The organism is Peribacillus sp. SRI_006, from assembly GCF_057586375.1.
This window is the reverse complement of the sequence record NZ_JBYCZT010000004.1, coordinates 1-57,671: the sequence shown is the minus strand read 5'-3', so window position 1 is coordinate 57,671 and position 57,671 is coordinate 1. Positions and strand designations below refer to the sequence as shown.

54 protein-coding genes, 1 riboswitch and 1 other annotated feature (1 of these 56 running past the window's edge) are annotated in these 57,671 nt (G+C 42.9%); of the genes, 39 read left to right on the top strand and 15 right to left on the bottom strand.

The annotated features are described in order from the left end of the window. Positions 1–604, top strand: partial view of a UDP-N-acetylmuramate--L-alanine ligase gene (gene murC, locus AC2YHV_RS06295; protein WP_034309255.1) — the end only. The gene continues 701 nt to the left of window position 1, outside the view; the window shows 604 of its 1,305 coding nt (coding positions 702–1,305); its start codon lies beyond the left edge, outside the window; it ends in the stop codon at positions 602–604. A gap of 47 nt (positions 605–651) precedes the next feature. Here the strand turns inward: murC and AC2YHV_RS06290 are convergent, their stop codons facing one another. Then, on the bottom strand, positions 652–1,764 hold the full coding sequence (locus AC2YHV_RS06290; RefSeq protein ID WP_057276734.1) for an aminopeptidase: 1,113 nt from the start codon (positions 1,762–1,764) through the stop codon (positions 652–654). Positions 1,765–1,993: 229 nt separating this feature from the next. On the opposite strand from AC2YHV_RS06290, the gene AC2YHV_RS06285 reads away from it, so the two are divergent. From AC2YHV_RS06285 to ccpA, 5 genes are all read left to right on the top strand, one after another. After that, a complete protein-coding gene (locus AC2YHV_RS06285; protein WP_034309251.1) occupies positions 1,994–2,503 on the top strand; it encodes a DUF948 domain-containing protein in 510 nt (169 codons plus the stop codon). A gap of 47 nt (positions 2,504–2,550) precedes the next feature. Beyond that, positions 2,551–3,123: a YtxH domain-containing protein gene (locus AC2YHV_RS06280; RefSeq protein WP_034309249.1), complete on the top strand. Its 573-nt coding sequence runs from the start codon at positions 2,551–2,553 to the stop codon at positions 3,121–3,123. A 128-nt stretch (positions 3,124–3,251) separates the two neighbouring features. Further along, entirely contained in the window at positions 3,252–3,578 is a 327-nt protein-coding gene (ytxJ, locus tag AC2YHV_RS06275; protein WP_057276733.1) for a bacillithiol system redox-active protein YtxJ, read from the top strand. 518 nt (positions 3,579–4,096) lie between these two features. After that, the gene (locus AC2YHV_RS06270) at positions 4,097–5,173 is read left to right on the top strand and encodes a bifunctional 3-deoxy-7-phosphoheptulonate synthase/chorismate mutase (protein ID WP_034309244.1); all 1,077 of its coding nucleotides are present in this window, start codon (positions 4,097–4,099) and stop codon (positions 5,171–5,173) included. 379 nt (positions 5,174–5,552) lie between these two features. Then, the gene (gene ccpA / locus AC2YHV_RS06265) at positions 5,553–6,557 is read left to right on the top strand and encodes a catabolite control protein A (protein WP_053535943.1); all 1,005 of its coding nucleotides are present in this window, start codon (positions 5,553–5,555) and stop codon (positions 6,555–6,557) included. A 73-nt stretch (positions 6,558–6,630) separates the two neighbouring features. On the opposite strand, the gene AC2YHV_RS06260 is transcribed toward ccpA, so the two are convergent. The 3 genes from AC2YHV_RS06260 to AC2YHV_RS06250 are packed head-to-tail and all read right to left on the bottom strand — an operon-like array spanning position 6,631 to position 9,129. Continuing rightward, positions 6,631–7,827 carry an acetoin utilization protein AcuC gene (locus AC2YHV_RS06260; protein ID WP_487372820.1) on the bottom strand — a complete coding sequence of 399 codons (1,197 nt, stop codon included), beginning with the start codon at positions 7,825–7,827 and terminating at the stop codon, positions 6,631–6,633. After that, positions 7,820–8,470: an acetoin utilization AcuB family protein gene (locus tag AC2YHV_RS06255; RefSeq protein WP_063575475.1), complete on the bottom strand. Its 651-nt coding sequence runs from the start codon at positions 8,468–8,470 to the stop codon at positions 7,820–7,822. The genes AC2YHV_RS06260 and AC2YHV_RS06255 overlap by 8 nt, the downstream gene beginning before the upstream one ends. A gap of 26 nt (positions 8,471–8,496) precedes the next feature. Then, on the bottom strand, positions 8,497–9,129 hold the full coding sequence (locus AC2YHV_RS06250) for a GNAT family N-acetyltransferase (protein ID WP_034309235.1): 633 nt from the start codon (positions 9,127–9,129) through the stop codon (positions 8,497–8,499). A 323-nt stretch (positions 9,130–9,452) separates the two neighbouring features. On the opposite strand from AC2YHV_RS06250, the gene acsA reads away from it, so the two are divergent. Next, positions 9,453–11,171 (top strand): acetate--CoA ligase, encoded by a 1,719-nt coding sequence (acsA, locus tag AC2YHV_RS06245; RefSeq protein WP_487372819.1) that lies wholly within the window; start codon positions 9,453–9,455, stop codon positions 11,169–11,171. Positions 11,172–11,300: 129 nt separating this feature from the next. Here acsA and AC2YHV_RS06240 read toward each other — a convergent pair whose 3' ends face one another. Further along, a complete protein-coding gene (locus AC2YHV_RS06240) occupies positions 11,301–14,321 on the bottom strand; it encodes a transglycosylase domain-containing protein (RefSeq protein WP_487372818.1) in 3,021 nt (1,006 codons plus the stop codon). 148 nt (positions 14,322–14,469) lie between these two features. Next, positions 14,470–14,686, top strand: a binding site (T-box leader). Positions 14,687–14,752: 66 nt separating this feature from the next. On the opposite strand from AC2YHV_RS06240, the gene tyrS reads away from it, so the two are divergent. Together tyrS and AC2YHV_RS06230 are read left to right on the top strand one after the other, a co-directional pair. Continuing rightward, positions 14,753–16,009, top strand: a complete 1,257-nt coding sequence (tyrS, locus tag AC2YHV_RS06235) for a tyrosine--tRNA ligase (RefSeq protein ID WP_034309231.1) — start codon at positions 14,753–14,755, stop codon at positions 16,007–16,009. 728 nt (positions 16,010–16,737) lie between these two features. Further along, positions 16,738–17,382, top strand: a complete 645-nt coding sequence (locus AC2YHV_RS06230; RefSeq protein ID WP_487372817.1) for a hypothetical protein — start codon at positions 16,738–16,740, stop codon at positions 17,380–17,382. A gap of 329 nt (positions 17,383–17,711) precedes the next feature. Here the strand turns inward: AC2YHV_RS06230 and rpsD are convergent, their stop codons facing one another. Then, complete coding sequence (gene rpsD / locus AC2YHV_RS06225) at positions 17,712–18,314, bottom strand: 30S ribosomal protein S4 (protein ID WP_057276730.1); 603 nt, start codon at positions 18,312–18,314, stop codon at positions 17,712–17,714. Positions 18,315–18,947: 633 nt separating this feature from the next. Next, positions 18,948–19,427, bottom strand: a complete 480-nt coding sequence (locus AC2YHV_RS06220; RefSeq protein ID WP_034309218.1) for a GAF domain-containing protein — start codon at positions 19,425–19,427, stop codon at positions 18,948–18,950. 154 nt (positions 19,428–19,581) lie between these two features. Here AC2YHV_RS06220 and refZ point away from each other — a divergent pair, with 154 nt between their 5' ends. Further along, positions 19,582–20,226 carry a forespore capture DNA-binding protein RefZ gene (refZ, locus tag AC2YHV_RS06215; protein WP_034309217.1) on the top strand — a complete coding sequence of 215 codons (645 nt, stop codon included), beginning with the start codon at positions 19,582–19,584 and terminating at the stop codon, positions 20,224–20,226. A 14-nt stretch (positions 20,227–20,240) separates the two neighbouring features. Here the strand turns inward: refZ and hisJ are convergent, their stop codons facing one another. Further along, the gene (gene hisJ, locus AC2YHV_RS06210; protein ID WP_487372816.1) at positions 20,241–21,044 is read right to left on the bottom strand and encodes a histidinol-phosphatase HisJ; all 804 of its coding nucleotides are present in this window, start codon (positions 21,042–21,044) and stop codon (positions 20,241–20,243) included. 167 nt (positions 21,045–21,211) lie between these two features. On the opposite strand from hisJ, the gene ezrA reads away from it, so the two are divergent. The 8 genes from ezrA (at position 21,212) to rarD (ending at position 31,098) form a co-directional block, all read left to right on the top strand. Beyond that, positions 21,212–22,906 carry a septation ring formation regulator EzrA gene (ezrA, locus tag AC2YHV_RS06205; protein ID WP_057276728.1) on the top strand — a complete coding sequence of 565 codons (1,695 nt, stop codon included), beginning with the start codon at positions 21,212–21,214 and terminating at the stop codon, positions 22,904–22,906. A gap of 218 nt (positions 22,907–23,124) precedes the next feature. Then, the gene (locus AC2YHV_RS06200; protein WP_487372815.1) at positions 23,125–24,273 is read left to right on the top strand and encodes a cysteine desulfurase family protein; all 1,149 of its coding nucleotides are present in this window, start codon (positions 23,125–23,127) and stop codon (positions 24,271–24,273) included. Beyond that, positions 24,270–25,481: a tRNA uracil 4-sulfurtransferase ThiI gene (gene thiI / locus AC2YHV_RS06195; RefSeq protein ID WP_034309205.1), complete on the top strand. Its 1,212-nt coding sequence runs from the start codon at positions 24,270–24,272 to the stop codon at positions 25,479–25,481. The genes AC2YHV_RS06200 and thiI overlap by 4 nt, the downstream gene beginning before the upstream one ends. Before the next feature lie 82 nt (positions 25,482–25,563). Then, the gene (locus AC2YHV_RS06190) at positions 25,564–25,770 is read left to right on the top strand and encodes an alpha/beta-type small acid-soluble spore protein (RefSeq protein WP_034309203.1); all 207 of its coding nucleotides are present in this window, start codon (positions 25,564–25,566) and stop codon (positions 25,768–25,770) included. Positions 25,771–26,312: 542 nt separating this feature from the next. Continuing rightward, positions 26,313–26,597, top strand: coding sequence for a hypothetical protein (locus AC2YHV_RS06185; RefSeq protein ID WP_487372814.1), 285 nt, complete (start codon positions 26,313–26,315; stop codon positions 26,595–26,597). Between the two features lie 152 nt (positions 26,598–26,749). Beyond that, positions 26,750–28,333 carry an acyl-CoA synthetase MbcS gene (mbcS, locus tag AC2YHV_RS06180; RefSeq protein WP_048677943.1) on the top strand — a complete coding sequence of 528 codons (1,584 nt, stop codon included), beginning with the start codon at positions 26,750–26,752 and terminating at the stop codon, positions 28,331–28,333. Positions 28,334–28,486: 153 nt separating this feature from the next. After that, a complete protein-coding gene (locus tag AC2YHV_RS06175; RefSeq protein ID WP_487372813.1) occupies positions 28,487–30,088 on the top strand; it encodes an amidohydrolase in 1,602 nt (533 codons plus the stop codon). Positions 30,089–30,168: 80 nt separating this feature from the next. Continuing rightward, the gene (gene rarD, locus AC2YHV_RS06170) at positions 30,169–31,098 is read left to right on the top strand and encodes an EamA family transporter RarD (protein WP_057276724.1); all 930 of its coding nucleotides are present in this window, start codon (positions 30,169–30,171) and stop codon (positions 31,096–31,098) included. Positions 31,099–31,191: 93 nt separating this feature from the next. Here rarD and AC2YHV_RS06165 read toward each other — a convergent pair whose 3' ends face one another. After that, on the bottom strand, positions 31,192–32,019 hold the full coding sequence (locus AC2YHV_RS06165) for a protein-glutamine gamma-glutamyltransferase (protein ID WP_221408427.1): 828 nt from the start codon (positions 32,017–32,019) through the stop codon (positions 31,192–31,194). Positions 32,020–32,330: 311 nt separating this feature from the next. Continuing rightward, a riboswitch (TPP riboswitch) is annotated at positions 32,331–32,440 on the top strand. A gap of 133 nt (positions 32,441–32,573) precedes the next feature. On the opposite strand from AC2YHV_RS06165, the gene AC2YHV_RS06160 reads away from it, so the two are divergent. The 5 genes from AC2YHV_RS06160 to AC2YHV_RS06140 are packed head-to-tail and all read left to right on the top strand — an operon-like array spanning position 32,574 to position 36,160. Continuing rightward, positions 32,574–33,569: an ABC transporter substrate-binding protein gene (locus tag AC2YHV_RS06160; RefSeq protein ID WP_098937368.1), complete on the top strand. Its 996-nt coding sequence runs from the start codon at positions 32,574–32,576 to the stop codon at positions 33,567–33,569. A gap of 11 nt (positions 33,570–33,580) precedes the next feature. Continuing rightward, on the top strand, positions 33,581–33,865 hold the full coding sequence (locus AC2YHV_RS06155; RefSeq protein ID WP_034309193.1) for a thiamine-binding protein: 285 nt from the start codon (positions 33,581–33,583) through the stop codon (positions 33,863–33,865). Beyond that, positions 33,862–34,644, top strand: a complete 783-nt coding sequence (locus tag AC2YHV_RS06150; RefSeq protein WP_053535931.1) for an ABC transporter permease — start codon at positions 33,862–33,864, stop codon at positions 34,642–34,644. Before AC2YHV_RS06155 ends, AC2YHV_RS06150 begins: the two co-directional genes overlap by 4 nt. Then, positions 34,634–35,371, top strand: coding sequence for an ABC transporter ATP-binding protein (locus AC2YHV_RS06145; RefSeq protein ID WP_054400648.1), 738 nt, complete (start codon positions 34,634–34,636; stop codon positions 35,369–35,371). The genes AC2YHV_RS06150 and AC2YHV_RS06145 overlap by 11 nt, the downstream gene beginning before the upstream one ends. Positions 35,372–35,389: 18 nt before the next feature. Next, positions 35,390–36,160 (top strand): TatD family hydrolase, encoded by a 771-nt coding sequence (locus AC2YHV_RS06140; protein WP_487372812.1) that lies wholly within the window; start codon positions 35,390–35,392, stop codon positions 36,158–36,160. A gap of 262 nt (positions 36,161–36,422) precedes the next feature. On the opposite strand, the gene AC2YHV_RS06135 is transcribed toward AC2YHV_RS06140, so the two are convergent. Beyond that, complete coding sequence (locus tag AC2YHV_RS06135; RefSeq protein WP_487372811.1) at positions 36,423–37,223, bottom strand: NAD kinase; 801 nt, start codon at positions 37,221–37,223, stop codon at positions 36,423–36,425. A 205-nt stretch (positions 37,224–37,428) separates the two neighbouring features. On the opposite strand from AC2YHV_RS06135, the gene sppA reads away from it, so the two are divergent. From sppA to tpx, 5 genes are all read left to right on the top strand, one after another. Beyond that, positions 37,429–38,430, top strand: coding sequence for a signal peptide peptidase SppA (gene sppA, locus AC2YHV_RS06130; protein WP_063575484.1), 1,002 nt, complete (start codon positions 37,429–37,431; stop codon positions 38,428–38,430). A gap of 12 nt (positions 38,431–38,442) precedes the next feature. Continuing rightward, positions 38,443–38,982 (top strand): RDD family protein, encoded by a 540-nt coding sequence (locus AC2YHV_RS06125; RefSeq protein WP_082609274.1) that lies wholly within the window; start codon positions 38,443–38,445, stop codon positions 38,980–38,982. Between the two features lie 100 nt (positions 38,983–39,082). Continuing rightward, positions 39,083–39,775 carry a DUF2953 domain-containing protein gene (locus AC2YHV_RS06120; protein ID WP_057276718.1) on the top strand — a complete coding sequence of 231 codons (693 nt, stop codon included), beginning with the start codon at positions 39,083–39,085 and terminating at the stop codon, positions 39,773–39,775. Positions 39,776–39,791: 16 nt separating this feature from the next. Then, on the top strand, positions 39,792–40,292 hold the full coding sequence (gene ytfJ, locus AC2YHV_RS06115) for a GerW family sporulation protein (protein WP_057276717.1): 501 nt from the start codon (positions 39,792–39,794) through the stop codon (positions 40,290–40,292). A gap of 180 nt (positions 40,293–40,472) precedes the next feature. After that, on the top strand, positions 40,473–40,973 hold the full coding sequence (gene tpx, locus AC2YHV_RS06110; RefSeq protein WP_487372810.1) for a thiol peroxidase: 501 nt from the start codon (positions 40,473–40,475) through the stop codon (positions 40,971–40,973). 187 nt (positions 40,974–41,160) lie between these two features. On the opposite strand, the gene AC2YHV_RS06105 is transcribed toward tpx, so the two are convergent. Then, positions 41,161–41,472, bottom strand: coding sequence for a hypothetical protein (locus AC2YHV_RS06105; RefSeq protein WP_098863997.1), 312 nt, complete (start codon positions 41,470–41,472; stop codon positions 41,161–41,163). A 1,879-nt stretch (positions 41,473–43,351) separates the two neighbouring features. Here AC2YHV_RS06105 and AC2YHV_RS06100 point away from each other — a divergent pair. The 4 genes from AC2YHV_RS06100 to AC2YHV_RS06085 all read left to right on the top strand — a co-directional run bounded on the left by AC2YHV_RS06100 (position 43,352) and on the right by AC2YHV_RS06085 (position 47,297). Next, the gene (locus AC2YHV_RS06100; protein ID WP_034309170.1) at positions 43,352–44,338 is read left to right on the top strand and encodes a class I SAM-dependent methyltransferase; all 987 of its coding nucleotides are present in this window, start codon (positions 43,352–43,354) and stop codon (positions 44,336–44,338) included. Between the two features lie 176 nt (positions 44,339–44,514). Next, complete coding sequence (locus AC2YHV_RS06095) at positions 44,515–45,720, top strand: acetate kinase (RefSeq protein ID WP_328138632.1); 1,206 nt, start codon at positions 44,515–44,517, stop codon at positions 45,718–45,720. A 225-nt stretch (positions 45,721–45,945) separates the two neighbouring features. Next, positions 45,946–46,788, top strand: coding sequence for an EcsC family protein (locus tag AC2YHV_RS06090; protein ID WP_034309165.1), 843 nt, complete (start codon positions 45,946–45,948; stop codon positions 46,786–46,788). Further along, complete coding sequence (locus AC2YHV_RS06085) at positions 46,785–47,297, top strand: MogA/MoaB family molybdenum cofactor biosynthesis protein (RefSeq protein WP_487372809.1); 513 nt, start codon at positions 46,785–46,787, stop codon at positions 47,295–47,297. The genes AC2YHV_RS06090 and AC2YHV_RS06085 overlap by 4 nt, the downstream gene beginning before the upstream one ends. A 58-nt stretch (positions 47,298–47,355) precedes the next feature. On the opposite strand, the gene AC2YHV_RS06080 is transcribed toward AC2YHV_RS06085, so the two are convergent. Further along, complete coding sequence (locus AC2YHV_RS06080) at positions 47,356–47,670, bottom strand: hypothetical protein (RefSeq protein WP_034309161.1); 315 nt, start codon at positions 47,668–47,670, stop codon at positions 47,356–47,358. Positions 47,671–47,883: 213 nt separating this feature from the next. On the opposite strand from AC2YHV_RS06080, the gene AC2YHV_RS06075 reads away from it, so the two are divergent. Further along, entirely contained in the window at positions 47,884–49,089 is a 1,206-nt protein-coding gene (locus AC2YHV_RS06075; RefSeq protein WP_034309158.1) for an argininosuccinate synthase, read from the top strand. Continuing rightward, a complete protein-coding gene (argH, locus tag AC2YHV_RS06070; protein WP_487372808.1) occupies positions 49,086–50,465 on the top strand; it encodes an argininosuccinate lyase in 1,380 nt (459 codons plus the stop codon). The genes AC2YHV_RS06075 and argH overlap by 4 nt, the downstream gene beginning before the upstream one ends. 52 nt (positions 50,466–50,517) lie before the next feature. On the opposite strand, the gene AC2YHV_RS06065 is transcribed toward argH, so the two are convergent. Continuing rightward, positions 50,518–50,955 (bottom strand): universal stress protein, encoded by a 438-nt coding sequence (locus AC2YHV_RS06065; protein ID WP_063577658.1) that lies wholly within the window; start codon positions 50,953–50,955, stop codon positions 50,518–50,520. Positions 50,956–51,185: 230 nt separating this feature from the next. On the opposite strand from AC2YHV_RS06065, the gene bamE reads away from it, so the two are divergent. Beyond that, positions 51,186–51,755: an outer membrane protein assembly factor BamE domain-containing protein gene (gene bamE, locus AC2YHV_RS06060; protein WP_487372807.1), complete on the top strand. Its 570-nt coding sequence runs from the start codon at positions 51,186–51,188 to the stop codon at positions 51,753–51,755. An 81-nt stretch (positions 51,756–51,836) separates the two neighbouring features. On the opposite strand, the gene AC2YHV_RS06055 is transcribed toward bamE, so the two are convergent. Next, on the bottom strand, positions 51,837–52,934 hold the full coding sequence (locus tag AC2YHV_RS06055) for a M24 family metallopeptidase (protein ID WP_264639175.1): 1,098 nt from the start codon (positions 52,932–52,934) through the stop codon (positions 51,837–51,839). A 118-nt stretch (positions 52,935–53,052) separates the two neighbouring features. Between AC2YHV_RS06055 and AC2YHV_RS06050 the strand changes: the two genes are divergently transcribed. The 3 genes from AC2YHV_RS06050 (at position 53,053) to AC2YHV_RS06040 (ending at position 56,224) form a co-directional block, all read left to right on the top strand. After that, positions 53,053–53,733, top strand: coding sequence for a metal-dependent hydrolase (locus tag AC2YHV_RS06050; RefSeq protein ID WP_048681095.1), 681 nt, complete (start codon positions 53,053–53,055; stop codon positions 53,731–53,733). An 875-nt stretch (positions 53,734–54,608) separates the two neighbouring features. Then, positions 54,609–54,833, top strand: a complete 225-nt coding sequence (locus AC2YHV_RS06045) for a hypothetical protein (protein ID WP_034309145.1) — start codon at positions 54,609–54,611, stop codon at positions 54,831–54,833. A gap of 71 nt (positions 54,834–54,904) precedes the next feature. Next, positions 54,905–56,224 carry a DRTGG domain-containing protein gene (locus AC2YHV_RS06040; RefSeq protein WP_034311452.1) on the top strand — a complete coding sequence of 440 codons (1,320 nt, stop codon included), beginning with the start codon at positions 54,905–54,907 and terminating at the stop codon, positions 56,222–56,224. Between the two features lie 27 nt (positions 56,225–56,251). Here the strand turns inward: AC2YHV_RS06040 and AC2YHV_RS06035 are convergent, their stop codons facing one another. Next, positions 56,252–56,554 carry a YtpI family protein gene (locus AC2YHV_RS06035; protein ID WP_034309143.1) on the bottom strand — a complete coding sequence of 101 codons (303 nt, stop codon included), beginning with the start codon at positions 56,552–56,554 and terminating at the stop codon, positions 56,252–56,254. A 168-nt stretch (positions 56,555–56,722) separates the two neighbouring features. On the opposite strand from AC2YHV_RS06035, the gene AC2YHV_RS06030 reads away from it, so the two are divergent. Further along, positions 56,723–57,661 (top strand): DHH family phosphoesterase, encoded by a 939-nt coding sequence (locus AC2YHV_RS06030; RefSeq protein WP_034309141.1) that lies wholly within the window; start codon positions 56,723–56,725, stop codon positions 57,659–57,661. Positions 57,662–57,671: the final 10 nt, after the last annotated feature.

Sequence of the window (57,671 nt, the reverse complement as noted above, 5' to 3'; positions counted from 1 at the left end):
TTCCGTCACTCCGGATGGCACGACTTTTGATGTGCATGTAAGGAACAATTACTATGATACATTCACTATTCCTACTTTTGGAAAGCATAATGTGTTGAATGCACTTGGTGTCATTGCACTTTGTAAATATGAAAACTTGGATACGGAAGCTGTGAAAGCCCAATTGCGGACTTTTGGCGGAGTTAAACGCCGGTTCTCCGAAAAGGAAATCGGAAGTCAGATCATCATTGATGATTATGCACACCATCCGACCGAGATCTCTGCAACTGTGGACTCGGCGCGTCAGAAATATCCAGAGCGTGAAGTTGTTGCTGTATTCCAGCCGCATACTTTCTCGAGAACGCAGGCATTCCTGGATGAATTCGCCGACAGCTTGAATTTGGCCGACAAAGTATACTTATGTGAAATTTTTGGATCTGCTCGTGAACATCAAGGAAAGTTATCGATTGAAGACCTTCAAGATAAGATTCCAGGTGCCGAACTGATTACGGAGAACACAACATCTATATTGCAAAACCATGATAACAGTGTCGTGTTATTCATGGGTGCGGGGGACATTCAAAAATTCCAAGCAGCCTATGAGCATTCACTGCAGGTAAAATAAAAAAAAACGACCATCCGTTATAGCGGATCGGTCGTTTTTTTATTGGGTTATTTTAAATTTTCCGGATTTAAATTTTCCAGTTCCGGTAAAACGAAGCGTCCGTCCTTACGTATCAAGACGTCATCAAAATGGATTTCCCCGCCGCCATATTCAGGCCGCTGGATATTGACCAGGTCCCAGTGAATGTCTGAATGGTTTCCGTTAAAGGCATCATCATAGCATTGTCCTGGAGTGAAATGAAAACTTCCATCAATTTTTTCATCAAAGAGGATATCTTGCATCGGGTGTAGAATATAAGGATTTACACCAATTGCAAATTCACCGACATATCGTGCGCCTTCATCAGTATCAAAAATTTTGTTGATGCGTTCCGTATCATTCGCAACCGCTTCAACGATTTTTCCATCCTTGAATGTCAACTTCACGTTTTCAAAAGTAAAACCCTGATATGGGGAAGGAGTATTATACGAAATCACTCCATTGATGGAATCTTTAACTGGAGCCGTATATACTTCACCGTCAGGAATGTTCAGCTCACCCGCACATTTGATGGCTTTAATGTCTTTGATGGAGAAGGTTAGATCCGTACCGGGCCCAGTTAAGCGGACCTTATCCGTTTTATCCATCAATTCAACAAGGTTGTCCATTGCTGCGCTCATTTTGCCATAGTCGAGGTTGCAGACTTCGAAATAAAAGTCTTCGAATGCTTCTGTGCTCATTTTGGCTAATTGGGCCATGGAATTTGTCGGGTAGCGAAGTACGACCCATTTTGTTTTTGGCACGCGGATATTTCTATGTACTTTACCGACTGTCTGTCCATGAATCGCCATCTTCTCTGAAGGGACATCGGATTGTTCATTGATATTATCCCCGGCACGAAGCCCGATATAAGCATCCATCTGCTTCATTACGTTGGCTTCAAACTCACCCATCATCTTGTACTGTTCTTCTTTGGCACCCATCAGCAAGGCACGATCGACTTGGTGATCCTTTAACAGGACGAATGGGTAACCACCTGCTGCATAGGCTTCATTCACAAGTGCGTTAACAAGTTCACGCTGCAATCCAAAGTTTTCGATCAAGATTTTTTCACCTTTTTGAAGCTTCACGGAATAATTGATTAAGTTTTTGGCCAATGTACCAATTCTGGGATCTTTCATAAAAAATACCTCCATTGTTTAAATTCGACTTATCTTTTCTATCATACCCGATTTCCAGCCATAAGTGTCACCCGTGAATTTCACGGAGGAACTGGATGCAGACAACAATATTTCCAGATTAGGGTTTGATAGGGTATATTGAAAAAATAAATAAGTTTATAATGATAGGGAAGGGGTAATTAATATCTAACAGCTATTAAATAAGTCGATTTTTTTCGGAGGTGTTCCAATGGAGATTATTTTATACGTAAGTGCTGCTGTTGCAGCGATAGCTTTTTTGGTACTCGTTATTTTTCTAACGAAGGTACTGACATCACTTCAAACTACCCTGGACAGTGTGGCCCGGACGCTGACAGGACTAGAGAGCCAAATGCAGGGCATAACGCTCGAAACTACTCAGTTATTACATAAAACGAATACGTTGGCTGAAGATTTGCAGCAAAAGTCAGAAAACCTGAACACGGTGGTGGATGCGGTGAAGGATGTAGGTACATCCATCTCCAGCTTTAATTCTTCCATCCAAAAGGTTTCCCATAAAGTGCAGGCTGAGATTGATAATAATCAAGAAAGAATCTCACAAATTGTACAATGGAGCAATGTAGCCATGGAGATCAGGGACAAATGGAAGTCCAGAAGCAAACAGGCAGCCCCGACCCCGACTGAAAGGGCAGAGTTAGAAAGGGAAGCGCTGGAGACAGATAACTTACCTAAAAAAAGGTTTTTACGTTCTAGATCATAAAATCTAGTTAAATAAAAATGAATCGAAAATTGAAAGGGGAATGTATTATGACTCAAAAAGAATTTCCGACAAAGGACTATCAGAAATCATATGAGGACGAACGCGACTCGATCAATTCTAAGGACTTTATGATTGGCGCCTTGATCGGCGGGATGATCGGAGCGGCTACTGCTTTGTTCATGGCTCCGAAAACAGGCAAGGAATTAAGGAATGACTTCAACGAACAAGCTAGAAACATTTCCGAGAAAACAGAAAGATTAAGACAAACGGCGATGGAAAAAGGTACAGTCCTTGCTGATACTGCAAAGGAAAAAACAAACTCCGTCACGGAAATCGTTTCCAATAAATCTTCGAATATCGTCAACAAAGTGAAGAGCCTGAAAACAGGAAAAGAAAACGGCGACGCTGCTGATGATACAACCAATTCAAGCAATAAGGATATTGATGTAACCGGAACTACCGATGCACCTATCGTATCCGTCGAAACGAACTTTGCTAACAGCAATGATTCGGAAAATAATCCTGCAGATCCTACAAGCGGAAACAAGAATGCGGCAAAATTAAAACTTGATGAAGCGAAAAAGGCATTCGATGAAACGGAAAGTAAACTAAAGAATTAAACTCCCTGGATTCCTTTAATGGGAATGAAGAGTCATTAAGGGACGAAGAATAAGGCGGTGAAGTGCTTCGATGGCTTCATCGCCTTTTTGATGGTAAAATTTATATGACAAGGAAAGGAGACTGCTATATGGTCATGAGCAAAATCGAAACAGAAGAACAATTCAATGAGCTTCTAAAAGAGGATACATTCCTGCTTTTCAAGCATAGCGTAACATGCCCTGTCAGCGCTGAAGCATTTGAACAATATGAGAGGTACATCTTAGGGAACGAACAGCTTAAAACGGCCTATTTGGCCGTCCAGGAAGCTCGTCCACTATCCAATTATGTGGCAGAAACCTTTGATGTCAAACATCAATCACCTCAGGCCATCCTTTTTAAAGGTGGAAAACCTGTGTGGAATGAATCTCATTGGCGGATTACATATGATTCATTGAGCAAGGCCATTACAGAATGAATGGAAGGCCGGATCCCTTTGGTAAGGGGTCCGGCCTTTTATTATTCCATTGATTGGCGGGCCTAAGGTTGTTAATCCTGGGGAAACCTTTTCTAGGAAGGCCCTTCCGTAAAGACTCTTTAAACATTTCTCGGCTTCGGACGAGTGGCAGAAAATTTAAACTTTTCTATGTTCTTGTGAAAAATGATCAATTAAATGATAGCTTTCCTGTTCTATTTCCAATATAATTCCTACAACGGATTGTGTTTCAATATTCTGTGTAATCGTTTTTCTGGCATGAGCGGCACCTAGTTTTAAGTATTTATAACTTTAATGCTTAAAAGCGTTTAATTATTAAAGAAAAATATAGTGACATTTATGGACACTTCATTTATAATTGATTTAATCATACATGAAATATTCTAAATTTTTCATTGATAAAACAATCGGGGTGGATGTTCGAGGATCCGGATGGGATTTTTTTAGTTTGAATCCGCTGAACCGATTTCTATTTTAAAAAACGAAGGGATGGATTTGTAATGAGCAACAAAGAGCTTGATGGACTTCGTAATCAACTGGATGATGTGAACCTTCAGTTATTACATCTTATTAATCAACGTGCTGAACTTGTACAGGAAATTGGTCGCGTTAAAGAAAAACAAGGTGTAAACCGTTACGATCCGGTCCGTGAAAGAACAATGCTGGATCTTATCGAAGCCAATAATCAAGGACCGCTTGATCTTGGTTCGATTAAACATATTTTCAAAGAAATCTTTAAATTGGGCTTGGAGCTGCAAAAGGATGATCAGAAGAAGACGCTTCTTGTATCAAGAAAACAAAAAGCTGAAGACACGATCATCGACATCAAGGGTGAATTGGTAGGTAACGGGATCCCTAGCTTCGTTTTCGGACCATGTGCCGTTGAATCTTATGAGCAGACAGCTGCGGTGGCGGAAGTCATTAAAGCTAAAGGTTTGAAATTGATGCGCGGCGGTGCCTTTAAGCCACGTACATCTCCATATGACTTCCAAGGGCTTGGTTTGGAAGGTTTACAAATACTTAAACGCGTTGCTGATGAATACGGCTTGGCTGTCATCAGTGAAATCGTGAGTGCCAATGATATTGAAGCGGCGATCGATCATATCGATGTCATCCAAATCGGGGCGCGGAACATGCAGAATTTCGACTTGCTAAAAGCGGCAGGTGCAGTAAATAAACCAGTTCTGTTAAAACGCGGACTTGCTGCAACGATTGAAGAGTTCATTCATGCAGCGGAATACATCATGTCGCAGGGCAATGGCAACATCATCCTTTGTGAACGCGGTATCCGCACTTACGAAAAAGCAACAAGAAATACACTTGATATCTCTGCTGTACCGATCTTAAAACAAGAAACACATTTACCGGTCATGGTTGATGTAACGCATTCAACTGGACGTCGCGATCTATTGCTTCCTACGGCTAAAGCGGCTCTTGCAATCGGTGCTGACGGTGTTATGGCTGAAGTGCATCCGGATCCTTCCGTTGCTCTATCGGATTCTGCACAGCAAATGGACTTCAAACAATTTGATGAATTCTACGATGAAATTAAACGTTTGAACTGGGTAACTGTTTAAGCTAAGAATGTCTTAATTTATCTACTTACGGCCCTTACCAACTTGGCAAGGGCTTTTTTTAATGGTAAAATACTAGTTTTTACAGAAAAACCTTCGAAATAAGCACTATTGGATTGCAGGAAAGATTCGACTATCGTATGATAAATAACAAGAATGAGAACTGTTCGGAAGATTGAGTCATACATAAAGTGATATCTATGTGAATTTTATACTTGAATAGGGTATTGAATATTTGACTGAGAAGAGAGTAGGACTGTTTTTTGTTAGGCAGATCGTTCCTAAAATAATCTTCCTTATAGAGAAAAACGCATAAAAGATTTTTTTTCGAAATAATTCGGGTCTTTTATGGGGAAAATGAAAGAAATGGAGGAATGGATGAATGAATAATATAACCATTTATGATGTGGCACGTGAGGCGAATGTTTCCATGGCCACCGTTTCCCGCGTAGTTAACGGGAATCCAAATGTAAAGCCTGCAACAAGGAAGAAAGTTTCCGATGTGATTGAAAAGTTAGGGTACCGACCGAATGCAGTGGCAAGGGGACTTGCCTCAAAGAAAACGACTACTGTCGGGGTCATCATCCCGGATATCTCGAGCATCTTTTTTGCCGAATTGGCACGGGGCATAGAAGATATAGCGACCATGTATAAATACAATATCATTCTAAGCAGTTCTGATGAGAATATAGATAAGGAATTCCATTTGCTGAATACGATGCTTGGAAAACAAGTGGATGGCATCGTATTCATGGGCGGCAACATTTCTGATGAGCATGTCAAAGAGTTTACGAATTCACCGGTTCCGATCGTTCTGGCAGGTTCGGTAGATGAAAGCGGGCAAGTTCCATCTGTTAATATTGATTATGAGGCGGCGGCATTTGACGCAGTGACCTTCTTTGCTGATAAAGGCCACAAGCATATCGCTTTTGTAAGCGGAAACCCTTCCGCGCTGATTAATGAAATGAAACTGACTGGATATAAACGAGGATTGAAAGAAGCTGGTCTTTCATTTGATGAAAGGTATATTGTTGAAGGTGATTATACATATGATTCAGGAATTGAATCTTTTGAAAAGTACCTGGAAGTTGAAGACAGGCCGACGGCATTCATCGCCGGTGCTGATGAAATGGCGCTTGGTATTGTCCATGCCGCACAGGACAAGGGGTATAATGTGCCGGAAGACTTTGAAGTGATCAGCTTCGATAATACGAGATTGACATTGATGGTGCGTCCGCAAATCACGACGATCGTTCAACCTTTATATGATATTGGTGCGGTTGCGATGAGGCTTCTTACAAAGTTGATGAATAAAGAACAAGTGGAGGAAGGTCTTGAAAAGGTGATCCTGCCGCATCGGATTGAAAACCGTCAATCAACGAAATAAACTGGTTTGGAGAGTGTCCCGAGGGCACTCTCTTTTTGTTCTCAAATGATGACCGAACAAAAAAGATCGTTTTTCAACGATCTTTTGGTTTACTTTGTTCATTGCTTTTCGATGTTTGCTTGGAAGACCTGATGGGATAAAGGACCTTTTCAAGCGTCAGGGCATTCTTCTCGGTAATTTCAGGCTTTCTCGGAATGGGTTCGTATATATCTTCCATGTCATCCCATTCAGCCGGTAGGGGAACAGGGGACTCAGGCTGCCAGCTATCGAGCCATTCCTTTGATAGGGGACCTGAAATGTCATTATCCGTCATTTCAAGCCAGACCCTCGCCCAAGCCCTCGGTACGACGCGCCATATATCATATCCGCCGCCGCCTACTGCAATCCACCGTCCTTCGCAATACTTATGGGCCATTTCATGGGCCAACTTTGGTATTTCCCTAAAAATCTTCATGGTGGCAGATAAATGGGTGAGCGGATCGTAATAATGGGAATCGGCTCCGTTTTGCGTTAATATGACATCCGGTTTGAAGTATTCAATGACTTCTTTAAAGGAAGCCTTATAGCATTCGAGCCAGGATTCATCTTCAGTGAACGCATCGACCGGGATGTTGAATGAATAGCCGTAGCCTTTTCCCTGGCCCCGCTCGTTAATCGTGCCGGTGCCGGGAAATAAATAGCGCCCCGTTTCATGAATGGATAAGGTGCAAACATCAGGATCATCATAAAATGACCATTGGACTCCGTCACCATGATGTGCATCGGTATCGACATACAAGACACGCGCCCCATATTTCTTTTGCAGGTATTTAATTGCGACCGAACTATCATTGTAAATGCAAAAGCCCGAGGCTTTCCCGCGGAAACCGTGATGCAGGCCACCGCCAAGATTAAGTGCGTGCAGGGACTGACCGGTCATGACGGCATCCACAGCCGTCAAGGTACCGCCTACAAGCAAGGCGCTTGCTTCGTGCATATTGGGGAAGATAGGGGTATCCTCTGTTCCCAGTCCATAATTTACTGCCTTTTCAGGGGGGAGCTTTCCCTGGCCCGCTAATCTGACAGCGTTTACATAATGGTGATCATGGATCAGTTCCAATTCTGCATCTGTAGCCATTCTGGGCTTGATAATTTGATCATCATTGATGGCATGGTGTTTTTTTAATAAATCAAGCGTGAGTTTAAGGCGTTTTTGATTGAATGGATGCTCATCGTTGAATTTGTAGGTAAGGAGTTCATCCGAATAGACGAAAAGGGATGTATCATTCATGTGAAATCCCCGGTAGACTAGGCCATAAAACGGTATAGCCTTCTTTCTTCAAATCCTCCACCACCATAAATGGATTCATCGTCTGTACACGAATTACAAGAATTTTATAATCGGTTCCATTTTTTTCAGGATAAACAAGGGTGCTCAGGATATTCGTATTGCGCCTTTTGAAAATATGGGCAATATCATGAAGGGAACCTGCCTTATCCGGGATTCTGATTTCGATTTGGGAACCGGGCTGATTGACTCCTGTCAACTCAACGTATGAATGAAGTAAATCAGTACCGGTTATGATGCCCACTAACTTCCTGCCCTTTACGATTGGAAGGCAGCTGATATTGTTATCACAAAAAACAGCCCCGATTTCTTCCACGAAATCAAGCGGGTGCCCTGTGATTATTTCCGTTTTCATGATGCTTGATAATGGTTTTTGTAAATCATTTTTGTATTCTTCGGTACGGAAAATAGAAGGGGCAGCATCCCGAATATCACGGTCGCTGACTAATCCCACAAGTTGAAAGCTGTCATCGACAATGGGTATATGGCGAATTCGTTTCTCCCTAATGATCAAGACAGCGCTATGGATGGTATCCGTTGGAGTGAGGGTGATGATATCCTCATTCATTATTGTTTCAACAATCATTTTCCTTCCTCCTCTTCCTCTCCTCTTTAATACATAAACCGATTCATAAAACGCAATTGGTCGAACTTCTGGATGGATTCCGGCGGGACTCTTTTGCCAATTCGGGCCATCAGGCAGTTGGCCGGGTGGGAACTGATTTCAGGATCATCTGTTGCAAAGTAGACCAAGCCACCCGCACTCATCATTTTTTCCATGACCTTGCGATAGTCCCAAATATTCAGCCCTGTCCCTTTCAAATCCCAATGCCAATAGTATTCAGTGGTGATGATGATGAAGTCTTCAACCGAATCGTCTTCCATTGAAAGGCGGATCAGGTTCTTCCCGACCGAGGCACCCCGGTATTTAGGGATGACCTCGATTGCACCAAGCTCAATCAGGTCCTCCATCTTGATTTCCGACCAGCGCTCCAAGGGATCGGGATATAAGTAAGTTACATACCCCACGATTGTTTCATTTTCACGGGCGATGAAGATCCTGCCCTCAGGCAAGTCTGCTATCTCTATTAACGCTTTATGCTGCAAAGCAGGGGGGCGAAAGGCGACCAAGTCTTCATGAAACTCATAAGCGGACATTTTTTCTCCGCTTAACGGTCCCTCGATGATGAGCGTTCCGCTTAAAGTCTGCAGTTCCTTAGTGTAAAAGGTCTTACTATATTCCATTCTTTCACCACCCTTGTTATATAGTAATCTTACACTCTCGCATTCCGAAGCATCGCTTTTAAACCGAATGGAAAGCTTACATAAATTATACATGAAAACAAGGGGCATAATTCAGAAAGTTCAAGGCGCTTTTGTTACAGTGCCCCTTCTTTCCCGGCTATTATATGGATGCACCTTGACCATAACCATATACAAGTAACTTTCAACATTCACCAAGAAGGGATTTCCCTAATATGGAAGCACTCAATATTTTAAAAATTGAGATAATTCGATTCTTATACTATAATAAAAATATAGAGCCGAATGAAGGGGGAGTTTGTCGTATGAATGTGAAAGCGTTACCAGTAGTGGAAGGTAATTTTAATTTAAAGAATTATGATGAAAAATACAATAAGTTTGACTGGTCTGAGACGGAAAAGGAATTCTCCTGGTCTGAAACCGGTAAAGTGAATCTTGCGTATGAAGCCATTGACCGCCATGTCGAAACATACAAAAAGAATAAAGTGGCCCTTTATTACAAAGACGATAAAAGAAATGAAAAGTATACATTCAAGGAAATGAAAGATTATACGAACCAAGCGGCCAATGTATTCAAGTACATTGCCAATGTGGAAAAAGGTGATCGTGTTTTCATTTTCATGCCTCGCTCCCCGGAGCTGTATTTTGCATTGTTGGGTGCGATTAAAACGGGAGCGGTCGTAGGGCCGTTGTTCGAAGCCTTCATGGAAGGCGCCATAAGGGATCGTCTTGAAGATAGTGAGGCAAGTGTGATTGTGACGACACCTGAACTTTTGCCGCGCGTTCCAGTGGATGAATTACCCCATTTGAAGCATATTTTCCTGGTGGGGGAAAATATAAAAGAAGAAGGAAAGTACCATCACTTCAATAAGAAATTAAAAGAAGCCGACAAAAAATTCGACATTGAATGGGTCGATCGGAATGACGGTCTGATTCTTCACTATACCTCCGGTTCCACAGGAAAACCAAAAGGGGTGCTTCATGTTCATAATGCGATGATCCAGCATTATCAAACGGCAAGATGGGTCCTTGATTTGCAGGATGAGGATGTGTATTGGTGCACAGCGGATCCTGGTTGGGTGACAGGGACGTCTTACGGGATTTTTGGACCTTGGCTGACAGGGACCTCGAATGTCATTGTAGGCGGGCGTTTCAAGCCTGAATCCTGGTACAAGACCTTGGAGGACTTTGGTGTCACGGTATGGTATAGTGCACCGACTGCCTTCAGGATGCTGATGGGCGCGGGTGACGAGATCGTTAAGCGGTTCGATTTAAGCAATCTCCGACATATTTTAAGTGTCGGTGAACCGTTGAACCCGGAAGTGGTGCGCTGGGGAATGAAGGTATTCAATCACCGGATCCATGATACATGGTGGATGACGGAGACCGGGGCTCAGGTCATCTGCAATTATCCTTGCCTGGAAATCAAACCTGGTTCGATGGGTAAACCGATTCCTGGCGTGAAAGCGGCAATAGTGGATGATCAAGGCAACGAGCTTCCGCCGCATAGAATGGGGAACCTTGCCATCAAGAAAGGCTGGCCTTCGATGATGAAGACCGTCTGGAAGAATGAAGCGAAATATGAATCTTACTTTATGCCAGATGATTGGTATGTTTCCGGAGATTCCGCATACATGGATGAAGATGGTTATTTCTGGTTCCAAGGCCGTGTTGATGATGTCATCATGACGGCAGGGGAGAGGGTCGGACCTTTCGAAGTGGAAAGCAAGTTGGTCGAGCATCCAGCTGTAGCTGAAGCGGGGGTCATCGGTAAGCCGGATCCGGTTCGGGGGGAGATTATCAAAGCGTTTATCGCCCTTCGTGACGGATACGATGCGAACGATGAGTTGATTGAGGATATTCGTACATTTGTGAAGCATGGTTTAGCAGCACATGCAGCACCTCGTGAAATTGAATTCAGGGATAAACTTCCTAAAACAAGAAGCGGTAAAATCATGCGCCGTGTCTTGAAAGCTTGGGAACTTGATTTGCCAACCGGTGATTTATCATCGATGGAGGATTGAGAAACTGAGTCATACTGATTATTGAAAATGAAAAAGGCATCCATTGTCACTTTCATGGATGCCTTTTTGGGAGATTATAAGGAAACAGGCTGTCGGGGTTACCCGACAGCCTGTTTTAGTTCAAGAGTGTCATTCTTCCTCATCTTCCGCTTTATCCGTTTCTTGCTCTTGATCATTGACTGTGCCTTGATCTTTGTCGTTCCCTTGAATTTCTTTATCTGTATTCTCTTTGTTTTGATCTTTGTCTTGAACTGGATCTTTTTCTTTATCCGTTTCCGTTTCTTTTTCTGGTTGTATATCTTTTTCTGGTTGTATATCTTTTTCCGGTTGTTTATCTGTATTTTTGTCTGGACCGTTCTCTTCTTTTGAGTCTGTTTTTTTAACTTCGTTAACTATTTTATCTTTTCCGCGATCATCTTTATTTTTCGTGGAATCTTCTTTGGAACTTGTCTTTTTAGCGCCGCTTTCAACATGTTGGGAAGGGGCTGATTCTTTACCGACAATGTCGACGGCCGTTACGTAATAAGATCCGCCAGAGCCGACTTTGTAAACAAGATTCTCCCCAGCATTGATGCTCGCCACTTTTTTGCCGTCTTTATAGACACGATAACCGACGACATCTCCTTCATGATGCAAGCCCCATGTAATCTTACCGTTGCTGATCGCTATGGATAGGGGATCTGGTGCTTTGCCATTATCATTCAATTTCGCTGTCGCCCCGACGACATTTCCTGATTTTTCGGCTCCGGGAATCACGGATCCCGGGTCAACGACATATCTCAATCCGATATCTGCAAAGGAATCTGGATTCAACATGAACCCGCCGCTTTTGAATTCGCCAGGTGTTTGCGGAAGGGCTGCGTAGCGTTTGCTGCCCACTGATACATATTGTCCATCTATGAAACTATCATCCGCCCTGGATGGAGCATACTTGGCGATGAATAAATCCGATTTGACAAGCCCGGCCTTTTGGCATGAGCTTGAAGGCAGCAGTCCTGAAACGCCACAGAAGGAACGGCTGACAATTCCGCCAGGCATTTCGAATCGCTTATCGGGGTCGATGAGTTTCGGTTCGACTTTATATGCGGCATTGATCAGATCTGCCCAATAATACAAATTACGTTTATTATATTCAAGACCATTATAAGTCCCTTGCAAGGATTTCGGCTTGTCATAACCGAGCCATGTCCCGAACGATACATTCGGGTTGCTGGCTACAAACCAGGCATCCCAATAGTTTTGTGAAGTACCGGTTTTACCTGCCCAATCGCTTGAGAAAGCAAGGCGGTTCCTGACCGAGGCCGCCGTCCCGCTGTTTACGACATCACGCATCATATCGAGCGTCAGGTAAGCGGCTTGCGGAGAGAAAACATCCACTGGTTTCACTTTATGCTGATAGATGACTTTGCCATCTTTCGAAACGATTTTATCGATCATATAAGCATCGATGAATTCTCCTGAATTGGCAAAAGTGCCATATGCATTGACGTTTTCTTCAACGGTTACACCTTTATCCATCGCACCCAATGACAAGGCAAGATTGGAGTAATCCCCTTTCGTCACGGTGGAGAAGCCCATTTTTTCCAAATACGAAGCGGGGCTCAGGTTGATGATTTTCTTGTAAAAGAGCGCTGCCGGGATGTTATAGGAATTCTTCAGGGCCTCGCGGGCAGTCGATACTCCCGTATAGCTGCCGCCGCCATAGTTTCCTGGACTCCACGGTTTGCCTCCTGTTGGAATGGAGATCGGCACGTTGGCCGATACGCTGCCAGGCGAAATCTTGCCCAGCTCGATGCCTGGACCATATATCACCAGCGGCTTCATCGTTGATCCGTTCGAGCGCAATGAAGCGGTGGCGTGGTTGTACTGCTTCCGCTTAAAATCACGGCCGCCTACGAAACTGATGATTTTCCCTGTTTTATTCTCGATAAGAATGGCCCCGGCTTCAACGGGCTCACCTGCTTTATCGTATCCGTAATTCGGATAGTTTTTCGTTACTTCCTGCATTTTGTCATAAATCTTTTTGTTGACGGTCGTATATACCTTATAGCCATTTTGCCGCAGCTTACGGTCGGCAAGTGCTAGATATTGAGCTTTTAAGTCAGCATTCTTTAAATCTTTCTCTTCATATCCATCTTCTTTTGCCAGACTGACAGAGAGGATTTCGATGGAACGTTTTTCGATTTCATTGGTGAGCCATGGATATTTCTCGGATGGCATCTCCGTTTTACCGATAAAGTCTTTAGTAATGTCGTATGCGTTTGCTTTAGCATATTCTTCTTTTGTTATGTACCCGTTACTATACATCCGCTTTAAAACGGTTTTCATCCGGTTGATGCCGGGTTCTTGATTTTCTTTCAGTTTTCCTTGCTGAGTATATGGTGTATAACCGAAAGGGCTTTGCGGCAATCCAGCAATAAAAGCGGATTGGGGCAGAGTCAGATCTTTGGCCTCCACGCCAAAAATACCTTCAGCAGCCGACTCGACTCCAGCGATGTTCCGACCGGAAGAATTTCGACCCAACGTGGAGACGTTTAGGTAGGTTTCCAAAATCTCTTCCTTTTCAAAGAACTTTTCGACCCGGAGCGCAAGAAGGATTTCTTTTGCCTTCCGGTCAAATGATACTTCGTTGGTCAGGATCTGGTTTTTAATGAGCTGCTGTGTTAATGTACTTCCTCCCGATTGGACGGTTGCATTCGAAAATTCCTGGTAAATCGCACGCAGGATGGCTTTCGGGACAACCCCGTCATGCTCATAAAAATACTCATCTTCTGTAGCGATGACTGCATTTTTAAGATGCTCGGAAACTTTATCGATGGACACTTCCTCACGCTCAAGGTCACTCTTAAGCTTGCCCAAGTATACTTCATCTGCAAAGTATACTTCAGAGGTCTCTTCATAATTGTAAATGTCTTTTTTCAAATCTTCTTTTGAGCGTACTGGCTCATCATTGACGAGGGCAGCGAAATAGCCGGCTCCGACGCCGCCGGCGAATGAGAATCCTAGGATCCCGACAATAATGAGGATCAGTGTTAAATTCCAAATGACTTGGTATGTAACCCGCGCGTTCTTATGTGTTTTTTCACTTTGGAAAAAACGGGTCAGCTGCTTCCAGACTGTTTGAAATCTATCTTTTTGATTATTATTCATCGTATCATACCCCCTGAAATCACATATATTATAGCATACAACCGGTAGGGGAAAGGGCATCTTTCTTATTTTTCTATAATCTGTAGGGTGAAGTTGACAAGGATTCTTATGTATGATAAAAGTTTATTAACAACAATAAAATGATTAAATGATCGCGATGATAGGACCCAGTAGTCAGACTATCCCTGTTTCAGAGAGCCGGTGGTTAGTGGAAATCGGTACAAATGGTATGATGAATTACTTCCTGGAGCATTTGCTGTGAAATGATTAGTAGCAGGAAACGGCTGACGACCGTTATTCGTCTTGAGCGGAGGGCGTATTATGTCCTCAAGTTGGGTGGTACCGCGAATTCATTCGTCCCTTCATATTTATGAAGGGGCGTTTTTGTGTGCTTTTTGCGGGTTTTTTCTAAGATGGAGGAGGAATATTTAATGGAATTGCTTAAAGACCTCGAGTGGAGAGGAATTATTTATCAACAAACGGATGAAGAAGGTTTTAAGAACCTTTTGGAAAAAGAGAAAATTTCTTTATACTGTGGTGTCGATCCAACTGCGGATAGCATGCACATCGGTCATCTATTGCCATTCTTGACATTGCGCCGTTTCCAGCAGCACGGTCATCGTCCCCTTGTGCTGGTAGGCGGTGCGACAGGACTCATCGGTGATCCAAGCGGTAAAAAAGAGGAACGTCAGCTGCAAACGCTGGAAAAAGTGCTTTATAATGCAGACTGCATAAAAGGGCAGCTATCCCACATCTTTGAATTCGACGGTGAAAATGGTGCGGTCATGGTCAATAACTATGACTGGATAGGCAAAATCGATATGGTTACGTTCCTGCGTGATTACGGGAAATACATCGGCATTAACTACATGCTGGCAAAAGATACAGTTGCTTCCCGCTTGGATACGGGAATTTCCTTCACTGAATTTGCGTACACGATTTTACAAGGAATTGATTTCGGTCATTTATACAGCAATTACGACTGTAAATTGCAAATAGGCGGCAGTGATCAATGGGGCAACATTACGACCGGCCTTGAAATGATCAGGAAATCCAATGATGAGAATGCCAAAGCATTCGGTATGACGATCCCGCTCGTAACGAAAGCGGATGGAACGAAATTCGGTAAAACGGAAGGCGGAGCGATATGGCTTGACCCGGAAAAAACGACTCCTTATGAATTTTACCAATTCTGGATCAATACAGCAGATGCAGATGTCGTGAAATACCTTAAATTCTTCACATTCCTATCTCGTGAGGTGATTGAAGAGTTAGAGCAATCCGTACAAAACGAACCGCATTTGCGTAAAGCGCAAAAAGCTTTAGGGGAAGAAATGACCCGTTTGATTCATGGTCAGGAAGCTCTTGACCAAGCGATCAAAATCTCTGCCGCCCTATTCAGCGGTGAGGTGAAGAATTTAAGTGCAGCGGAAATCAAATTGGGCTTTAAAGATGTCCCTAGCTTCGAACGTGAAAGCAAGGAAGATATCGGTTTGGTCGATTTAATCGTTGAAGCGAAAATTTCGCCATCAAAGCGTCAAGCCCGTGAAGATATTCAGAACGGGGCAATCTCCATAAATGGGGAGAAAGTGACCGATCTGCAATATGTAGTGACGGAAGCTGCCAAGATTGAAGGGGAGTTCATCCTCGTTCGTCGCGGCAAGAAGAAATACACATTAGTGAAATGATTGTCCAAAGCCCGGCTGAATCCCAGCCGGGCTTTGTTCTGCAATAATTTGTGAAAAAAAACGTTGATTGGAACGTGGGCACTCGCTTTCCGCGGGCACCCCCTAGAGTCGTTTTACCCAAAACCGTTGGGAGGATAAGCTATGATTTTGGGAGGAGAATGGAAACCTAAGTCTAAATCTGCAGTAGTCACATTTAAAAGGGTGCAAAAGCCAATCTTACATGGAAGGGTTTGATCCTGGAACTTGATGCTATCTTTGAAAAGGTACCGAAACAGCTTTGTCTAAGCTCCAATAGGCAAGAGATTTCTGCAGATAAGAAGGAGGTAAGAATTACTTTCATGAATTACTTTCATTGAATGGTATGCTGTAACGGATTATCATGATTTTCTGGAATCTCCAACACGTCTACTCGAATTTGAGTCAGGATTTTTAGCTAATCAACATTTTATTTTGTTTAGTCTTTGTTGTTTTTCCTCATAATTGATACAAAACAAAACATGGCTATCAATAATAGTATTGCTGGAAACGTATAAAAGCTCCCGTTGTATTTAATAGAGTGATCTACTTTTAAGCCATACAAATAAATAAATAGGATAAAAGAAACAGATAGTGCTATAGTTCCGGCTATTAATTTCATAATATCACCTCTCTTTAGTTAATTTGTATTATATACTAAAAAGTGTATACTTTAATTATCAGAAAATTTAGAAAAAATGGAGGGGGAAAAAATGAGAATTAATAACCAAAAGTTTTACATTCAACTTCTTAGTCTTTTCAGCCTGTTTATTCTATTAATAGGATCTCTGAATTTATCAAGGGTCTCAGCAGAAGGTGGAGACGATTCCATTGTAGAAATTGAAGGAGCTAATGTGGAATTAACAGTTGATGCTCCTTACAGTTTAACAAAAGACGATGGAACCTTAGTATTTTTTGATACAGTAGAAGACTATAATGCTTATTTAGATAGCCAAATTATAAAAATTGTTCCTATATGCGCAACGTGTAATAAAACTACAACAACAACCATTACTACTAATACAGCAAAAGAAAAATGGGTAAACTATCACCCTCTTACAAACGCTTGGGCTAAAGCTAGCAGTTATACTATTTCTCGTGGGAAATCATATACTATTTCTGGTTCTTATAGTTATGATGGATTTAATGTGGGTGTTAGCGTAGCTCATAATACCTCAGTTTCTACAACAATCCCAGCTAATTCAAAAAAATACAGTAGATTAGGTGTTTGGTCAGATATTACTTTCAAGAGATTTAAACACATAGTAAAAAGCCCGACTGGAAAGGTTATAAATACGTATTATTCAAATACTGCATACGGTGTTGGTGCTTCCTATATAAAAGTTAAATATAAATAAGAAATCATCAGTTTATAAATCATTGGAGAACAAATACAGTATCTATTTTAAATGTGGTGGTGACTTGGCTTTCGCTATATTTTTACTTATTATACTACTTTATAAAGTATTCTTCTCTGATATTAAAAACGTCCTCCTATTTCAAGAGAACGTAAAAATAAGCAACAGTCCACAACCTATTTTTTTATTGGAGTTTTATAAACCTCCCCTAATTAAACAGGTTATCATACACCATTCTAAAAATCAGGAGAAAAAGAAAAAAACCCTAGAAACACTGATGTATCAATGTTTTTAGGGTTTTCCTAATTGCTGTTAACAAAGCGTTTTTATTAACGAGAGTAGAACTCAACGATAAGAGCTTCGTTAATTTCAGCAGGCAATTCAGAACGTTCTGGTAAACGAGTGAAAGTACCTTCTAATTTCTCAGCATCGAAAGTAAGGAAATCAGGAACGAAGTTAGTTGCTTCAACTGATTCTTTGATGATTGAGAAGTTACGTGATTTTTCACGAACTGAGATTGTTTGTCCAAGAGACACTTTGTAAGATGGAATGTCTACGCGGCTTCCGTCTACAGTGATGTGACCGTGGTTAACAAGTTGACGTGCTTGACGACGTGTACGAGCTAAACCAAGACGGTAAACTAGGTTGTCAAGACGTGATTCAAGAAGAACCATGAAGTTTTCACCATGTACACCTTTAAGTTTGCCAGCGCGGTCGAACATTGAACGGAATTGACGTTCAGTGATTCCGTACATGTGACGAAGTTTTTGTTTCTCTTGCAGTTGCATTCCGTATTCAGAAATTTTTCTGCGTTGGTTAGGACCATGTTGTCCTGGAGCATAAGGGCGTTTTTCTAATTCTTTACCAGTACCTGTTAGGGAAATTCCTAAACGACGGGATAGTTTCCAGCTTGGGCCAGTATAACGAGCCATAGGATGACTCCTCCTTTAAATGTTTTTATTTTGGTAAAATAAAAACCGTGTGAATGTACGATCATGACCATTTTGTTTTCATGTACCTTCGCCCTAGCAGCAGAGGGTTACGAGATACACCTCTGGATTGAGGAACAAAATGAGAACATAAAGGCTATCACATAGGCTGCAATATTTTACACAAAGAGTATTGTATAATATTCTGCTCAATGAGTCAAGGACAGTTGTGATTCTCTTTATTGTTATTTACCAATTATTGCGGTGTGGTTGATTTCCCCTCCAGATGCTCGCTTTCCGCGGGGGTGAGCCTCCTCGGCGTAAACGCCTGTGGGGTCTCACCTGTCCCGCTGCTCCCGCAGGAGTCTCGCACTTCCGCACCAATCAACCTTAAATAGTTTTGTTTTAAAAACAACAATCTTTACGATAAGAGCCTATTTGAAAAATACAAATAGAGAGGTTTTTCCATTGTAGGCGTTAGTAGGTAATGAATCCAAAAATTATGGATGGTTTGAGACATTCCTTGGGTGCCTATGCCATGGGTGTGGTTCAATCCTGTGGAAGGAACGGGTACATGTAAAAGTGGTCCTGTAAAGTAAAAGGGAGCAGGCATGGGTTGCCGCTCCCTTTTACTTTTTATAGATGATTGGAAAGGATTTCAGCGAACTTCTCCAGTCCTTGCTGATCCATTTCGTCAAAACGGTCCGTTATCGGGCTGTCGATATCGAGGACACCAAGCAATTTGCCATCCTTCATGAGCGGGATGACAATTTCAGATCTTGATGCCGCATCGCAGGCGATATGTCCAGGGAATTGGTGGACATCCTCAATGCGCAGGGTTTTTTCAGTTGCCGCTGAAGTCCCGCATACGCCCTTGCCCATTGGAATGCGGACACAGGCCGGAAGCCCCTGGAAGGGTCCCAGTATTAATTGGTCTTCTTCATATAAATAAAAGCCAACCCAGTTAATCTCATCGAGAAACTGATTAAGTAAAGCTGCCGCATTGCTTAAATTGGCTATCCTGTTCGTTTCATCTTCGATTAAGGCAAGTAGTTGTTTTTGGACCAGTTCATAGTTTTTTTCTTTTTTTCCTTGATACATTTCGACATTAAACAAAAGCGTTCACCTGTCTTCCTCATATTTTTACAGCACTTTCTAATCATGATGCTCCATTGTTGGAAAATTGTCGAGAACTTACTAAAGGATTCAGGCTCTTTCGTGAAGAAGTAGTCCATAAGACTTGTCTCAAAGAAAGCGAGGGATTGCCTGAATGAATCGCCAGACGCCAACGAAACAAGCCATTGTGGATGCTGCATTGCATCTATTTCATTTAAAAGGCTATCATGCTACATCCATACGGGATATTGCGAATAAAGCGAAAGTGAACGCTGCCAATATTGCCTACTATTTCAAGAATAAGCAGGGGTTGCTGGAATTCTGTTTCACTTCCTATTTAGAAGAATATATCCTGGTCCTTGAGACGAACATGACGCTGCTTGAACTTAAAGGCCCGCAGCATTGCTTGATGAACCTTGTAAAGGATATTCTCGCTTTCCAGAGGGAAAACTTCCTTGCTGCAAGGTTCATATATGGGGAATCTTCACTCGATTCCAATTTAAACCGTGAAATTCATTCGACTTATTTTACAAAGGAAAAGTCTTATTTTCAATATATATTGGAACAAGGAATCAAGAGCAGGAGTTTCCAGCAGGTCTCCGTTCCCATGTATATGCTGCAGTTGAAGGGATTATTGACGGCCCCTGTCCTGCATACCCATTATGCGATGGATGTGCTTCATGTATTCCCGCAGGAAGCGTATTACACGAATATTTATGCCAATGAAGTCGGGCGTTTTCTGCAAGATACCCTTTTCATTGCCGAAGACCTGCAGCCGCTGTTAGCTGGCCGGGGCTGAGGTGTAAATATGAGTTACCCATTATACCCTGCAATCAGTGCCTGATGGCCCTGACCCAAATCTTTAGCCTGATGGGCATCGGAACCATAAATGAGCGGAATGCCGAGTTCTAAAGCACGCTTTGCAAATCGTTCAGGAGGGTAGGGTTCACCGCATAGCGGCTTTACAAGCCCAGCTCCATTATAATCCAGTTCATACCTTTGATCCTTGATCATTTCGAGAACCGTGTAAACCCGCTCGTCAAAACTTGATGCCGGCGGATATCGATGCTGGAATTTATGGACAAGCGTAATGTGCCCGATCCGTTTTGGTTTATAAATGCCTAAATCAGTTTCTATTGATTTTTCCAGTGTATCGTAATATTTGGCATAAACCGATTCCACTGAACCTAGTTCATTGGCAATCTCAGCAAACCCATTTTCGCTGAAATCGATGCAATGCCAGCTGTTTTGATGCTTGATGAAGTGAACGGAAAGTATACTATCATCAAGGAATTCTCCGATTTCGTCGAGGAATTCTTTTGTTTCTTTTTCATACCCCTCTATAAAGTCAACCTCCAGACCTGTTTTGATCAGGATTTTGTCTTTATGGCGTTCTTTCAGTACGCGGAGCTCTTGAAAGTAATCCAGGAGCAGGGCAGCGTCCATCCCGCTGTCTTTTTCAGGCGTAGGATCTTGAAAATTTCGTGGCAATGGAGCATGTTCCGTAAATGTGATTTCCTTTAATCCTAGCTCGATTCCCCGCGTAATATATTCATCGAATTTATCCGTAGAGCCGTGAGGGCAAAACGGAGTGTGCACATGACCGTCAGCTTTCATGGTCCTTCCCTCCCAAAAAACAGGTATTTGTAGCAATTTTCTACAAAAAAATCATTTTTCTCGTCAAAAATTATTGCTAACATGGTATCATAAAAGCATTAAATTTAACATTTTTACAATTCATATATAAATAGCAAGACTGTAAGGACTAGAACAGGGGGCTTACCATGGATTACATAATTGGGGTAATTGTATTAATTTTGATTTTCATCATTTGGGGTTATTTTTTCAAAAAGAGATATTTTAAAGAAATCGATCGACTGGAATCCTGGAAAATAAGCATCACGCACCGCCCCGTGCTGGAAGAGCTTTCTAAAGTCAAACAATTGAACATGACAGGTGAAACAGAGGAAATGTTCGAAAACTGGCGCATTGAATGGGATGCCATCATTACGGATCATATGCCCGAAGTCGAAGAGCTTTTATTCGATGCCGAGGAATTCGTCGATAAATACCGTTTCAGCCGATCAAAAGAGATACAGCGCAAAATTACAGTCAAGCTGAATGAAATAGAGGAAATGATCAAAAAGATCCTATACGAACTGAATGAACTCGTAGGCAGTGAGGAAAAGAATCGATTGGAAATTGAGGATATCAAAGATTCCTACCGTCAATTGAAGAAATCCCTGCTTGCACACAGGCATAATTATGGGAAAGCGGCTGATAAGCTGGAAAGCTCCTTGGATGAAGTGTTGCAGATCCTTCAGAAATATGAAGAAGAGACCGTGAACGGCAATTATTTGAATGCGAGGGAGCTTGTTCTCACCATTAAGGACAAATTGGCGGTTCTGTCAGTTAAAATGGAAATGCTCCCAAAATTATTGGTTGATAGCCAATCCGAGCTGCATTCCCAGCTTAATGAATTGAAGGATGGTTATGAGGAGATGTCGGGACAGGGGTACCTGTTGAGCCATATCCAATTCGAGCAGGAGATATCACGGCTTGAGGAAGAACTGGATCTATATAAAACACAATTGGAAAATGCCGAAACGGAAGCAGTGGAAAAAGGCATTAAAGAAATGCGCGAAAGCATCGAGGTTCTTTATGACCTTTTGGAAAAAGAAGTACTTTCAAAACAGTATATCTTGAAAAATGATGAAATTCTCAGGAAAACGATTAGTGACCTTGAATATGAAAACGATAAACTTAAAGTTGAAACCATACATGTTCAACACACGTATCATCTGACGGAAAATGAGCTCGATGCCCAACGGAAAATGGAAAAGCAGATTGCCCAGATTTCAAAACGCCATCAATTGCTCGTCTTGAAAATGGAGGATAATGTGATGGCAAGCTCGCTTATCAGCGAAGAGATGCAGGGGCTTGCAGTACAGTTGAAGGAATTACAGGAAAATCAGAAAGACTTTACCGTTAAATTACAGGCTTTACGAAAAGATGAAATGGATGCCAGGGATTCACTGGCAGAATTGAAGCGCAAAATGGTCGATACTGGACGTTTAATTTCAAAAAGCAATATTCCAGGTCTTCCAGAAGAGTATAAAGTGGTGCTTCAGGATGCCAAAGAAAGCATGGATGACGTTCAGGGTAAACTTGAAGAAAAGCCGCTTGAGATGGCCGCTGTTTATATTTATTTGGAAAAAGCGGTTCAACAGGTGGATAAGGTCCACGAAAAAGCCCAAGAATTGATCGAGCATATGTATTTGGCCGAAAAGGTGATTCAATTCGGAAATCGTTACCGAAGCAGCCACGATATGGTAGCCGAGAGCCTAAGGGAAGCCGAAGCGAAATTCCGAAGCTATGAATATCAAGCCGCATTGGAAACGGCAGCCACTGCCATAGAAAAGGTCGACCCAGGCAGTTTACAAAAAATCGGTGCGAACATAGAAGAAGTCCTTTCCTGAAAACCCGCCATGGCGGGTTTTTTTCTTTTTGTAGATTAGGTGGGAAGTTAAATCATTCTCGGGAATAAAAAGAAGCGGGTATCCTATCATTCTTGGATCAGTGTTTTACATTCTCTTTCAAATTCAATTATGTTAATATTAGAAGTTGCAACAGCAACATTGAAACTTATATTTAGAAGAGTGACCATCATAGATATAAAAACATGGAAGGTGAACCCATGATTTATTTTGACAATAGTGCAACAACAAAACCATATCCCGAAGTAATCGAATCATTCATGAAGGTTACTTCGGACTATTTCGGGAACCCCTCTTCGCTTCATGGACTTGGGGTGCAATCCGAAAAACTGCTTTCCGCTGCCAGAAAGCAGATTGCTGATTTATTAAAGGTGAAGAGTTCGGAAATATATTTCACTTCCGGCGGAACGGAAGGAAATAATCTTGCCATTAAAGGGGCAGCCCACGCTCAGGGAAATCGCGGCAAACACATAATCACGACAGCGATTGAACATCCTTCTGTAGAAGACGCATGCCAATCATTGACGAGAATGGGATATGAGATCACATATCTTCCCGTTAACGAATTTGGACAAATTGATATAACCGATCTTAAGGATGCATTGAGGGAAGATACCATTTTGGTTTCCGTCATGCATGTTAATAATGAAGTTGGCTCGGTACAGCCGATTGCTGAAGTGGGCAAATTGTTAAAACAATACCCAAACGTGCTCTTTCATGTCGATAATGTACAGGGAGCAGGCAAGGTTTCGTTATCATTGCGTGAAGCCAATGTGGATTTATGTACAATTTCCGGCCACAAGGTTCACGGTTTGAAGGGGACGGGCATCCTGTATGTTCGTGAAGGCGTTCGGGTCGACCCGCTTTTCCATGGTGGCAATCAGGAAACGAAAATCAGGAGCGGCACTGAAAATGTTGCGGGAATCGTCGCCCTTTCGAAGGCTTTGCGTATTAGTATGAACAATCAATTGCTGTATCATGATAAGCTTCAGCAAATCAAAACTTATTTATATAAAGGTTTGAAGGAAATGGACGGGGTGTTGGTTAACAGTCCCGAAGAGGGAGCACCCCATATTGTGAATTTTTCCGTTCCGGGTCTTAAATCCGAGGTATTGCTGCATGCACTGGAATCGGAAGGAATATTTGTTTCGACGACTAGTGCCTGTTCTTCGAAAAAAAGGACGGTAAGCAAAACGGTGGACGCGATGTACCATCATTCAGCTCGTTCCGAAAGCGTCATCCGTATCAGCACTACCTATGGCAATGAAATGGAAGAAGCAAAGCAAGTTCTGGCGGCGATACAGAAAATAGTCGCTAATTTAGAAAAAATAATGAGGGTTGCTAAATGAAATTTGATCATATAATTATCCGTTATGGAGAAATCTCCACTAAAAAAAGAAACCGTAAAGGCTTTGTAGACAAAATGAAGGCACATATCCGCTGGAGTTTAAAAGATATAGAAGGCGTAGTGCTGACAGCCAACCGGGAGCGGATGTACGTTCTCCTGAACGGTGCTGACCATGTTCCGGTCATTGACCGATTGAAAGGCATTTTTGGTATACAGTCATTAAGCCCTGCAATAAAAATAGAGCGTGATCTGGAAGTGATGAAAACGGCAGCATTGTATTACCTTAATCATACCCTTGAAGAGGTAAACACGTTCAAAATCACGACAAAACGCGCTGATAAGGATTTTCCATATAATACCGATGAAATTAATAGGGCAATCGGCGGGCATTTGCTCCGAAATACAGAAGATTTAAAAGTCGATGTAAAGAACCCTGATTTGAACCTGCTGGTGGAAGTGAGACGCGAAGCCGTGTATTTGACAGGTGAAATCATCCAGGGTGCAGGCGGTCTTCCATTCGGTTCAAGCGGGAAGGCGATGCTGATGCTTTCAGGCGGGATTGATAGCCCTGTTGCAGGCTTCCTTTCGATGAAACGGGGATTGGACGTGGAGGCGATCCATTTTTACAGCCCGCCGTTCACAAGTGAGCGTTCACGTCAAAAGGTCATTGATTTGGCGGGTAAGCTGGCAGAAATTAATGGAAGCATGAAAGTGCATATCGTTCCATTTACGGAAATCCAATTATTGATTCAAAAACAAATCCCGGAAAACTACTCAATGACTACAACCCGTCGTTTAATGATGCGGGTCGCCGATCGCATCCGTGAAAAGGAAGAAGCCATGGCACTTATCACCGGTGAAAGCCTTGGGCAGGTTGCAAGCCAGACGATGAGCAGCATGTTTGCCATCAATGAGGTGACGAATACACCGATCCTGCGTCCGCTGATTACCATGGATAAGACAGAAATCATCAAAATAGCAAGAGAACTCGATACTTTTGAAATATCCAATCTGCCGTACGAGGATTGCTGTACGGTCTTTACGCCGGCAAGCCCAAAAACGAAACCGAAACGTGAAAAAGTCAATTATTATGAAAGCTTCGTCGACTTTGAATCCTTGATTGAAAAAGCGGTCTCCGAAACAGAAATATTAACGGTTAAACCGGGTCAGACTTTCGATAAGGAAGAAGCGATGGAAGACTTATTTTAGTATCCTTTAATTACCAATAAAAATGTGCGAATGAAGCCATGTGTTTTAACACACTCTATAATCACAAGGAGGTGAAACACACATGGCAAACAACAACAGCTCAAACGAATTATTGGTACCTGGAGTTGAACAAGCTCTACAACAAATGAAATATGAAATCGCTACAGAATTCGGCGTACAACTTGGTGCCGACACAACATCTCGCGCTAACGGTTCAGTTGGTGGAGAAATCACAAAACGCCTTGTTCAAATGGCTGAACAACAATTAGGCGGAGGTTTCAACAGATAATTTCATAAATATGGCTACAGAGAGCGGGTTTTAACACCCGCTCTCTTTACGTTTGCGGAATTAATTTCGTGGACGCCGATTTAATAAATTCCTTAGTTTTACTACATATTTTTTACTGTTTTATATAATATGAAACATTATTGGAATGAAGGAAAGTGCGACATTCCTGCTAGCCGAGACCCCACCGAAAGGGAGTATGTGTAATGACTTCCACTCCATGCACTCGCTTTCCGCGGGCGGTCCGCCCTTGGCCACGCTTTTCCCGCATGAGTCTCGTACGTTACGTTCCAATCACTGGAACTTCTTTTTTAAGAAGCATTGTAGGGAAACTGCCTCTTCTTCTCCAATTCGTCTACAGTTGGGCAGTTCCATCAATTTTCCGGCAAAAGGAGTTCCGAATTGCTCTCGCCCCGAACCAAAATTTTAAAGGTAAACTAGATTACTCTTCATAGTTTTTTTCAGTATTCCTTAAAGGATGGAAGAGATGTGCGACACTCCTGCCGAATAACTGGGTAGCCGAGACCACACAGGCGCATGCTTTGATGAGGCTTGGCAGGCAGGCGGCGGAAAGGGAGCGGATCTCTGAAATCAACTGGAATGTTTTATTGAAAAAACTGCAGGCTGGTCTCATCCCGAATATGTTTAAGACTAGTTTATCTTTTAAGTTTTTTTCAGTAATCGTTATTGGATGGAAGAGATGTGCGACACTCCTGCCGAATAACTGGGTAGCCGAGACCCCACAGTGCCATGCTTTGATGAGGCTTGGCAGACAGTCGGAGAGGGATAGGGTTTCGAAAATCAGCGGAATTTTTAAAAAGAATAACTGAAGGCAAACTCACTATAGGAATTGTCTACAGGCTTAAGGGAGCGGATTCCTACACCCGCTCTCTTTTTTAATTTGTAAAAATAAATAGAAATTTTAGAGAAGTATCTTGTATAATGAGTAGGTACTAAGAGTTCATAATTGGAGGGGAAGAATATGAAGCGTGAAGACTTATTGGCTCCGGAACATTACAACTTAGTGAGTGAAATGGAACGTTATGCAAAAGATCCAGGTAAAGTTGCCGTACTTTGGGAGAACGAAACCGGAGATAAAAAACAACTTACATATGAGAATTTATTAAAAAGTGCAAATAAAATTGGAAATGCCTTCAAGAAAAAAGGACTGGGTAAAGGTGATACGGTCCTCATCATAATCCCCCGTTTGGTGGAAGCTTATCAAGTGTATTTAGCAGCATTGAAAATCGGCATGATTGTCATCCCTTGTTCTGAAATGCTTCGTGCGAAGGACTTGCAGTACCGGGTCAACCATGGTGATGTCAAAGGAATCATCAGTTATCATGAATATACTGACGAATTGAATGAAATAGAAGGAGCGGAAAGCCTCCTGAAGTTTTCAATCGGAAAACGAATCGAAAATTGGCTGGATTTGAATGAGCTCGCCGATGAGGAATCCGATCAGCTGACCATGGCTGACACGAAGAGTGAGGATATGGCATTCTTATCGTATACTTCCGGAACGACAGGAAATCCAAAAGGGGTCGTCCATACACATGGCTGGGCTTATGCCCATTTGAAAACGTCCGCTGCAAACTGGCTAGGAATCAGCGAAACGGACGTCGTTTGGGCAACTGCAGGCCCAGGGTGGCAAAAGTGGATCTGGAGTCCTTTCCTTGCGGTTCTGGGGACAGGAGCGACAGGCCTTGCCTATCATGGAAAGTTCGAGGCGAAAAAATATCTTCAGCTGCTTCAGGACTACAAAGTGAATGCATTATGCTGTACACCAACCGAGTATCGATTGATTGCAAAGGTGGATAACCTTGATGATTATGATTTATCCCATCTTCATAGTGCCGTATCAGCGGGAGAGCCTTTAAATCAAAAAGTGTTCGAGGTCTTTAAGAACCATTTCCAGATTGAAGTGCGTGATGGGTATGGACAGACCGAAAATACCTTGTTGGTTGGTGTAACGAAAGGCATGGAAATTAAATTGGGCTCCATGGGCAAACCGACTCCGGGCAACCATGTGGAAATCATCGATGACTCCGGTAAACCTTGTTCGCCTGGCGTAGTGGGGGATATTGCCGTACATGTCGATACACCTGCTCTTTTTAAAGAATATTTTAAAGATCCCGAGCGGACATCGCAGCAATTCCGCGGGGACTATTATATCACCGGCGATCAAGCGAAAAAGGATGAGGATGGTTATTTCTGGTTTGAGGGTCGTTCTGATGATATCATCATCAGTTCGGGATATACGATCGGACCGTTTGAAGTGGAAGATGCACTCGTTAAGCATCCATATGTTAAAGAGTGTGCCGTAATAGCAAGTCCTGATGAAATAAGGGGAAATGTGGTCAAGGCGTATGTCGTCTTGATGGATGATATCGATCCGAACAGCCAGGACTTGATCAAGACGCTTCAATCGCACGTGAAAGAATTGACTGCTCCATATAAATATCCAAGGAAAATCGAATTTTTAGAAGAGCTTCCCAAAACGACATCAGGTAAAATCAAACGGGTGGATTTACGGAAAAGGGAAGAAGCACTCCTTAACAATTGATTGAAATGCATGAACGTCAGCCTTCAAGGCTGGCGTTTTTTTATTGACAGGGACTTGGGTAAAAGCATAAATATGGGAATTCGTGTTATGAGATGGTACACTTACTGCATATCTGCACAGTAACAATCATTTAATAAGGAGTGTAAAGCCGGAATGGGAACGTTATGGTTCAATGGGTCAATTTATACGATGGTTAAAGAAAATGATAAAGTGGAGGCAGTCTTCACTGATAAGGGGTTAATTGTTGATACCGGCAGCCTGGACCATTTGAAAAATGAACATGCCGGCAATATTTCCAGGGAAATCGACTTAAAAGGACAAACGATGCTGCCGGGATTAGTGGATAGTCACCTTCATTTGGTCGGACATGGTGAAAGACTGCTTCGTCTAGACCTCTCTTTGATGGATAGCAGGGAGTCGATCATGAAATCCTTGAAGGAAAAGTGCTTAAAGACCCCGGCCGGAAAGTGGATCGTTGCCGAAGGGTGGAATGAAAATGAATGGCCGAGGCCTGAATTGATATTACGGGATGAGCTTGACGCGATATCGGCAGATCATCCCATCGTATTGAAAAGGGTCTGCCGTCATGCCTTGGTGGTCAATTCCCGGGCCCTTTTGGAAGCGGATATTAAAGAAGATATAAAAGAACCTTCAGGCGGGGTGATCTGCCGTTATCCTGACGGACGTTTAAATGGATTATTTCAAGAAAGCCAGGCGCAGAACCTTATTTTAGACAGCCTTCCCGGCATTGATCAAGAGTATATCGAAAACGCGCTCACAGAGGCCATAGAAGACGCATATAAGCTAGGTTTGACTGGCGGTCATACCGAGGACCTCCATTACTACAATGGCTTCATGCCGACATATCAGGCGTTTAAATCGGTAATCGAGGACCGGGAAATGGCCTTTCGCGCCAACTTGCTCGTCCATCACGAAGCGTTAGAAGAAATGCTGGCAGCAGGCGGCGGCTATCAGAAAGGTACGCGATATATCAAATTCGACTGCATGAAGATCTTTACCGACGGCTCCTTAGGCGGACGCACAGCCCTGTTGAGCGAACCTTATGTAGATCAAAAGAATACGAATGGAGTCGCGATATTCACTGAAAACGAGCTTCAGGAATGGGTGAAAAAAGCAAGGGCTGCCGGAATGCCGATTGCTGTCCATGCGATTGGCGATCTCGCTTTTGAATACGTATTGAATGCAATTGAAGCCCTCCCCCCGAAAAAGGGACAGAGGGACCGGCTCATCCATGCGCAGATTGTACGGCCGGAGCTTTTGGAGCGGGCGGCAAAGCTGCCGGTAATCTTTGATATTCAACCGGGGTTCGTTCCGTCCGATTTTCCGTGGGTGGAAGAAAAGGTATCAGCCGATCTATTGGAATCCTCCTATGCCTGGAGAACCTATTTGAACATGGGCATCATTTGTGCGGGAGGGTCGGATGCACCCATTGAACCATTAAATCCGATTTTGGGCATTCATGCCGCTGTCACAAGGATGAAAATCAACAGTGAGGACCGTACCGTATATGGTTTGTCTGAAAGGCTTTCCGTTTTCGAGGCTTTCGCATTGTATACCAAAGGGAGTGCTGCAGCAATCGGCCAGGAAAAACGCCGCGGTGTGATCAATAAAGGGTACGATGCCGATTTTACCGTGTTTAATCTGGATGTCTTCGCTGTTGCACCGGATGATCTCCTGAAAGCTGAGGCGGTCATGACGGTCATCGATGACAAAATCATGTATGATAAAAATTAACAGTTGCAAAAAAAGAAATGGAAATACAAAATTGTTAGATGGAATTAGATAAAGGAATGTAAATGGAAAGAAGGCTTGTTATGAAAGTGGATCAACAAAAAGAAGGGGCGATTTATGCAGCCCTTTCTTACATGATGTGGGGAGTTGTGCCGATTTACTGGAAGTTCCTTCAGGGAGTCGGTGCAATAGAAATTTTAGCTCAGAGGGTATTATGGTCTTTCGTGTTCATGCTGGTTTTATTGATGTTCATGAAAAAATGGCAGGCGTTTCTAGATTATGTCAAAAACATAATGGGCAATCCGAAACTCTTTACGGCATTACTAACGGCCTCACTGCTTGTTACAGCCAATTGGGGAGTGTTCATATGGGCCGTTAACTCAGGACGGATCCTCGACACGAGCCTTGGATATTATATCAATCCGCTCGTCAGTGTACTATTGGGAGTGATAGTCTTAAAAGAAAAATTGAGCGGGGCCCAAATCATTTCATTCCTGCTTGCAGGAATCGGAGTCTTGATCCTTGGCATTCATTTCGGCACGATCCCGTGGATCTCTCTTGTTTTGGCCATGACCTTTGGATTATACGGTCTGGCAAAAAAAATGATCAAGGCCGAATCGGCAATCGGACTGACGCTCGAAACGATGATGGTAACGCCTCTGGCCCTAGGTTACCTGATTTACTTGATGAACAGGTCGGAAATGCAATTCTTTACAGACGGGAGCACAAGCTTGCTGTTGGTGGGGGGCGGGATTGCTACGGCATTGCCTCTTTTATATTTTGCAAAAGGGGCCGAGAAGATCCCGTTATCGATGCTTGGCATTTTTCAGTATATCGCTCCGACCTTATCTTTATTGATCGGGGTATTCGTCTATCATGAAAGTTTCACCAAAGCACATCTTTTAGCCTTTTTGTTCATATGGTCAGCCTTGGCTGTTTATACACTATCCATAACGAAATGGGGGCAGGCAAGTGCCCGCAGGTTCAAAGGCAAAGGGAATATTGGTGCTTGAATAGAAAAAAATGCTTGGGGAATTTTCTGCCCAAGCATTTTTTTATGTCGATATTCAATAAAACGGATTTATGGCATAGGCGAAATGCCAGGGTCATGAAAGGTATATCTTCGAACCTATTTCAGAAACAATACAATTGGAAAGGCTGGCAGGACTGTTATCGGGCTTGGCACGGGGATTATTTAGTTGGAATTGTCTATAGAAGGAACTATCCAGGGAAATGATATGCGTTGTCAGAAATGCTGATATGGTGGCGAATGGCTTTCTATTGCTATTTAATTCATCGATGATTCCCTGTGCAGTGGTAATCCCGATCCCGTGGCCATAAAAGAGGTTATTCCCTAATAATATGGCATTTTCACCTTGCCATTCAGGGGTTGCCAAGTCGTGATCAGGGTTTTTGAAGTAAACGCAATCACCTGGTAAATAATCCCTTCCTTGATGAATAATGAGAGCCATATTCTGTGGAGGGCGAAAGTCATATAAAAATAGGTCTGAAAAAAGATGGTCGAAATTCCTAGGGCCGATCAAATCCAAAATCGCCTTTAAAAAAGTGACGACCATTGCTGTACCGCATTCGAAGGCATAAAGCCCTCCATTCATGAAAATGTCAACGAGCGCAGCATGAGGGAGAATCCCTGGCTGAAGGGTAAAGGTGCCATCCTTTGAAAGGTGCCAATAACGTTGATTGGATTGAGACTCCTCAAGTGTGGAAAAATCCGGACCGCTTTTATCCAACGCAATAGCTGCCTCTATGACTCGGTTCCTCAGCTGTATCTCGAAATTAAAATCCCCAAAGTTCCGGTATTCAAAAACGTTAGAATCTTCCGCCAAGCATTGAAGAGTTTCAAGCGATTTGGCAGAGGCTGTACCTGGTTGGATTTGACTGACATCTAACCATTTGTGATTAATCTTTATCATGACATATCCACCTTTTGCTTATGAAATTAAGGGTTTAATAAAACAAGTAAACAAAAATGTCTACAAGTAATGCTCATTATATGAATGCTTGAAAAGAAATGACTATTTGGAACGTGCCAGCCGCCGTTGCAGCCAAGAATGATTGGAACGGAACGAGGCAGAATTATTTTCCTTTCAATGATTTTCGTTCCAAAAGATATTTGCAGGTATCCTGAAGTGCCAGGAATACCTTTCCAATTAGCGAGAAGAAGCAAATTAGTATTCCTTTTTCCCTATGAATTGATATAATGAGAGAGAAAAGTTCATATGTGCGAGAAATGTAGGGGGGCCAGTACTGCTGGCTGAGATTGCATCCATTAGATGCTGACTCTTTGAACCTGATCTGGGTGATGCCAGCGGAGGGAACATATTATGACTGATTTTCTGTTTTGTATGTTAACGTCCGAATTCATCTTCGGGCGTTTTTTGCTTTTTTATCCAGTATTTGAATAGCCCTGGATCCCTATTATGGTTCCGGCATATGAATCTTATAAGATGTGTAGGAGGATAATGACTTGAATAAATTCTTACCACTGTTAACTTCGTTCTTCCTTTTAGCTGGATGCGGAGCAGGCGGAACTAATGAAAAAGAAGAAGCATCTAAAAATGAAAAATTAAAGAAGGTATCGGTCGTGCTCGATTGGACACCGAATACAAACCATACAGGATTGTATGTAGCCAAGGAAAAAGGTTATTTTAAAGAACAAGGTCTTGATGTGGAAATTATCATGCCAGGTGAAGCTGGAGCTGATAAGCTTGTCGCTTCAGGGAAATCTGAATTTGGCGTGAGCTATCAAGAGGGCATAACGCAGGCCCGCGTACAGGGTGTGCCGATTGTTTCGGTAGCTGCCGTCATCCAGCATAATACTTCGGGATTCGCTTCCCCTGAGGCTAAGGACATTACGACTCCCAAGGATTTTGAAGGGAAAACGTACGGTGGCTGGGGATCTCCGGTTGAAAAGGCCATTATTGATTCACTCATGAAAAAGGAAAATGCGGATGTAAATGAAGTGGACATAGTCAATACAGGAGACATGGATTTTTTCACTTCGGTTAAAAGGGATATAGATTTTGCCTGGATTTATTATGGTTGGACAGGCATTGAGGCTGAGTTGCGAAATGAAAAGCTTAATATGGTGTACTTAACCGAATACTCTGATAAGCTTGATTACTATACGCCTGTTTTGACTACAAATGAAAAGATGATAAAAGAAGATCCCGAGACTGTTAAAGCATTCGTCCATGCAGCTTCGAAAGGGTACCAGTTTGCGATTAAGAATCCTGATGATGCAGCAGATATGTTAATTGAGTCTGCACCGGATCTTGATCCAAAACTAGTGAAGAAAAGCCAGGAGTGGCTTGCAGCCAAGTATCAGGATGATGCTCCGCGATGGGGTGAACAAAAGCTTGAAATTTGGAAGAATTACAGTGAGTGGATGACTGAAAATAAGCTTCTTGAAGGTGATTTCGATCCTGAAAAGGCATTTACCAATGAATTTTTACCAAAATAGGAGGAAATACAATGGCCAATTCATTAATTAGTATACAAATTATTCCTAAAGGGGAAAATGTCATCCCTATGGTCGATGAAGCAATCAAGATCATTGAAGAATCAGGTGTCAAGTATGAGGTTCACCCGCTTGAAACGACAATGGAGGGGGAGCTTTCCGAGCTTTTTGCCGTGATAGAAAAAATGAATGTAAGAATGATTGAAATAGGATCGCCGAATGTCATTTCCCAAGTGAAAATATTATATCAGCCAAGCGGGATTACGATGGATACGTTAACGGAGAAATATCGGGCATGATCGGAAGGGGGATTTGGAAGAAGGGGGCTCCCTTCTTTCTTTTATTATTGTTGCTGATTGTATGGGAGTCAGTGACAGTCTTATTGAAAGTTGAAGAATGGCTGCTTCCCGCTCCATCGGCCATTTTCATTGAAGGAATTGAGTCGTCCCGCAATCTTTACGGACACCTTATATCCACAACCGAGCTTGCGTTGTCAGGTTTTTTTATTGGAAGCTGCATCGGCTTATTGATCGCGGCAATCCTACACCTATTTCCAGGTGTGAAGGACGCGGTTTATCCTCTGCTCATACTATCACAAAATATACCTATCATTGTTTTGGCGCCGCTTTTGGTGATCTGGTTTGGCTTTGGCATGCTGCCTAAGTTAATCGTGATTTCACTTGTATGTTTTTTTCCGGTTGCGGTCGCATCATTGGACGGTTTTCGCCAGACACCATACGAGCTTAAGCATTATTTCAAGATGATGGGAGCGGGGAAAAACCAGTTATTTTGGAAGCTGGAACTTCCTCACTCGATCCCGTTCATTTTCTCCGGCCTGAAAATTTCGGCTACCTATAGTGTAATGGGTGCGGTTATTTCGGAATGGCTTGGGGCAAAATCGGGGATTGGTGTTTATATGACTCTCGCTTCTTCAGCGTTCAGGACAGATCGGGTGTTTGTAGCCATTTTCATCATTATGGGAATGAGCCTGATTTTTTTTGGAATCATCACTTTCCTGGAGAAATACTTGGTCTCTTGGAAGAGAAAGGAGGGCGAAAAGGGTGAAGCTGGAAATTAAAGACGTCTCCTATTCTTTCGATGGTAAGCAGAATATATTGGAGAATATGAATTTCCATGTGAATGATGGGGAATTCGTCACGATCCTTGGGCCATCGGGAAGCGGTAAAAGTACATTGTTTCACTTGATCGGCGGGATTTTGAAGCCTGATCATGGCATCATTTCATTGGATGGTAAAAAGATAAATGGCTTAAAGGGACATATCAGCTATATGCCTCAGCAGCCTTCCCTTTTACCTTGGAGAACGGTATTGGAAAATGTTTTGCTTGGAAGTGAACTTGCTGGGACCAGAGATAAAGAAAAGGCAAAAAACCTTTTGATGAAAGCTGGTTTAGAAGAATACGATAAAGCATATCCCCATGAATTATCTGGAGGCATGAAGCAAAGGGCCGCATTCATTCGAAGTATCTTAAGTCCACAGGACTTGATGTGCCTGGACGAACCCTTTTCTGCCTTGGATGAACTGACAAGATTGCAAATGCAACAATGGCTGTTGTCGGTTTGGGAAGAAAATCGGAGGTCGGTGCTTTTTGTCACTCACAGCATAGATGAAGCGGTTTTCCTATCAGATAGAATTTATGTGTTATCAGCAAAACCGGCTGCTGTCATCAAAGAAGTGAAAGTTCCATTTTCAAGGCCAAGAAGAGAAGAACAGCTTCTTAGTGATGAATTTATTCATTTGAAGAGAGAATTATATGCAGCACTCAAGCCAACTTTCACTACTTAAGTAAGGAGGCGATATCATTTGAGAATCATCGACAGCCATATCCATTTGGATAAGTATGATATTGTTAAGCGGAAGCAGATTCTGAAAGACATGGAAAAGGTTCAGTTGGAATCCTTGCTGACTGTTTCCATGAATTTGGCTTCTTCGATTAACAATTATCAGCTTTCACTTAAAGATTCACGAATTAAGCCTGCCTTTGGTTTTCATCCAGAGCAGCCCCTCCCTAGTGATGAAGAAGTGTATGAATTATTGAGCTGGATGCGGGAACATCGTCACGATATGGTTGCCATAGGCGAGGTTGGGCTGCCCTATTACTTAAGGCAGGAAAACCCCAATATTGATAACACAGCATATATAGTGATACTGGAGAGGTTCCTGACCTTAGCTAAAGAGATTGAAAAGCCGGTTATCCTTCATGCCGTTCATGACGATGCACCTATCGTTTGCGACCTTTTGGATAAGCATCAAATTACAAGGGCACACTTTCATTGGTTTAAAGGCGAAATCCGGACAGTTGAAAGAATGGCCGAAAAGGGCTACCGCATTTCGATTACACCTGATGTTTGTTATGAGAGGGAAATACAGGAATTAGTTTCGGCCTATCCACTTAAGCTGATGATGATAGAAACGGATGGACCATGGCCGTTTGAAGGGGTTTTCAATGGGGAATGGACCCATCCCGGCATGATGCATGAAAGTGTGCGTCAAATTGCTTCGATTAAAGGATTGCCGATTGAGGATGTTTATGAAGCCCTTTATCAAAATACGAAAGATTTTTATCATATATAAAGGTACCGGTTATCATATCCGGTACCTTTTTTCGTTTGGCTCTTTTCGTAAAGATTGTTGTTTTTAAAACGAAACGATTTAAGGTTGATTGGAGCGGAAGTGCGAGACTCCTGCGGGAGCAGCGGGACAGGTGAGACCCCACAGGCGTTTACGCCGAGGAGGCTCACCGCCCGCACCAAGGAAAGCGAGCATCTGGAGGGGAAATCAACCACAACTCACTACCTGGTAAATAGCAACAAATTATGTGAAAACAGCCTTTCGTTTAAAGAAAGGTCCTTTTAACCTTTTCCCAAAAGGAATTGTCTTTTAGCTTAACGGTCTTGATGACCTTACCGCTTAACCGGACCTTTACCTTTTCGACATGATTGATGCTTAACGCTTCATTGTCCATTCCGACGATCGGATAGCTTGGTCCGTTTTGTTCAAGGTGGACGGTCAACGTCTTAGCACCGCTTAAGATGAATGAGGAGCCTAGGGTCCGATAGGTATTATTATTGACGGAAGCAAGCTCGCTCACTTGGAAGCAAGGGAGAAGGGGATCGACAACGGCCCCATTGACCGATTTATTATAGGCGGTGCTTCCGGTCGGAGTCGCAATGATGATCCCGTCCCCGCGAAAAGTTTCAAAATGGAGTTGATCAATGAAAATATCCATGATGAACGTTTTGGTGATCGAAGAGCGGATACTGAGTTCATTAAGGGCATAGAAGGAGGGCTGATCGTCCAATTGGATAGAGATGGTTGGATATTTACGCACCTCGATTTGCTCCATTGTCATGGCTTCAATCATTTTATCACTGTCTTCCAAGTGGAAATCGCAATACATATTCAAGTTACCTGTCGTGGAAATGCCCGCATATAAACAGTCATCCCTGAACCCGGTTTTACGGGCTGCCTGCAGGAATGTGCCATCATCACCGATGCTTACGATGATGTTCGCTTTTGTGAAATCCTGGATGACTTCATACGAATGTTGCTCCGCCAAGTCTGATAAGTATTCAACCTTGCTGAGCATCTCTTCATTCGGTGCATGGAAAAAATAAATATTCCTTCGAGTATCCATCGTATCCCCCCTAGTATGTATGGTGATGAAAGGGCTTTCTAAACCCTGTTTACAATAAATGAAATTTGTGCAAAATGGACCAATGCATTTCCAATTTGAGGATTATTTGCTACAATTTTATATGTCTTAGTTTATCATGGAATGAAACATTTTTGGTATTAGTTCGTATGGTAAGAAGGATACATATATTTAAGGGGGAAAACAGATGAATGGAAAGCGTTGGGCTGCACTTGGAATCGCAGCCGTTTTATTTTTTGTATCTATTGCTGTAGGGGCGGCCACTACTCTATTTACAGCGGATACGGAAAATATCATTGATGAATTATTTGCTTCCGAAAGTGCATTTTACGAGGAAGTCATAGAAGGCGATGATTACACTAATGTTATTGCCGTATTTGATGTAGAGGGCACGATTCAAGATACAGGAGAAGCCTCATTACTTAGTTCAGCAACATATAATCACCGTGCCTTCATGGATAAGCTGAAGATGGCAGAGGAAAATGATGATATCAAAGGGATTATCCTTCGAGTAAATTCTCCAGGCGGCGGTGTTGTCGAAAGTGCAGAGATTCATGAAAAGATCCTTGATATCAAGAAAGTGAAAAAACCTGTTTATGTATCAATGGGGTCTATGGCTGCTTCAGGCGGATATTATATTTCTGCACCAGCAGACAAGATTTATGCCAGCCCAGAAACGATGACGGGTTCACTTGGAGTCATCATGCATGGGTATAATTACGAGAAGCTGGCCAAGAAGTATGGTGTTGAGTTCGAAACCATCAAAAGCGGACCACACAAAGATATTATGAGTCCAACCCGGGAAATGACTGGGGAAGAACGTGAAATACTGCAGAATATGATTAATAATTCTTATGATCAATTTGTAAAAGTCATTGCTGACGGACGCGGAATGACAGAGAAGGAAGTAAGGGAAATTGCCGATGGACGCATTTATGATGGACGTCAGGCTAAAGAAAACCATCTAATCGATGATTTCGGCCATTTGGATGATGTAATTGCCGCAATGAAAACGGATATCGGTAAAAAGGATGCTCAAGTTATCCGTTATACAGATGAGGCAGGTTTCGGTTCATTATTCAGTATGGGTGCGCAAAAAATGTTGGGAAATGATGTGGAAACGGCAGTCTTGACAAAAATCCTTTCCTCTTCAAATTCTCCACGCTTAATGTATTTGTATGCGGAATAGGGGGGCTGAAGGATGACGGAAAGAAATGAAAACAATGAACAAATCGCTTCATCCAATCTAATGGCAGATCAAGAGGTTCCCGTTCAGCAGGAATTTACATCAGCCAAAAAGGCTGTGGGTGATGATGAAGTCAAAAAAGTGCATTTTGCTGGTTTTTGGATGAGGTTTTGGGCCTATTTGGCCGATCTATTGGTTATCGGAAGCTTGAACCGGATTTTGATTCATCCCATCTTTAAATTTTATGAAGGAACTGATGACCTCTGGTTCTCCGCAGAGGGCTTCTTAACGGGGATCGTATTTTTCTTATACTTTGTATTGATGACCAAATTCTTGAATCAAACCCTTGGCAAGATGATTTTTGGACTGAAAGTGGTTGCCTTGAAGGAAGAGAAAAAAAACATTTCTTGGAGCACGATATTGTTCAGGGAGCTGATTGGCCGCTATATATCAAAAGTAACCTGGATTGGCTATCTCTTGGCAGGCCTATTACCGAAGAAACAGGCTTTGCATGATGTCTTTGCAGACACGGGCGTTGTGTTGATCAGAAGATGATTTCTTCCATTCATAAATCTGTAAGAGCGTGATTTTCGCTTTTGCAGGTTTATTTTTTTTTGTATATGCCGATAATGATAGGCTGAAGGGGTGTAGGTGCATGAAGTGGCTTTTGATGATTATGGGTATCCTCATTTTGGTGCTGCTTATTGTTATTTTTACTAAAGTAAGAGTGTCCATCGACTACAAGCGTGTCCAAGCGAATGACCTAATACATATTAAATTATCAGCTTGGTATGGGCTTTTTCACTATACATTCAAGGTTCCGGTCATAAAAATGGAAGATGACTCGGGAACTGCAGTAGTAAAGAAAGAGCAAGAAATGAACGGAAAAACAAATAAGGTAGAAATGAAAAAAATCACAGCCGAAGATTTGCGGGACGGATTCGCAGACATTCTGGAAACTCTTCAGCATATAATCGGATTCCATAAGATCGTCCGTAAATTCGCTGGGAAAATCCAAGTCAAAAAATTCATCTGGCATAGTAAGGTCGGTACTAAAAACGCTGCACACACCGGTGTTTTAACTGGTGCATGCTGGGCACTTAAAGGTTCAATCATCGGTTTGCTGACAACCTATTTCAACTTTCGGATCATGCCCTCCTATTCCATTACACCCGACTTTCAGAGATGGCAGGCAAATACGTCGATTTCCTGCATATTACAATTCAGAATCGGGCAGGCTATGGTGACTGGAATAAAACTGCTTCGTTATTGGAAAGGCGGAAAGCCGCATTTCAAGTCGAGTAAATTAGCGAAGCTATCAGGTGATTCCAATAAACAATCGTTCTAGAGTGGAGGGAATTTAAATGTCAGATCATCCGATCCAAGGTTTAATGAAAGAAGCGATGGAAAATCTTAAAGAAATGGTCGATGTGAACACGATCATTGGGGATCCGGTAGAAACTCCGGATGGAAGTGTCATTTTAACTGTATCCAAAGTGGGGTTTGGTTTTGCAGCCGGTGGCAGCGAATTTGTGATGGATGGAAACCATCAAGGACAGCAAGGCGGTTCCAAGCAGCCTTTTGGCGGCGGTAGCGGCGGTGGGGTCTCCATAACACCAATTGCCTTTTTGATTGTCGGTTCCCATGGAGTGAAAATGATTCATCTCGATGAAGGGACGCACCTTCTAGAAAAAATGATGGATTTAGCTCCTCAAGTCGTCGATAAGATTCAGTCCATGCTATCCAAGAAAGACAATTATCAAAAGCAAGGCAATAATCAAAACCAAGGAAATAATCAATACCAAGGCGGCAGTCAACCAGCTGTAAACAGGTACCAAGAACCTAAACAGGATATAGACTTCTAATTGCGACTCGGCATCCGCCGAGTTTTTCTTTTTGCTGCATTCTTCCTTTGCGCCGAAAAAAGCTCGGATGGCGAACTTGTGCATGCATCATTCACATTTCCTGATTCAATTAATTGCAAAATTCCGGCAAAACAAATATTATTATGCTTGTACATATAGCAGAAAAGGGAGGAATTATTAATGGCTTCAGTTACATTTAAGAACAACCCGATCACTTTAGTGGGACAAGAACTAAAAGTTGGGGACAAAGCACCTGATTTTACCGTATTGGCTAATGACTTATCACCGGTTACTTTAAACGACTCCAAGGGTTCTGTCCGCATTATCAGCGTTGTTCCATCCGTGGATACAGGCGTATGTGATGCACAGACACGTAAATTCAACGAAGAAGCGGCAAAATTGGATAATGTGAAAGTACTGACGATCAGTAACGACCTTCCTTTCGCGCAAAAACGCTGGTGTGCTGCCAGCGGCTTGGACAATGTTCAAGTTCTTTCCGATCACCGTGACCTTTCATTCGGTGAAGCATATGGTGTCGTCATGCAAGAACTTCGTCTATTGGCTCGCTCTGTATTCGTTGTGAACAGCTCTGATGAAATCACATATGTAGAATATGTGAGTGAAGGTACGAACCATCCAAATTACGAAGGTGGAATCGAAGCGGCGAAAGCGGCAAAATAAGATGCGAATTTAAGAAACCGGGCACAATGTGCCCGGTTTTTTGTTATAATGTTGATTTTCTTGTTGATAAAAACCATGACGTTGAAGTGGACAGGTCCTTTTTAGGATTTAATGTTCATTGGAAAGTTGTGTCGATCGATACATTTCATTTCAATTGAAGGGTATCATTTATTATATCTGGATTCAGTTAAGGCTCGAATGTCGGACCATTTTGTGGTAAAACAACCTTGCCAGACCATTCCTGACCATTAGGTGTTCCAACTCTTATGTCAATTTCATTAGGCCACGATGGCATTTGTCTTGGTCCTGGGAAAAACCCCGCTTGTTGCCCTGCTCGAAATCCTTCTCGATATCCTTGTCGATACCCCTGACGAAATCCTTGACGAAAACCTTGTTGAAACCCCTGCTGTTGCCTGTTAAATTCATCTGCTGACTGAATATCATGTTGCTGATTTACCGGATTAACCTGCCCATGATAGTTTTGATATTGATTATCCATATATAATCACCACCTCATGCATGGTATTCTGTTTGGGCCTTCATTGAGCCTATCCAAGTAATAAAAAATTACAGGGCAACAAAACAACCCGTTTTAGACAAAGGAGTTTCCATCTAATTTCAAAACACAGTTGATTGGAACGTAAGGTACGAGACTCCTGCGGGAAAAGCGTGTCCAGGGAGACCCCGCAGGCGAAGGCCGAGGGCAGACCGCCCGCGGAAAGCGAGTGCCTGAAGCGGAATCAAGTCCCCCAATAACATTTCATGGTGACCAGTCCTAGCCACTTTGTTAGACAAAAGATTTCTATCTAAATTTCAAAACAAAGTTGCTTGGAACGTAAGGAACGAGACTCCTGCGGGAAAAGCGTGTCTAGGGTAGACCCCGCAGGCGCAAGCCGAGGAGGCTTCCCGACCGCCCACGGAAAGCGAGTGCCTGGAGCGGAAATCAAGTCCCCCAATAACATTTCATGGTTCGGGTTGTGACAATCCAAGCCACTTTTTTAGACAAAAGGTTTTCTATCTGAATTTCAAAATACAGTTGAATGGAACGTAAGGAACGAGACTCCTGCGGGAAAAGCGTGTCCAGGGGAGACCCCGCAGGCGCAAGCCGAGGAGGCTCCCCGGAACGCCCACGGAAAGCGAGTGCCTGGAACGGAAATCAAGTCCCCGAATAACATTTCATGGTTCGGGTTGTGACAATCCAAGCCACTTTTTTAGACAAAAGAGTTTCTATTTAAATTTCAAAACACAGTTGAATGGAACGTAAGGTACGAGACTCCTGCGGGAAAAGCGTGTCCAGGGGAGATCCCGCAGGCGCAAGCCGAGGAGGCTCCCCGGAACGCCCACGGAAAGCGAGTGCCTGGAACGGAAATCAAGTCCCCGAATAACATTTCATGGTTCGGGGTGTGACCAGTCCTAGCCACTTTGTTAGACAAAAGATTTCTATCTGAATTTCAAAACACAGTTGATTGGAACGTAAGGTACGAGACTCCTGCGGGAAAAGCGTGTCTAGGGTAGACCCCGCAGGCGCAGGCCGAGGAGGCTTCCCGACCGCCCGCGGAAAGCGAGTGCCTGAAGTGGAAATCAAGTCCCCCAATAACATTTCATGGTTCGGGTTGTGACAATCCAAGCCACTTTTTTAGACAAAAGGTTTTCTATCTGAATTTCAAAATACAGTTGAATGGAACGTAAGGAACGAGACTCCTGCGGGAAAAGCGTGTCCAGGGGAGACCCCGCAGGCGCAAGCCGAGGAGGCTCCCCGGAACGCCCACGGAAAGCGAGTGCCTGGAACGGAAATCAAGTCCCCGAATAACATTTCATGGTTCGGGTTGTGACAATCCAAGCCACTTTTTTAGACAAAAGAGTTTCTATTTAAATTTCAAAACACAGTTGAATGGAACGTAAGGTACGAGACTCCTGCGGGAAAAGCGTGTCCAGGGGAGATCCCGCAGGCGCAAGCCGAGGAGGCTCCCCGGAACGCCCACGGAAAGCGAGTGCCTGGAACGGAAATCAAGTCCCCGAATAACATTTCATGGTTCGGTTTGTGACCAGTCCTAGCCACTTTGTTAGACAAAAGATTTCTATCTAAATTTCAAAACACAGTTGATTGGAACGTAAGGAACGAGACTCCTGCGGGAAAAGCGTGTCAAGGGAGACCCCGCAGGCGCAAGCCGAGGAGGCTCCCCGACCGCCCGCGGAAAGCGAGTGCCTGAAGTGGAAATCAACGTCCAAATTTTACAAGGGAGTGGGCGCGAGAGATTCCTTATCAAACGGAAAACGGTACGTTAAACAAACGAAGAATGATGATCAGGACGTACGGCTTGTATCTCTTTCTTCTTACCTTTAAAATAGGGACAGAAGCAAACAGGAGGAATTAATAAGTGAAGTCTACCCCAGTTGAACAATTATTTTATGAATTTGATGAAACAGCTCAAATATTGCAAAGTGAACTATCATGTACGTATCTGGACGCCTTGGGCGAAACGGGCGAGAATTTCTTCCAAGGGAAAGTCCTGCAGGATGAAATCAGTGAAGTATCGAAGAAAAGGTTAGCGAAGCATTATGCGGATTTTTCACCAGAGAAATATGAGAAGGAAGCAATCCGTAAAGCGTATCAGCTTGCCATTTTAAAAGGCATGCAGCAGAGCGTTCAGCCGAATCATCATATGACTCCTGATGCAGTCGGCATGTTCGTCAGCTATTTAGTCGGTAAATTCACCAAGGACCAAAAAGAGATAGTCATGCTCGATCCAGCCATTGGGACGGGGAACTTACTATTTGCGATCATGAATCAGCTTACTGATAAGAACATCGCTTCATATGGTGTCGAGATTGATGAAACCTTGATCAGGCTTGCTTATGCTGGTGCCAACCTGCAAGAACATCCACTGGAATTTTTCAATCAGGACAGCTTGGAGCCACTTTTCATCGATCCTTCAGATGTTGTGGTCAGTGATTTGCCGATTGGTTATTACCCGAATGATGTGCGTGCAGCTGAATATGAATTGAAGGCCGACAAGGGACATTCGTATGCACATCATTTGTTTATTGAACAAGGTGTTAAACACGCGAAGGATGGCGGACACCTATTCTTCATTGTCCCGAATAACCTGTTCGTCTCGGAGGAAGCTCCGAAACTCAATGATTTCCTGAAGAAGCATACACATATCCAAGGGATGGTGCAACTGCCGCTTTCCATGTTCAAGAATGAATCGGCTGCCAAAAGCATCCTGATCCTTCAAAAGAAAAAAGAGGGGATCGAAGCTCCGAAGAAGGCATTGCTTGTACAACTTCCGAAGTTGTCGGATTTCGAAGCGACAAGGTCTGTCATGCAACAGATGGATGATTGGTTTAAAGAGGAAAAATAATCAATGAAAGCTGATGCCGCAGGCATTGGCTTTCATTTTTTTTTGAAGGAATGATTATTGCAATTCTTCGTTATCATTTGGTTGTAATCGCATGCCATGATAAGATTGTACTATACACAGCACGTTTCATTGAGATGAACATGGAAGAACTAACTTAGAGTAAAGGAGCAGGAGCGATGTCAAAAGTCATGGCTATTAATGCGGGCAGCTCTTCATTGAAGTTTCAGCTTTTTGAGATGCCTAGTGAAAAAGTAATTACAAAAGGTATTGTAGAAAGAATCGGCTTGAAAAATTCCGCATTCACTTTAAGCGTCGAAGGCGAAAATGTTTCTGAAACGGTGGATATACCCAATCATGAAGTGGCTGTAGGGCTTTTATTGAAAAAGCTCATTGACCATCGCATCATTGACTCCTTTGAAGAGATAGATGGCGTAGGGCATCGGGTGGTGCATGGCGGCGAGGTATTCAGTGAATCGGTCTTGATCACGGAGGATGTAATAGAGGAAATCGAAAAGCTTTCCGAGTTGGCGCCCCTTCATAATCCAGCCAATATCACCGGAATCCAAGCCTTCAGGCGAATACTTGATGATGTGCCAGCGGTTGCGGTATTCGATACGGCCTTCCATCAAACGATGGCAGCAGGTTCCTATTTGTACAGCTTACCTCTTGAATATTATGAAAAGTACGGAATTAGGAAGTATGGGTTTCATGGTACTTCACATAAATATGTATCGCAGCGTGCTGCCGAAATGATTGGCCGCCCAATTGAACAGCTTCGATTGATATCCTGCCATTTAGGGAATGGTGCAAGCATTACGGCCATAAAGGGAGGCAAATCGATTGATACATCAATGGGGTTTACCCCCTTGGCCGGTGTTACCATGGGAACGCGGTCAGGGAACATCGACCCTGCACTGATTCCTTATATCATGGAGAAGACGGGAAAAACTGCAGATGAAGTGCTGGATGTCCTGAATAAGGAAAGCGGCATGCTAGCCCTTTCCGGATTTTCCAGCGACCTGCGCGATATTCAAGTTGAAGCGGATAAAGGAAATGAGCGGGCTGAACTCGCACTTAAAGTATTTGCAGATCGGATTCACAAGTACATTGGCTCCTATTCAGCTAAAATGGGAGGTGTGGACGGCATCATTTTTACAGCGGGCATCGGTGAAAACAGTCAAACAATTAGAGGGCGTATCTTGGAGGGACTTGAGTTCATGGGGGTATATTGGGATAAGGATCTCAATCGCACCAAGGGCAAGGAAGCGTTCATCAATACACCTTATTCACCTGTCAAAGTCATGGTCATCCCAACCAATGAAGAAATCATGATTGTCAGGGATACCGTGAAAATAGCTTTGAAAGAAACCTGGAAAGCATGACTTCCTGTTTTTTATAATGATCTCCTTATCTCTTTGGTAAGGGGGTCTTTCCAGTGAATGAAGTTTATCAATTTTCATCAGCGGAATTCGACTTCTTGTTGATATTATGTATTGGCAATCCATATCCTTGAACGCCGGATCGCCCTCATCCATTCTGAGAAATGCTTCTTTCTATGGTATACTTAAGGGAGAATCCACCAATTCTGTACATAGGAGGCTTGATGCATGGAATTCACGAACCGGGAAATGAAAGTTTGGAATGAAATTAGTGAATGGCAGGAAAAACTCTATCAATATGAGCCAACGGATCTTGCTGCATTGTATGATAAATGGTTGGAGCAGGGGTTTGCCCTGCTACCGGAAAACGTCCAACAACAGTTTTTTGAAAAGCTTGATACTTGGCTTTTTCATTTGCATGCCATGGTTCAGAGCTCACAAGTTCAAATAGATGCAAGAGAGCGGATTTTAGCATCTGCTCGCGTGTTTAATGAAGAAATCGAAACGTTGAGTGATTTGAATCACTTATCGATCGACCAGGTGAATTACATAGCCAATCAGCATATCGCTAAGCATCGCTTATATTCTTTTGCACAAGGCGGGATGAGCGGATCAGGAGGCCTGCTTTTGCTGGGGAGCGATATTCCGGCCATGACCGTCATCAATGTCAGGATCGTACAGCTTATTGCGATGTCTTATGGTGTCGAGGTGAATACACCGTTTGAAATGATGCTGGCCCTTAAGGTATTCAATGCAGGAGCGATGCCAAAGAGGCTCCAAGGAATAGCCTGGGAAGAATTGATCCGTGAGGTACAGACAGCAGAAGATGACTATTTTTATTTAGGAATCGAAGAATTGACAAACCCTACATGGATGGAACAGCCGCTCAAGCAGCTGTTGAAAGCATTATCCATTGCCGTTTTCCGCAAAAAACTGGTTCGGGGCATACCGTTCATCAGCATGGCCATCGGGGCTGGATCCAATTATCAAATGACCCGGAATGTCAGTGAATTTGCCCAGAAGTTCTATCAATATCGTTATTTACTGGAAAAGAAGGCTGATGGAGAATGAGTGTCAAGAATCATAAAAAGGCCGTCACGGAGGCAGTTCGCTGCATGGTGATAACCGTCAGCGATACGCGCGATGAAGAAACGGATAAAAGCGGGGCACTGATGAAGGAATTATTGAAATCGAGTGGTCATGAAGTGACGGAATATGTAATCGTTAAGGATGAGCGGAAGGCGATTCAGGATGCGGTCACTTCTGGCAGTCAAAGCGGCATGGTTGATGTCATATTAACAAATGGGGGCACTGGCATCGCCAAAAGGGATGTAACGATCGAGGCGGTCAAAGAATTGATGACCAAGGAAATACCCGGTTTTGGCGAGATTTTCCGTATGCTCAGCTATCAAGAGGATATCGGGGCGGCTGCCATTCTATCCAGGGCAATTGCCGGAGTCGTGAACAACAAAGCGGTTTTTTCCACCCCAGGTTCATCAGGGGCGGTTCGGCTTGCAATGAATAAATTGATACTTCCGGAATTGGGACATATCGTCGGTGAACTTCGCAAGGATTTATAAGAGGGATGCAAAAAAAGCCACAGTTTTAAACTGTGGCTTTTTTTGCATGGAATAGGCCTTAATTATGCATCTTTTCCGTCACGGCTTGATTGGCACGATACCAAAGCCATAAATCATTGATGATGGAAGCAAGTTCCGCAATTTCGGAATTGAGCTGGCATGATTTGGCGAAATTACTCTCATCGGAGAGCCGAAACTGCTTTCGGTTTATCGTGGATTCCAGTTCCTTGATGCGGTCCGGGATGCTTCCCCTGATATTCTCCCAATGTACGAGTATTTGCTGCTGCTCGCCTTTTGTATATTCATCCCACTCCAAATTCAAATCAGGAATGGAGATGCCGAGCCTTTCATCATAGATAAATAGTTCTCTCATATGCCCTCCGCTTTTCGATTTATCATACTCCTAGTTTACTATATTCTCGCGGAAGCATCCAATGTGTAAATTCCCTGAAAATAATAGGGGATTATTTAGCGAAATCTTTAAAATACCCCTTGTATTTCATTAATAAAGATGATAAAGTACTAATCATAGAATGAATAAAAATAACAAACGATGAATTTTTATTCACACGAAAGGACGATGGAAATGGAAAATCAAAAAGTTGTTTTAGCATATTCCGGAGGTTTGGATACTTCCGTTGCAATTAAATGGTTACAAGATCAAGGGTACGAAGTTGTGGCATGCTGCTTGGATGTCGGAGAAGGAAAAGATTTGGACTTCATTAAGGAAAAAGCGATCACTGTTGGTGCGGTAAGTTCATATGTCATTGATGCGAAGGACGAATTCGCTGATGAATTCGCATTGACGGCTCTTCAGGCACATACTTTGTATGAAGGGAAATATCCATTGGTATCAGCTTTATCACGTCCGCTGATCGCGAAGAAATTAGTGGAAGTGGCTGAAGCGGAAAACGCGGTTGCCGTTGCGCACGGTTGTACGGGAAAAGGAAATGACCAAGTGCGTTTCGAAGTATCAATCTCAGCATTGAACCCTAATTTGCAAGTTCTTGCACCTGTTCGTGACTGGAAATGGTCTCGTGAAGAGGAGATTGAATATGCAGCGAAAAATGGCATTCCCGTTCCGATTGGCATGGCGAGCCCGTTCTCGATTGACCAAAACCTTTGGGGAAGAAGTAACGAATGCGGAATCCTGGAAGATCCTTGGGCAGCTCCGCCGGAAGAGGCCTATGATTTGACTACAAGCCTTGAATGTACGCCAGATACTGCCGATATCATTGAAATTGGTTTTGAACAAGGTGTGCCGGTTACATTGAATGATAAAAACTATAAATTGGCTGACCTGATCGTCGAGTTGAATCAAATTGCCGGCAAACACGGAGTTGGACGTATCGATCACGTTGAAAATAGATTAGTAGGGATCAAATCACGTGAAGTCTATGAAGCTCCTGGTGCGATGACATTGATAGCTGCACACAAAGAACTTGAAGATATCACGCTTGTTAAAGAACTGGCTCATTTCAAACCGGTGATCGAGAAGAAAATGACTGAATTGATTTATGAGGGACTTTGGTTCTCTCCGCTTCAAAAAGCTTTGGCTGCATTCCTGAAAGAAACACAAGTGAATGTAACGGGTACGGTACGTGTGAAACTATTCAAAGGTCATGCGATTGTTGAAGGAAGAAAATCCGAGTACTCCCTATATGACGAAAAATTGGCTACCTATACAAAAGCGGACGAATTCGATCATGATGCAGCAGTTGGATTCATTAAGCTATGGGGACTTCCAACGAAAGTGAACAGCATGGTCAATAGCAAGAAGGTGACCGTGTGAGCAGCAAGCTTTGGGGAGGAAGATTTACGAAATCTGCCGAAGAATGGGTAGATGAGTTCGGAGCTTCCATTTCCTTTGACCAGGAACTTGTCCTTGAAGATATTCAAGGCAGTTTAGCTCATGTAACCATGTTAAAGCAATGCAGCATTTTACCTGAAGAAGATGCGGATCAGATCATTGCGGGTCTGAAAAGTTTACAGGAAAAAGCTGTGAAGGGTGAATTGACTTTTAAGGTTGAGATGGAAGATATCCACCTCAACCTGGAAAGTATGCTAATAAGCGAAATCGGTCCAGTTGGCGGAAAGCTTCATACAGGAAGAAGCCGTAATGACCAAGTTGCAACCGACCTTCATCTGTATATGCGGAACCAAACGAAAGTGATTCTGGAACTCATCAATGATTTGCAAATAGCGATTTTGGGACAATCCAAGAAAAATGTGGAAACACTGATTCCAGGTTATACACATTTACAGCGTGCACAGCCCATTTCGTTTGCCCACCATTTAATGGCCTATTTTTGGATGCTTGAGCGTGACAAGCAGCGCTTCACCGAGAGTTTCAAAAGAATCAACATTTCTCCATTGGGTGCTGGGGCATTAGCTGGGACGACTTTCCCGATTGACCGTGCCCTCAGTGCGGAGCTATTGGGGTTTGAGGGAATATACGAAAACAGCCTTGATGCGGTAAGTGATCGTGATTTTGCCATTGAATTCATGAGCAACAGCGCGACAATGATGATGCATTTATCCCGTTTCAGCGAAGAAATCATTCTCTGGTCAAGCCAGGAATTCCAATTCATTGAATTGGATGATGCGTTTTCCACTGGAAGCAGCATCATGCCGCAAAAGAAAAACCCTGATATGGCGGAATTGATCCGTGGTAAAACAGGACGGGTTTATGGGAACCTAACGGGGTTATTGACTGTTTTGAAAGGACTGCCGCTTGCTTATAACAAAGATATGCAAGAAGATAAAGAAGGCGTTTTTGATACGGTTAAGACCATTGTTGGTTCACTTAAAATATTTGCCGGCATGATTTCAACGATGAAAGTGAAAACGGACGTAATGGAAAAAGCAACAAAAAATGACTTCTCGAATGCGACGGAATTAGCTGATTACCTGGCTTCAAAGGGAATGCCTTTCCGTGAGGCGCACGAAGTGGTCGGGAAGCTTGTATTGTTCTGTGTCCAGAATGGCTGCTATTTAGTCGACCTGAGCATTGAACAATTCCAGGAAGCTTCCGAGTTGTTTGATCAGGATATTTATGATGCATTAAATCCTTATGAGGCAGTTAAACGCCGTAACAGTGCGGGCGGTACAGGTTTTGCCCAAGTCCTGCTGGCGATTGAAAAAGCGGAAAAACTGGTAAATGAATAACAGGAAAAAGCTCGTTCACCAATTTGGCGAACGAGCTTTTTATCATTTTCTCTTATTGATTCGTACGCACGACCATTACATCACAGTTTGAATGGCGAACGATGCCTTCCGACACGCTGCCGATAAGGAAACGTTCGACTGCATTAAGGCCTGTTGCACCGCAGACAATTAAATCGATCGAATGCTTTTTCGCTAAATCCCTTGGAATTTGAACTTTAGGAGAACCATAGGCAACTTCTGTTTGGACCTTTGTAATCCCGGAGGCAATGGCTTCCGTTTTATACCTGTCCAATAGCTCATTGGCAAAGGTTTCAGAGTGATCACGGATAGTCATATCATAAGCTTCGACAGTAGGGAAATTCCTTGTATCCACGATGTGTGTGAGCACAAGGGTAGCGTCACTGAGTTTTGCTAAGTAGATGGCCTTTTTTAAGGCCCACTCTGCTTCTTCCGAGCCGTCCACTGCTACAAGAATATTTTTATAATCTATACTATTCAAGTGAATCTCCTCCTTCTATTTCATTCCTATTATACAATGATTTACCTTATGGATCTGATTTCAATTGTAACAAATTAGCGAATGTTTATGCCAATAATCTGGAAATTATATGATTCCAACCTTATTATGATGTGATGAATCATTGCATGACGAATATCTATTCTTTTTACCTTATTTGTTTATTTATGGTAACCTCTAATGTGAGAGGGGAGTTTTTTTCTTTGAGTGTTTCAAAAATAGTAAACTATGCATTATATTTATACGTGCTTTTGTATGCTTTGATCTATTACATTTTTATTTCTTACATCAATTTTGTACATGCTACGATTAGTTTAATGAATATATCAGCACTGCTGCTTCCATTTATTCTATTACTATTTTTTCAAAGGATTTCATGGAAATATACCAATAAGCATAATACAAGGAAACCCAAAATTAGATTTATAGTCATATCAAGCCTTGGCTTTGCCCTTCTGGTTTTTTGTGTGGTTATGTTAAGGGTAAATGAATCTGAATCAAGGTTCACCACTGAAAGATGGTTAAATGATGTTGAAGGAAGAGTCTACCTGGTAGATGACTTAATCGATGAACATGAATTGATAGGCATGACAAAAGATGAAGTGTTCACGCTTTTAGGGTCTCCAACAGAAACGGAATATTTTAAAGAGGAAGATCATGTTGTTTATTATCTCGGTGACGAGAGGGGAATCATAAGAATAGATAGTGAATGGCTGGTCATTTGGTTTGACGGCAGTGATAAAGCAATGAAGTATGAACTGCGGACCGATTAGTTGATCTGTTGAATAAATACCCCCGTCTTAAATGAAGGCGGGGGTATTCGGATTTCGTTATATTAAATGGTTCATGCATTATCACTTTATGATTTGCAGGCTCTTCGGGAATTTGGTCAAAATCTCACAGCCGGCATCGGTGATCAATAGATCATCTTCAATCCTGACACCTGCAACATTTGGAACATATATGCCAGGTTCGATGGTATAAACCATTCCGGATTGAAGTTCGAGTGAATTCGTTTCAGTCAAGGATGGATACTCATGGACACTGATCCCAAGTCCGTGGCCGAGCCTGTGCGGGAAGAATTCACCGTATCCTTTATCCCTGATGATGTTTCTGGCCGTCAAGTCTATCTCGGAACAGGATACACCAGGTTTACTGGCTGCAACGGCAGCTTCTTGTGCTCTACGTACAGTTTCATATATTTCTGCCTGTTTATCATTGATATCTCCGTAAGCAACCGTTCTGGTAATGTCAGAGCAGTACCCTTCATGAACGACGCCAAGGTCAAAGAGGACAAGGTCGCCGCGCTGAACCTTCGTATTCCCAGGTGTGCCATGCGGGGAAGCGCCATTTTTACCAGTCAGGACCATGGTGGAGAAAGACATTTGGCTCACTCCAGCCTTTTTCAATTCGTATTCAATCGCTGCAAGGATTTCCATTTCCGTTTTACCTTCATGAATTTCGCTGACACCCACTTCAATCGCAAAGTCGGCAAGGCGGCATGCTTCACGGATTTTGACCATTTCATCTTCCGATTTGATCATTCGCATCTTTTGAAGTTTTTCTTCTGCGGAAACAAGCTTCGGTGCTCCGAAGTGTTGTTGGACCTTTTCATAACGTTCCACATTCATATGCTCTTTTTCAATGGCCATTGTATGAATGGTTAAACCGCGATCTTTGACTGCCTGCTTAACTTTTTCCCAAGGGTTTTCAATGTCGGTGTAACCGATGATATCTCCATCCCATCCAGCTTGTTTAGCATCCGGAACTTCCATCTGCGGGCAGACAAGGAAAGGTTCGGCATTTGCAAAAATGGCAAGTGCCAGCAGTCTTTCATGAGGATCACTAAAAAACCCGCTCAAATAGAAGATGCTCTCTGTAGATGTAAGTAAAGCGGCTTCAGCCTCATTCGCCTGTAGCCAAGTTTGTAGTTCTTTCAAACGTTCATTCATGACGGTACCTCCATTAATAAGATATAATTACCTTAGCAATATTTAAAAGTATAGTAAATGGGAAAGGCCTAAGAAAGCTACATAAAAAAATTGTTGGTATGGGAAGGGAGCATCAAAAATGAAAGTATCTTTTCATGGACATGCAGTTGTAAAAGTCGAAACGAATGGTAAAACGATTTTAATCGATCCATTCATTACTGGAAACGAATTGACCGATTTGAAGGTGGAAGATGTGAAACCGGATGTGATCATCTTAACACATGGCCATAATGACCACGTCGGTGATACGGTTGAATTGGCCAAAAGGCATGATGCGCTTGTCATCGGCATTGCAGAGATTGCCGATTACCTGGGTGATCAAGGGGTCAGGACCCACGGGATGAGCATCGGCGGAGCTTTCGAGTTCGACTTTGGAAAAGTGAAACTGACGCCAGCTTTCCATGGAACGGGATTCAATAATGGAGAGGGGCAAATCATTTATTTAGGAATGCCTGCTGGAATCTTGCTTACGATAGAAGGGAAAACGATCTATCATGCAGGGGATACAGCTGTATTTTCCGATATGAAACTGATCGGGGAACGACATCCGATTGACTTGGCATTCTTGCCTATCGGCGACAATTACACCATGGGCCCGGAAGATGCAGCACTTGCAGCGAAATTCCTTCAAGCCAAACAAGTAGTGCCGATTCATTACAATACTTTCCCTGTCATCAAACAGGATCCTGAAAAATTCCTCGACCTGCTTGAAGAGGAAAATGGACTGATCATGGAAGCCGGGGATGAAATAGACTTTTAAAAGGAGCGGGAGCCTGCAGGTGCTTCCGTCAGACTATAGATAGGCTCGATGATAATGGAGTGTGTCGACAGTTTTTTTTAGGTTTGTAAAATTTGACCGTTTCTTTCCACTGCAGGCACTCGCTTTCCGCGGGCGGTCCGGGAGACTCCTGCGGGGTCTCCCTGGACTCGCATTCCCGCAGGAGTCTCGCACACCCGCTCCAATCAACTCTGCATTAATACTAAGAGAGAAACCCAATTGCCCTCAGTTTTGGAAGGTTTGTAAGTTGACTGTTTCTTTCTCCATTAAGACTTAACAATTTATATTCGCCTTTACTAAAGACTTTTTGTTTTTATTAGAAAAGGAGAACTTTAGGAAAATAAGTCAAGTTCATTATATTACATATACACTTCCGTATATCTCATATCGAGATAGCGTCCAGTTTCCAAAATCTAATGCATGGGAAAGTCGTGGTTGTTGGTCCGTTTGTCTGCACCGCTGTGGACCAAGTGATGATTGGTGTTTTACCAATACTACTGCTTCCTGTTTTCCTTGCAAACTACCTCGTACAGTGAGTTTCTTTTCTAAACTTCATTTTTATTTCTGACACTTCTTTATTATCTGTCTGTTTAGAATCATTTTCCTCTCCATTGACTGCCACTTTAGTACCTGCTTCGGAACATCCATCTATAGTTAGGGCGCTCAAAGCAACTATTATTGAATGGATATGTTTAACAAAACTCCTCCTTATGTACATCGAGTAAATTCACTCCTCTTTTATGAAAAAAGAATCCATACAAAGTGAATCTATCTGAAAGTAAACTCTCGCTCAGCAGCCAAGTCTTTTTTCCTTTCGCAGGCATAAAATGAATAGATGAAAAAAAAGGGGGGATTGGATGAAACAGAGGTTATTACTGTGTTTGCTTTTATGCGGTGTGATGCTGTATTATGCCGTGCCGCGCTTGTCGTTGGAAAGTGGCGGTCTGGAGGGTCTGTTTGCCGGCTCCTGGCTGTTGTTTGCATTGTTGGCGGTAGCTGGAAACTTGACGGGCATACTATATTCTCCTAAGAAACAAAAGGTAAAGCGCCAGCCGGAATACAAAAGGTTGCGCCAATACTAGTAGTTGTTTGATAAACTGGGCTCTTTGACCTTATAATGGGTAATAGGAATACCGTGAAAAGGGTGAAGCGCTTGGCTACAAAGCATGAACAAATATTGAAACATATCGATGGGCTCCCTGTTGGCGAGAAGATTTCCGTCCGTCAAATTGCGAAAGCATTGAATGTTAGTGAAGGTACGGCATACCGGGCAATTAAAGAGGCGGAGAACCAGGGCTACGTGAGCTCGATTGAGCGGGTAGGCACGATTCGCATTGAGAAAAAGAAAAAAGAGAATATTGAAAAGCTCACTTTTGCAGAGGTAGTCAATATTGTTGACGGACAAGTTCTTGGAGGGAAAACGGGACTTCATAAGACATTAAATAAATTCGTCATCGGGGCGATGAAGCTGGATGCCATGATGAGATATACAGGCGCAGGAAACCTGCTGATCGTCGGGAACCGTACACAGGCCCATGAGCACGCGTTAAAAGCGGGTGCAGCGGTGCTGATCACCGGGGGATTCGATACCGAAGAGCCCGTTAAAAGGTTAGCCGATGAATTGGAGATGCCAGTCATCTCAACGAGTTACGATACATTTACCGTCGCAACGATGATCAATCGGGCGATTTATGACCAATTGATCAAAAAGGAAATCTTGCTGGTGGAGGATATTTTGACACCCGTACAGGAAACGACCTTTTTGACCGTGGGTGACCGGGTTCAGACCTGGCATGAACTGAATCAGGAATCGGGGCATAGCCGTTTCCCTGTTGTCGATGACAATATGAAGGTTCAAGGAATGGTCACATCAAAAGATATCATCGGACAGGAAGAGATGACGCTCATCGATAAGGTGATGACGAAAAACCCGATGACCGTAGGCGATAAAATGAGTGTGGCATCTTCTGCACATATGATGGTTTGGGAAGGGATCGAGTTAATCCCGGTCGTGAATGACAGTCATATCCTAAAGGGTATCGTGAGCAGGCAGGATGTGCTGAAGGCATTGCAAATGAGTCAAAGGCAGCCTCAGGTCGGCGAAACGATCGACGATACGATCACCAGCCAGCTTGTGATGACTTCGAATCGCGGCAAGGGCGAGGAAGTGTATAACTATGGAGTCACCCCGCAGATGACCAATTACCTTGGTACCATTTCAAGCGGTGTGTTCACGACATTGGTCACCGACTCGGCAAATCGAGCACTTAGAAGCTATAAGCGCGGTGACTTGGTCGTGGAAAACATGACGATCTACTTCATCAAGCCAGTCCAGATCGACAGTACGCTTGAAATCCATCCGCGTGTCCTTGATGTAGGACGTAAATTCGGAAAAGTCGATGTCGAGGTGTTTAACCAAGGCAAACTTGTCGGCAAGGCGATGTTGACGTGTCAATTGCTGGACCGATCATGAAAAATAAAAAGGATAATCGAAATTCGATTATCCTTTTTGATTTGCAGCTTCTTCGATTGCATGCGGCAAATAAAATTTATACATTTTATAGCCGCCCCAAATACTGAATAAGCCAACGAAGATGAAAACGGCGGCAATGATATAAGTGATGGTCGTGTGGAATAGAAAAAGCTGATTGATTCCGAATAGTGCGACAAACGCACCGAGGGCAATGGAAGACTTCCCTGAAATCCACTTTTTCTCCATCGGCATTCTGGTTCGGACCGATTTGATTTTATAAAACAGATAGACCCCTAGTGAAAGAACGATCAAGGTGACAAGAATAGGCATCGTTTGAAATTCCCCCAATTTAACATATGTACCTTTTTATTGTAGCGGGAAATGAAAGAGAATGCCACAGTAAACAAGATGAGACTTCCTATTTCCGCAATTTTTTGATTAAATGAAATATATCATCTTTATAAGGCTCGATAATACATATGTTAAGGGGAGATCAATATGAAAGCTGAAATATTAGCAGATATAAAGCGTTATGATACTATCATTCTCCATCGTCATGTCCGTCCAGATCCGGACGCTTATGGTTCACAGGGGGGATTGGCGGAAATCCTGAAAGCATCTTTCCCCGAAAAGCGAATTTATACGGTCGGGAAAGAGGAACCGTCATTGAATTATTTAAGAAGGCTCGATGTGATTTCGGATGAAACATATCAAGGTGCCTTGGTCATCGTTTGTGATACCGCAAATACGGACCGGATTTGTGATGCACGTTATACGACGGGGGATAAACTGATTAAGATCGATCATCATCCTAATGAAGATCCATATGGGGATATGCGTTGGGTCGATACATCGGCAAGTTCCACAAGTGAAATGATTTACGAGTTTTACCAGTTCGGTAAAGAGCAGGGCTTGAAGATGAGTGATGAAGCGGCACGCCTTCTTTATGCAGGCATTGTTGGCGATACAGGTCGTTTCCTATTCCAAAGCACGACTGAAAAGACATTTGCCTATGCCAGTGAATTGATTCACTATTCGTTCTCCCGCCCGCAGTTATATCAGGAGATGTATGACGTCGAGGAAAGCATAGTCCGGTTGAATGGATATGTGCTGCAGCATTTTGAAATCCTTCCATATGGAACGGGGAAAATGATCATCACGAAAGATATACTTGAAAAATTCAATGCTTCCACATCTGAGGCATCGCAGCTCGTTTCCTCGCTAGGTTCGATTAAAAATGTTAAGTCATGGGTCTTTTTCATTGAAGAGGATCAAGAAATCAGGGTTCGTTTCCGTTCTAAAGGACCGGTCATCAATACGATTGCCCGTAAATATAACGGCGGAGGCCACCCGTTTGCAGCAGGGGCTTCGATCTATTCTTGGGATGAAGTGGATAATATCCTTGCCGACATGGAAGAGTTGAATAAAGCGGAATGATAAAATTTAA

Coding starts and splice junctions, on each gene's coding strand:
- AC2YHV_RS06290 (WP_057276734.1), bottom strand. CDS start 1,764: ATGAAAGATCCCAGAATTGGTACATTGGCCAAAAACTTAATCAATTAT.
- AC2YHV_RS06285 (WP_034309251.1), top strand. CDS start 1,994: ATGGAGATTATTTTATACGTAAGTGCTGCTGTTGCAGCGATAGCTTTT.
- AC2YHV_RS06280 (WP_034309249.1), top strand. CDS start 2,551: ATGACTCAAAAAGAATTTCCGACAAAGGACTATCAGAAATCATATGAG.
- ytxJ (WP_057276733.1), top strand. CDS start 3,252: ATGGTCATGAGCAAAATCGAAACAGAAGAACAATTCAATGAGCTTCTA.
- AC2YHV_RS06270 (WP_034309244.1), top strand. CDS start 4,097: ATGAGCAACAAAGAGCTTGATGGACTTCGTAATCAACTGGATGATGTG.
- ccpA (WP_053535943.1), top strand. CDS start 5,553: ATGAATAATATAACCATTTATGATGTGGCACGTGAGGCGAATGTTTCC.
- AC2YHV_RS06260 (WP_487372820.1), bottom strand. CDS start 7,827: ATGAATGATACATCCCTTTTCGTCTATTCGGATGAACTCCTTACCTAC.
- AC2YHV_RS06255 (WP_063575475.1), bottom strand. CDS start 8,470: ATGATTGTTGAAACAATAATGAATGAGGATATCATCACCCTCACTCCA.
- AC2YHV_RS06250 (WP_034309235.1), bottom strand. CDS start 9,129: ATGGAATATAGTAAGACCTTTTACACTAAGGAACTGCAGACTTTAAGC.
- acsA (WP_487372819.1), top strand. CDS start 9,453: ATGAATGTGAAAGCGTTACCAGTAGTGGAAGGTAATTTTAATTTAAAG.
- AC2YHV_RS06240 (WP_487372818.1), bottom strand. CDS start 14,321: ATGAATAATAATCAAAAAGATAGATTTCAAACAGTCTGGAAGCAGCTG.
- tyrS (WP_034309231.1), top strand. CDS start 14,753: ATGGAATTGCTTAAAGACCTCGAGTGGAGAGGAATTATTTATCAACAA.
- AC2YHV_RS06230 (WP_487372817.1), top strand. CDS start 16,738: ATGAGAATTAATAACCAAAAGTTTTACATTCAACTTCTTAGTCTTTTC.
- rpsD (WP_057276730.1), bottom strand. CDS start 18,314: ATGGCTCGTTATACTGGCCCAAGCTGGAAACTATCCCGTCGTTTAGGA.
- refZ (WP_034309217.1), top strand. CDS start 19,582: ATGAATCGCCAGACGCCAACGAAACAAGCCATTGTGGATGCTGCATTG.
- hisJ (WP_487372816.1), bottom strand. CDS start 21,044: ATGAAAGCTGACGGTCATGTGCACACTCCGTTTTGCCCTCACGGCTCT.
- ezrA (WP_057276728.1), top strand. CDS start 21,212: ATGGATTACATAATTGGGGTAATTGTATTAATTTTGATTTTCATCATT.
- AC2YHV_RS06200 (WP_487372815.1), top strand. CDS start 23,125: ATGATTTATTTTGACAATAGTGCAACAACAAAACCATATCCCGAAGTA.
- thiI (WP_034309205.1), top strand. CDS start 24,270: ATGAAATTTGATCATATAATTATCCGTTATGGAGAAATCTCCACTAAA.
- AC2YHV_RS06190 (WP_034309203.1), top strand. CDS start 25,564: ATGGCAAACAACAACAGCTCAAACGAATTATTGGTACCTGGAGTTGAA.
- AC2YHV_RS06185 (WP_487372814.1), top strand. CDS start 26,313: ATGAGGCTTGGCAGGCAGGCGGCGGAAAGGGAGCGGATCTCTGAAATC.
- mbcS (WP_048677943.1), top strand. CDS start 26,750: ATGAAGCGTGAAGACTTATTGGCTCCGGAACATTACAACTTAGTGAGT.
- AC2YHV_RS06175 (WP_487372813.1), top strand. CDS start 28,487: ATGGGAACGTTATGGTTCAATGGGTCAATTTATACGATGGTTAAAGAA.
- rarD (WP_057276724.1), top strand. CDS start 30,169: ATGAAAGTGGATCAACAAAAAGAAGGGGCGATTTATGCAGCCCTTTCT.
- AC2YHV_RS06165 (WP_221408427.1), bottom strand. CDS start 32,019: ATGATAAAGATTAATCACAAATGGTTAGATGTCAGTCAAATCCAACCA.
- AC2YHV_RS06155 (WP_034309193.1), top strand. CDS start 33,581: ATGGCCAATTCATTAATTAGTATACAAATTATTCCTAAAGGGGAAAAT.
- AC2YHV_RS06150 (WP_053535931.1), top strand. CDS start 33,862: ATGATCGGAAGGGGGATTTGGAAGAAGGGGGCTCCCTTCTTTCTTTTA.
- AC2YHV_RS06135 (WP_487372811.1), bottom strand. CDS start 37,223: ATGGATACTCGAAGGAATATTTATTTTTTCCATGCACCGAATGAAGAG.
- sppA (WP_063575484.1), top strand. CDS start 37,429: ATGAATGGAAAGCGTTGGGCTGCACTTGGAATCGCAGCCGTTTTATTT.
- AC2YHV_RS06125 (WP_082609274.1), top strand. CDS start 38,443: ATGACGGAAAGAAATGAAAACAATGAACAAATCGCTTCATCCAATCTA.
- AC2YHV_RS06120 (WP_057276718.1), top strand. CDS start 39,083: ATGAAGTGGCTTTTGATGATTATGGGTATCCTCATTTTGGTGCTGCTT.
- ytfJ (WP_057276717.1), top strand. CDS start 39,792: ATGTCAGATCATCCGATCCAAGGTTTAATGAAAGAAGCGATGGAAAAT.
- tpx (WP_487372810.1), top strand. CDS start 40,473: ATGGCTTCAGTTACATTTAAGAACAACCCGATCACTTTAGTGGGACAA.
- AC2YHV_RS06105 (WP_098863997.1), bottom strand. CDS start 41,472: ATGGATAATCAATATCAAAACTATCATGGGCAGGTTAATCCGGTAAAT.
- AC2YHV_RS06095 (WP_328138632.1), top strand. CDS start 44,515: ATGTCAAAAGTCATGGCTATTAATGCGGGCAGCTCTTCATTGAAGTTT.
- AC2YHV_RS06090 (WP_034309165.1), top strand. CDS start 45,946: ATGGAATTCACGAACCGGGAAATGAAAGTTTGGAATGAAATTAGTGAA.
- AC2YHV_RS06085 (WP_487372809.1), top strand. CDS start 46,785: ATGAGTGTCAAGAATCATAAAAAGGCCGTCACGGAGGCAGTTCGCTGC.
- AC2YHV_RS06080 (WP_034309161.1), bottom strand. CDS start 47,670: ATGAGAGAACTATTTATCTATGATGAAAGGCTCGGCATCTCCATTCCT.
- AC2YHV_RS06075 (WP_034309158.1), top strand. CDS start 47,884: ATGGAAAATCAAAAAGTTGTTTTAGCATATTCCGGAGGTTTGGATACT.
- AC2YHV_RS06055 (WP_264639175.1), bottom strand. CDS start 52,934: ATGAATGAACGTTTGAAAGAACTACAAACTTGGCTACAGGCGAATGAG.
- AC2YHV_RS06050 (WP_048681095.1), top strand. CDS start 53,053: ATGAAAGTATCTTTTCATGGACATGCAGTTGTAAAAGTCGAAACGAAT.
- AC2YHV_RS06045 (WP_034309145.1), top strand. CDS start 54,609: ATGAAACAGAGGTTATTACTGTGTTTGCTTTTATGCGGTGTGATGCTG.
- AC2YHV_RS06035 (WP_034309143.1), bottom strand. CDS start 56,554: ATGCCTATTCTTGTCACCTTGATCGTTCTTTCACTAGGGGTCTATCTG.
- AC2YHV_RS06030 (WP_034309141.1), top strand. CDS start 56,723: ATGAAAGCTGAAATATTAGCAGATATAAAGCGTTATGATACTATCATT.